Source organism: Allobosea sp. RIT-PG3_2 (assembly GCF_057321085.1).
In genome coordinates, this window is the sequence record NZ_JBXWCA010000001.1 from 1 (window position 1) to 57,010 (window position 57,010).

At 65.6% G+C, this 57,010-nt stretch carries 51 protein-coding genes and 1 tRNA gene (1 of these 52 cut by a window edge); 23 read left to right on the forward strand and 29 right to left on the reverse strand.

All coding sequences use genetic code 11. The features are described from left to right. Together AC2FAN_RS00005 and AC2FAN_RS00010 are read right to left on the reverse strand one after the other, a co-directional pair. On the reverse strand, positions 1-1,057 hold a 1,057-nt coding region (locus AC2FAN_RS00005), incomplete at its 3' end, for a DUF3300 domain-containing protein (protein ID WP_485172258.1). Positions 1,058-1,101: 44 nt separating this feature from the next. Then, complete coding sequence (locus AC2FAN_RS00010; RefSeq protein ID WP_485172259.1) at positions 1,102-1,359, reverse strand: hypothetical protein; 258 nt, start codon at positions 1,357-1,359, stop codon at positions 1,102-1,104. A 255-nt stretch (positions 1,360-1,614) separates the two neighbouring features. Here AC2FAN_RS00010 and AC2FAN_RS00015 point away from each other — a divergent pair, with 255 nt between their 5' ends. The 5 genes from AC2FAN_RS00015 (at position 1,615) to AC2FAN_RS00035 (ending at position 11,084) form a co-directional block, all read left to right on the forward strand. Further along, complete coding sequence (locus AC2FAN_RS00015; protein ID WP_265053463.1) at positions 1,615-4,338, forward strand: aminotransferase class I/II-fold pyridoxal phosphate-dependent enzyme; 2,724 nt, start codon at positions 1,615-1,617, stop codon at positions 4,336-4,338. 78 nt (positions 4,339-4,416) lie between these two features. Beyond that, positions 4,417-6,108: an aspartate-alanine antiporter gene (aspT, locus tag AC2FAN_RS00020; RefSeq protein WP_485172260.1), complete on the forward strand. Its 1,692-nt coding sequence runs from the start codon at positions 4,417-4,419 to the stop codon at positions 6,106-6,108. Between the two features lie 44 nt (positions 6,109-6,152). Then, the gene (locus AC2FAN_RS00025) at positions 6,153-7,805 is read left to right on the forward strand and encodes a bifunctional aspartate transaminase/aspartate 4-decarboxylase (protein WP_265053461.1); all 1,653 of its coding nucleotides are present in this window, start codon (positions 6,153-6,155) and stop codon (positions 7,803-7,805) included. A gap of 92 nt (positions 7,806-7,897) precedes the next feature. Then, the gene (gene aspT, locus AC2FAN_RS00030) at positions 7,898-9,595 is read left to right on the forward strand and encodes an aspartate-alanine antiporter (RefSeq protein WP_485172261.1); all 1,698 of its coding nucleotides are present in this window, start codon (positions 7,898-7,900) and stop codon (positions 9,593-9,595) included. Positions 9,596-10,010: 415 nt separating this feature from the next. Then, positions 10,011-11,084, forward strand: coding sequence for an AI-2E family transporter (locus AC2FAN_RS00035; protein ID WP_485172262.1), 1,074 nt, complete (start codon positions 10,011-10,013; stop codon positions 11,082-11,084). 132 nt (positions 11,085-11,216) lie between these two features. On the opposite strand, the gene AC2FAN_RS00040 is transcribed toward AC2FAN_RS00035, so the two are convergent. Beyond that, entirely contained in the window at positions 11,217-11,705 is a 489-nt protein-coding gene (locus AC2FAN_RS00040) for a class I SAM-dependent methyltransferase (RefSeq protein ID WP_485172263.1), read from the reverse strand. Positions 11,706-11,881: 176 nt separating this feature from the next. Between AC2FAN_RS00040 and AC2FAN_RS00045 the strand changes: the two genes are divergently transcribed. Further along, positions 11,882-12,859, forward strand: a complete 978-nt coding sequence (locus tag AC2FAN_RS00045) for a Bug family tripartite tricarboxylate transporter substrate binding protein (RefSeq protein WP_485172264.1) — start codon at positions 11,882-11,884, stop codon at positions 12,857-12,859. 36 nt (positions 12,860-12,895) lie between these two features. On the opposite strand, the gene AC2FAN_RS00050 is transcribed toward AC2FAN_RS00045, so the two are convergent. Together AC2FAN_RS00050 and arfB are read right to left on the reverse strand one after the other, a co-directional pair. Continuing rightward, complete coding sequence (locus AC2FAN_RS00050; protein ID WP_485172265.1) at positions 12,896-13,453, reverse strand: regulatory protein RecX; 558 nt, start codon at positions 13,451-13,453, stop codon at positions 12,896-12,898. Between the two features lies 1 nt (position 13,454). Then, entirely contained in the window at positions 13,455-13,874 is a 420-nt protein-coding gene (gene arfB / locus AC2FAN_RS00055) for an alternative ribosome rescue aminoacyl-tRNA hydrolase ArfB (RefSeq protein WP_485172266.1), read from the reverse strand. Positions 13,875-14,025: 151 nt separating this feature from the next. On the opposite strand from arfB, the gene mazG reads away from it, so the two are divergent. After that, on the forward strand, positions 14,026-14,862 hold the full coding sequence (mazG, locus tag AC2FAN_RS00060; RefSeq protein ID WP_485172267.1) for a nucleoside triphosphate pyrophosphohydrolase: 837 nt from the start codon (positions 14,026-14,028) through the stop codon (positions 14,860-14,862). A gap of 140 nt (positions 14,863-15,002) precedes the next feature. On the opposite strand, the gene hflX is transcribed toward mazG, so the two are convergent. The 7 genes from hflX to dusB form a co-directional block, all read right to left on the reverse strand. Continuing rightward, complete coding sequence (hflX, locus tag AC2FAN_RS00065; protein ID WP_485172268.1) at positions 15,003-16,388, reverse strand: GTPase HflX; 1,386 nt, start codon at positions 16,386-16,388, stop codon at positions 15,003-15,005. A gap of 1 nt (position 16,389) precedes the next feature. Beyond that, the gene (gene hfq / locus AC2FAN_RS00070; RefSeq protein ID WP_038365847.1) at positions 16,390-16,638 is read right to left on the reverse strand and encodes an RNA chaperone Hfq; all 249 of its coding nucleotides are present in this window, start codon (positions 16,636-16,638) and stop codon (positions 16,390-16,392) included. Between the two features lie 203 nt (positions 16,639-16,841). Then, positions 16,842-18,209, reverse strand: a complete 1,368-nt coding sequence (gene ntrX / locus AC2FAN_RS00075; protein WP_485172269.1) for a nitrogen assimilation response regulator NtrX — start codon at positions 18,207-18,209, stop codon at positions 16,842-16,844. Beyond that, positions 18,206-20,467, reverse strand: coding sequence for a sensor histidine kinase NtrY-like (locus AC2FAN_RS00080; protein WP_485172270.1), 2,262 nt, complete (start codon positions 20,465-20,467; stop codon positions 18,206-18,208). Before AC2FAN_RS00080 ends, ntrX begins: the two co-directional genes overlap by 4 nt. Positions 20,468-20,610: 143 nt before the next feature. Beyond that, complete coding sequence (ntrC, locus tag AC2FAN_RS00085; RefSeq protein WP_265053450.1) at positions 20,611-22,062, reverse strand: nitrogen regulation protein NR(I); 1,452 nt, start codon at positions 22,060-22,062, stop codon at positions 20,611-20,613. A gap of 8 nt (positions 22,063-22,070) precedes the next feature. Then, on the reverse strand, positions 22,071-23,183 hold the full coding sequence (locus AC2FAN_RS00090; RefSeq protein WP_485173036.1) for a two-component system sensor histidine kinase NtrB: 1,113 nt from the start codon (positions 23,181-23,183) through the stop codon (positions 22,071-22,073). 54 nt (positions 23,184-23,237) lie between these two features. After that, positions 23,238-24,266, reverse strand: a complete 1,029-nt coding sequence (gene dusB, locus AC2FAN_RS00095) for a tRNA dihydrouridine synthase DusB (protein ID WP_485172271.1) — start codon at positions 24,264-24,266, stop codon at positions 23,238-23,240. Positions 24,267-24,373: 107 nt separating this feature from the next. Here dusB and AC2FAN_RS00100 point away from each other — a divergent pair, with 107 nt between their 5' ends. Together AC2FAN_RS00100 and AC2FAN_RS00105 are read left to right on the forward strand one after the other, a co-directional pair. Beyond that, on the forward strand, positions 24,374-25,609 hold the full coding sequence (locus AC2FAN_RS00100; protein WP_485172272.1) for a bifunctional 2-C-methyl-D-erythritol 4-phosphate cytidylyltransferase/2-C-methyl-D-erythritol 2,4-cyclodiphosphate synthase: 1,236 nt from the start codon (positions 24,374-24,376) through the stop codon (positions 25,607-25,609). A gap of 4 nt (positions 25,610-25,613) precedes the next feature. After that, complete coding sequence (locus tag AC2FAN_RS00105; protein ID WP_485172273.1) at positions 25,614-26,102, forward strand: CinA family protein; 489 nt, start codon at positions 25,614-25,616, stop codon at positions 26,100-26,102. Between the two features lie 260 nt (positions 26,103-26,362). Here AC2FAN_RS00105 and AC2FAN_RS00110 read toward each other — a convergent pair whose 3' ends face one another. The 11 genes from AC2FAN_RS00110 to AC2FAN_RS00160 all read right to left on the reverse strand — a co-directional run bounded on the left by AC2FAN_RS00110 (position 26,363) and on the right by AC2FAN_RS00160 (position 35,643). Next, positions 26,363-26,839, reverse strand: a complete 477-nt coding sequence (locus AC2FAN_RS00110) for a type II toxin-antitoxin system RatA family toxin (RefSeq protein ID WP_476804953.1) — start codon at positions 26,837-26,839, stop codon at positions 26,363-26,365. Positions 26,840-26,851: 12 nt separating this feature from the next. Further along, positions 26,852-27,859 (reverse strand): lipoyl synthase, encoded by a 1,008-nt coding sequence (gene lipA / locus AC2FAN_RS00115; protein ID WP_485172274.1) that lies wholly within the window; start codon positions 27,857-27,859, stop codon positions 26,852-26,854. 101 nt (positions 27,860-27,960) lie between these two features. Next, positions 27,961-28,239, reverse strand: a complete 279-nt coding sequence (locus tag AC2FAN_RS00120) for a GlsB/YeaQ/YmgE family stress response membrane protein (protein ID WP_485172275.1) — start codon at positions 28,237-28,239, stop codon at positions 27,961-27,963. Between the two features lie 67 nt (positions 28,240-28,306). Next, on the reverse strand, positions 28,307-28,645 hold the full coding sequence (locus AC2FAN_RS00125) for a GlsB/YeaQ/YmgE family stress response membrane protein (RefSeq protein ID WP_485172276.1): 339 nt from the start codon (positions 28,643-28,645) through the stop codon (positions 28,307-28,309). A gap of 207 nt (positions 28,646-28,852) precedes the next feature. Beyond that, positions 28,853-30,292: a dihydrolipoyl dehydrogenase gene (gene lpdA, locus AC2FAN_RS00130; RefSeq protein ID WP_485172277.1), complete on the reverse strand. Its 1,440-nt coding sequence runs from the start codon at positions 30,290-30,292 to the stop codon at positions 28,853-28,855. Between the two features lie 17 nt (positions 30,293-30,309). Next, the gene (locus AC2FAN_RS00135; protein WP_485172278.1) at positions 30,310-31,662 is read right to left on the reverse strand and encodes a pyruvate dehydrogenase complex dihydrolipoamide acetyltransferase; all 1,353 of its coding nucleotides are present in this window, start codon (positions 31,660-31,662) and stop codon (positions 30,310-30,312) included. Positions 31,663-31,676: 14 nt separating this feature from the next. Then, positions 31,677-33,086 carry a pyruvate dehydrogenase complex E1 component subunit beta gene (locus tag AC2FAN_RS00140; RefSeq protein ID WP_265053441.1) on the reverse strand — a complete coding sequence of 470 codons (1,410 nt, stop codon included), beginning with the start codon at positions 33,084-33,086 and terminating at the stop codon, positions 31,677-31,679. A gap of 50 nt (positions 33,087-33,136) precedes the next feature. Continuing rightward, positions 33,137-34,231 carry a pyruvate dehydrogenase (acetyl-transferring) E1 component subunit alpha gene (pdhA, locus tag AC2FAN_RS00145; RefSeq protein WP_485172279.1) on the reverse strand — a complete coding sequence of 365 codons (1,095 nt, stop codon included), beginning with the start codon at positions 34,229-34,231 and terminating at the stop codon, positions 33,137-33,139. Positions 34,232-34,405: 174 nt separating this feature from the next. Then, on the reverse strand, positions 34,406-34,717 hold the full coding sequence (locus tag AC2FAN_RS00150) for an FtsB family cell division protein (RefSeq protein WP_265053439.1): 312 nt from the start codon (positions 34,715-34,717) through the stop codon (positions 34,406-34,408). A 69-nt stretch (positions 34,718-34,786) separates the two neighbouring features. Continuing rightward, positions 34,787-34,861 (reverse strand) — tRNA-Lys (locus AC2FAN_RS00155). A gap of 89 nt (positions 34,862-34,950) precedes the next feature. Then, positions 34,951-35,643, reverse strand: a complete 693-nt coding sequence (locus AC2FAN_RS00160) for a GntR family transcriptional regulator (RefSeq protein ID WP_485172280.1) — start codon at positions 35,641-35,643, stop codon at positions 34,951-34,953. Between the two features lie 197 nt (positions 35,644-35,840). On the opposite strand from AC2FAN_RS00160, the gene aroQ (AC2FAN_RS00165) reads away from it, so the two are divergent. Continuing rightward, the gene (gene aroQ / locus AC2FAN_RS00165) at positions 35,841-36,326 is read left to right on the forward strand and encodes a type II 3-dehydroquinate dehydratase (RefSeq protein WP_265053421.1); all 486 of its coding nucleotides are present in this window, start codon (positions 35,841-35,843) and stop codon (positions 36,324-36,326) included. 50 nt (positions 36,327-36,376) lie between these two features. Here aroQ (AC2FAN_RS00165) and AC2FAN_RS00170 read toward each other — a convergent pair whose 3' ends face one another. Beyond that, on the reverse strand, positions 36,377-37,042 hold the full coding sequence (locus tag AC2FAN_RS00170; RefSeq protein WP_485172281.1) for a TetR family transcriptional regulator: 666 nt from the start codon (positions 37,040-37,042) through the stop codon (positions 36,377-36,379). 221 nt (positions 37,043-37,263) lie between these two features. Here AC2FAN_RS00170 and AC2FAN_RS00175 point away from each other — a divergent pair, with 221 nt between their 5' ends. The 10 genes from AC2FAN_RS00175 (at position 37,264) to pcaG (ending at position 46,034) form a co-directional block, all read left to right on the forward strand. Continuing rightward, entirely contained in the window at positions 37,264-37,932 is a 669-nt protein-coding gene (locus AC2FAN_RS00175; RefSeq protein ID WP_476804948.1) for an amino acid ABC transporter permease, read from the forward strand. Positions 37,933-37,939: 7 nt separating this feature from the next. After that, a complete protein-coding gene (locus AC2FAN_RS00180) occupies positions 37,940-38,581 on the forward strand; it encodes an amino acid ABC transporter permease (protein WP_485172282.1) in 642 nt (213 codons plus the stop codon). Positions 38,582-38,632: 51 nt separating this feature from the next. Then, positions 38,633-39,466 (forward strand): transporter substrate-binding domain-containing protein, encoded by an 834-nt coding sequence (locus AC2FAN_RS00185; protein ID WP_485172283.1) that lies wholly within the window; start codon positions 38,633-38,635, stop codon positions 39,464-39,466. Positions 39,467-39,534: 68 nt separating this feature from the next. Beyond that, positions 39,535-40,266, forward strand: a complete 732-nt coding sequence (locus AC2FAN_RS00190; RefSeq protein ID WP_485173037.1) for an amino acid ABC transporter ATP-binding protein — start codon at positions 39,535-39,537, stop codon at positions 40,264-40,266. 35 nt (positions 40,267-40,301) lie between these two features. Next, positions 40,302-40,751, forward strand: coding sequence for a type II 3-dehydroquinate dehydratase (aroQ, locus tag AC2FAN_RS00195; RefSeq protein ID WP_485172284.1), 450 nt, complete (start codon positions 40,302-40,304; stop codon positions 40,749-40,751). Positions 40,752-40,762: 11 nt separating this feature from the next. Then, entirely contained in the window at positions 40,763-41,827 is a 1,065-nt protein-coding gene (locus AC2FAN_RS00200; protein WP_485172285.1) for a Gfo/Idh/MocA family protein, read from the forward strand. Then, positions 41,824-42,654, forward strand: coding sequence for a shikimate dehydrogenase family protein (locus tag AC2FAN_RS00205; RefSeq protein WP_485172286.1), 831 nt, complete (start codon positions 41,824-41,826; stop codon positions 42,652-42,654). The genes AC2FAN_RS00200 and AC2FAN_RS00205 overlap by 4 nt, the downstream gene beginning before the upstream one ends. Positions 42,655-42,667: 13 nt before the next feature. Further along, on the forward strand, positions 42,668-44,575 hold the full coding sequence (locus AC2FAN_RS00210) for a bifunctional sugar phosphate isomerase/epimerase/4-hydroxyphenylpyruvate dioxygenase family protein (protein ID WP_485172287.1): 1,908 nt from the start codon (positions 42,668-42,670) through the stop codon (positions 44,573-44,575). 39 nt (positions 44,576-44,614) lie between these two features. Then, positions 44,615-45,334: a protocatechuate 3,4-dioxygenase subunit beta gene (gene pcaH, locus AC2FAN_RS00215; RefSeq protein ID WP_485172288.1), complete on the forward strand. Its 720-nt coding sequence runs from the start codon at positions 44,615-44,617 to the stop codon at positions 45,332-45,334. After that, complete coding sequence (pcaG, locus tag AC2FAN_RS00220; protein WP_485172289.1) at positions 45,318-46,034, forward strand: protocatechuate 3,4-dioxygenase subunit alpha; 717 nt, start codon at positions 45,318-45,320, stop codon at positions 46,032-46,034. The genes pcaH and pcaG overlap by 17 nt, the downstream gene beginning before the upstream one ends. A gap of 138 nt (positions 46,035-46,172) precedes the next feature. On the opposite strand, the gene mfd is transcribed toward pcaG, so the two are convergent. Both mfd and AC2FAN_RS00230 read right to left on the reverse strand, forming a co-directional pair. Further along, complete coding sequence (gene mfd, locus AC2FAN_RS00225; protein WP_485172290.1) at positions 46,173-49,721, reverse strand: transcription-repair coupling factor; 3,549 nt, start codon at positions 49,719-49,721, stop codon at positions 46,173-46,175. A gap of 121 nt (positions 49,722-49,842) precedes the next feature. After that, a complete protein-coding gene (locus AC2FAN_RS00230; RefSeq protein WP_265053409.1) occupies positions 49,843-50,139 on the reverse strand; it encodes an FAD assembly factor SdhE in 297 nt (98 codons plus the stop codon). Positions 50,140-50,311: 172 nt separating this feature from the next. Here AC2FAN_RS00230 and recG point away from each other — a divergent pair, with 172 nt between their 5' ends. Together recG and AC2FAN_RS00240 are read left to right on the forward strand one after the other, a co-directional pair. Continuing rightward, positions 50,312-52,414: an ATP-dependent DNA helicase RecG gene (gene recG, locus AC2FAN_RS00235; RefSeq protein WP_485172291.1), complete on the forward strand. Its 2,103-nt coding sequence runs from the start codon at positions 50,312-50,314 to the stop codon at positions 52,412-52,414. Between the two features lie 88 nt (positions 52,415-52,502). Then, on the forward strand, positions 52,503-53,342 hold the full coding sequence (locus AC2FAN_RS00240) for an AraC family transcriptional regulator (RefSeq protein WP_485172292.1): 840 nt from the start codon (positions 52,503-52,505) through the stop codon (positions 53,340-53,342). 6 nt (positions 53,343-53,348) lie between these two features. Here AC2FAN_RS00240 and AC2FAN_RS00245 read toward each other — a convergent pair whose 3' ends face one another. Then, positions 53,349-54,080 carry a DUF502 domain-containing protein gene (locus tag AC2FAN_RS00245; RefSeq protein WP_485172293.1) on the reverse strand — a complete coding sequence of 244 codons (732 nt, stop codon included), beginning with the start codon at positions 54,078-54,080 and terminating at the stop codon, positions 53,349-53,351. A gap of 125 nt (positions 54,081-54,205) precedes the next feature. On the opposite strand from AC2FAN_RS00245, the gene AC2FAN_RS00250 reads away from it, so the two are divergent. Then, positions 54,206-54,592 (forward strand): YbaN family protein, encoded by a 387-nt coding sequence (locus AC2FAN_RS00250; protein WP_485172294.1) that lies wholly within the window; start codon positions 54,206-54,208, stop codon positions 54,590-54,592. A gap of 161 nt (positions 54,593-54,753) precedes the next feature. Here AC2FAN_RS00250 and glmS read toward each other — a convergent pair whose 3' ends face one another. Together glmS and glmU are read right to left on the reverse strand one after the other, a co-directional pair. Beyond that, positions 54,754-56,580 (reverse strand): glutamine--fructose-6-phosphate transaminase (isomerizing), encoded by a 1,827-nt coding sequence (glmS, locus tag AC2FAN_RS00255; protein ID WP_485172295.1) that lies wholly within the window; start codon positions 56,578-56,580, stop codon positions 54,754-54,756. Positions 56,581-56,701: 121 nt separating this feature from the next. After that, positions 56,702-57,010, reverse strand: partial view of a bifunctional UDP-N-acetylglucosamine diphosphorylase/glucosamine-1-phosphate N-acetyltransferase GlmU gene (gene glmU, locus AC2FAN_RS00260; protein ID WP_485173038.1) — the end only. The gene runs 1,059 nt beyond the window's last position; the window shows 309 of its 1,368 coding nt (coding positions 1,060-1,368); its start codon lies beyond the right edge, outside the window; the stop codon is at positions 56,702-56,704.

Sequence of the window (57,010 nt, forward strand, 5' to 3'; positions counted from 1 at the left end):
GGTTGCCGGCCCCGGCCCGATCGCCAGGCCCGCGATCCGGTCGATTGGCGGCATTCGCGCGGTCGGCGGGCCTTTGCTCGGGACGGGCACCCGCCCCCGCATTGCCTCGGTCGCCGCCCGGCCGAAGCACCTCGTCGCCGCTGCGTCCACGGAAATCCATCCGGCCTTCGCTGCCGGCACGCAGGTTGTTGTTCGCGAATTTCTGCTGGACGGCGTTGTTGCGGTATTGGACGCCGTGGCGGTGCTGGGGGTTGTGCTCCCAATGCGTCACGCGATCGCGGTTGACATTGATGTTCCCGCCTACCCAGTTGACGTTTCCGCCCCAGTATCCGCCCGACGTCCACCGCCCGAGCGCATAGCCGGCGCCGAATGCGATGCCCGTCGCGACAACCCCGGCCGCGACATAACCCGGTGCAGGGAAGTAATAGGGTGGATAGGCGGGATATGGCCAGGAGCCGTAGACCACCCCCGGATCGTAATAAGGCACGTAGACCGTATCCGGCCGGGTCGGCTCGATCAGGATCGTCTGCTTGCCGCTGTCCTGCCGGACCGTGACGTTCTGCTGTGAACCGGAAGACAGTTTCTTGGCGTCGTAGGCTCGCGCCCTCATCCTCTGGACACCGTCCATGACGTCGGGCTGCTGGGCCAGGACGGCATCGCCGAGTTTCTGGGTCCAGTCGAGATTCTTGCTCATCATCTCCAGGACCGAAGGAGTCGCGACGAGCGATTTCACGCTCGCGTCCCAGGTTTGCTTGTCGACGGCTGCCTTCAGCGGGTCACCCTTCAGCTTCTTGTTGGTTGCGAACCATCGATCCGCCTGCACCACCTCCAGCGGATAGGTCGAAGCCATCAGCACCTGTGCGAGCAAGGCGTCGGGGTAGAGCGCGATCGGCGCGACGAGCGCATCGAGCTGGGCGCTGGAGAGAACCTCTTCGCCCTGCCCTGCCTGGGGCGCCACGGGCGCCTGCGGTTGCAAAGGTGGCGCGGTCGCCTGCCCGTACGCCTGAGAGACGAGCCCGCTGACGATGACGCTGGCGAACACAATTCGCAGATGCATGGTCCTACCTCGCACTGGCAGCGCGCCTCTTGCCGCAGTGATGCTTATCTGCTCGGCGGAGCAGTGCGACCTGCAGCTTGATCCGCGGCTTGCTGGCGGCGGAAGGCCTGAATGTTCTCCTGACCCTCGCGCATGTTTTCGTTCATGCGGCCGTCGTGCATCATGTCATGCCCCTCGAGCAGAACATCCATCGTGCATCCATTTATACGATTGCACGCAGCGGCGGGGCGCGGGAAGGTGGACGAGAATACTGCGGCAGCGAATATCGCTGAGATCACGCCGATCAATGAAATCTTGTTCATCCGATTAGCTCCGCGACAACAAATCACAGTCGGGCGCAAAAGTTTCTGGCAGCTTTAAGCTCAAGGTCGGCTCAATCTGCGCCAACACTGGATTGCAATTTCAGCAACCAGAAACCGTCGCTCGATCAATCATTAGCACATCCGCAAGAGCGGAAACCTGTCCCTAGGGACAATACGCGATCAGCCCGGGATGTGCTGAGCTTGGCTGACCATCGGCCCCAATACAGTGCGACCTGCGAGAGGGAAGGAAACAGGATGGCTTCTCCCGTTCAGGAATCGCGCAGCATCGATCACTTTTTCTCCGCCCCGTCCGGTCGCACCGACCGTTGGCGCGACCTTCACGCGGTGGCGCGTTCCTGGTCGACGGGCAGCAAGAGCCGCAGCGCAGTCGAGGCCGCACTCGACGAACTGGGTGTCATCGAGGAGTTTCACGCATTCCCGGGAGCCGACCTTATCGCGGTGCTGCGAGGCTTCCTCCAGAACGACGACGCCAGCGGCTTCCTCTCGCTCGCCAAGCGGATCTCGGTGGCGATCATCACAGGCAATTACAAGCACGACTCAAAGGAATGGCAGGCGGCCGACCTGTCGCTGGCGGAGCCCGCCGACATGCTCCCGTCCTCGTTGGGAGAGTCGCCGGTCTATAGGCCCTATTTCGAGATGCTGGCCGTGACGCCGGCGCCGATGGCGCGCTGGCCGCATATGGCCGCCGAATTCCGCCGCCTGCGGCGCGCCGAGGACGCCTTCGTTTACGAGACGGTCCTGGTCGGCAGCCTGGAGGATGCAGTCTGTGCGGCCGTGCTCAACCCGAACATCGCTGCTGTCGTCATCTATGAAGGCTTCGCGTTGAAGTCGCGGCACGACGCGCCGGTGCTGCGCAGCGTGCTCGCGGCGCAGCAGCCCTATCTCGACAAGGCGGACGAAGCCGATCTGGCGCTGCGGCTCGCGGCCGGCCTGAAAGCGATCAGGCCCGAGCTCGACATCTACCTGTTGTCGGACCGGCGCGTCGAGAAGCTCGCCGGCGATCCGCGGGCCGCCATAATCAGGCGCGTCATGTACCAGATCGAGGAGCCGCTCGAACTCCATCTCTCGGTGCAGGAGGGCATCGCGGCGCGCTACGAAACGCCGTTCTTCGACAATCTCAAGCGCTATGCGCAGCGGCCTGTCGGCACCTTCCACGCGCTCCCGATCGCACGCGGCAAATCGGTGTTCCGCTCGCCCTGGATCCGCGACATGGGGCAGTTCTACGGCATCAACCTCTTCCTGGCGGAGAGCAGCGCCACGACCGGCGGTCTCGACAGCCTTCTCGAGCCCACGGGGAACATCAAGCGCGCGCAGGAGATGGCTGCGCGGGCCTTCGGCGCCGACGAAGTCTTTTTCGTTACCAACGGGACGAGCACCTCCAACAAAATGGTGCTGCAGGCGCTGATCGGGCCCGGCGACATCGTCATCCTCGACCGCAACTGCCACAAGTCGCACCATTACGGTTTGGTACTGTGCGGCGCGCAGCCCTTCTACGTCGAAGCCTTCCCCATGCCGGAGTTCTCGATGTACGGGGCGGTGCCGCTGCGTACCATCAAGAAGGCCCTGCTGGATCTCAAGGCCGAAGGACGCCTCGACCGTGTCAAGATGGTCGACCTGACCAACTGCACCTTCGACGGGCACATCTACAACACGCGGCGCGTGATGGAGGAGTGCCTCGCCATCAAGCCGGACCTGATCTTTCTGTGGGACGAGGCCTGGTTCGGCTTCGCGCATTGGTCGCCCTTCCTGCGGCCACGGACCGCGATGGGCGCCGCGGCCGACATCGAGGCCTGGATGCAGGATCCCGACGCGGCCGCGCAGCACAAGAAACAGCGGACAGCGCTTGGTGCTAACCCTTCAGCCGAGAAGCTCCTCGATACGCGCCTGGTGCCTGATCCGGACGCCATCAGGCTGCGGGTCTACCAGACCAATTCCACGCACAAATCGATGTCGGCGATCCGCCAGGGTTCGATGGTGCTGGTCAAGGATGTCGATTTCCACAAGGTCGAGGCGCAGTTTCACGAGGCCGTCTTCACCCATGCCTCGACCAGCCCGAACCAGCAGCTCATCGCCAGCCTCGACGTCGCGCGCCGGCAGATGGAGCTGGAGGGCTACGGGTTGGTGATGAACGCCATCGAGGTCGCGCTCGACATCAGGCGCGAGATCGCCGTCCATCCGGTCATCTCGAAATACTTCAGGGTCGTCGGTGCCGACGGAATGGTGCCGCAAGAGTACCGAACCAGCGGATTCATCGATTTCCTTGCGCCGGACACGCGCTGGGACGATCAGTTGCGCAGCATGCGGGAAGACGAGTTCTGCCTCGATCCGACCCGCATGACGCTGGTTTGCGGAACGGCGGGTTTCGACGGCACGTCGTTCAAGGGCCTGCTTGCCGCGCAATACAACATCCAGGTCAACAAGACCTCGCGCAATTCGGTGCTGCTGCAGTCGAACATCAACAACACCCGCAGCGACGTCGCGCTCCTGATCGGGGTCCTGCTCAAGATCAGCAACGAGATCGAGCTGCGCCTGCGCCAGGGCGGCGAGGATGAGCGCAAGGCCTTTGACGCTCGCGTGCACAGCCTGATGAACGAGGTGCCCGACCTTCCGAATTTCAGCCGGTTCCACGATGCGTTCCGCATGGACGCCGGAAAAGCGACCCCGGAAGGTGACATCCGCACCGCCTTCTTCTCTGCCTATAAGGAGGAAAAGTGCGAGTATCTGCGCATAGACAGCCCGGAATGCGACCGCCGCATCGACAAAGGCCCGGCACTGATCTCGGCCAACTTCGTCATCCCCTATCCGCCCGGTTTCCCCATCCTCGTGCCAGGCCAGGTCGTGACGCACGAGACGATCACCTTCATGCGAAAGCTCGATGTGAAGGAGATCCACGGCTACGAGAAAGCAAAAGGCCTCAAATTGCTGAAGCCGGACGTCCTCATGAGCAAGAAGAAATGAGAATGCGGGGCAAGCCCAAGTTCTGAAGGGCTGGCCGGAAATTCGGCGGGCTTCGAATTCCAGAAACAGGGGATCGGAATGTTCGACTGGTTCGCTAGTACGCTTCGCAGCTACCCCGAGATCGCGCTCTTTCTTTCGCTGGCGATCGGCTATTATGTCGGCGGCTTCGCCTATAAGGGCTTCAGTCTCGGCGCGGTGACCTCGACGCTCATCGCCGCGGTCGTGATCGGACAACTCGGCATCACGATTTCCCCGAACGTCAAATCGACGTTCTTCCTCATGTTCCTGTTCGCCGTCGGCTACGGCGTCGGCCCCCAGTTTGTACGAGGCATCGCCAAGGACGGCGCACCCCAAGCGATCTTTGCGGTCGTGGTCACGGTGTTCTGCCTCGCGATCCCCGTCATCATCGCAAAATTCGCCGGCTATCATCCGGGATACGCAGCCGGCCTCTATGCCGGCTCGCAGACGATCTCCGCCTCGATGGGCTTGGCGACCGACGCTATCAACCGCCTCGGGCTCTCTCCCGAACAGACCAAGGAATATCTCGACGCGATGCCGATCGCCTATGCTGTGACCTATATCTTCGGCACCGTCGGCTCCGCGATGGTCCTGGCGATGTTGGGACCGAAACTCCTCGGCATCGATCTCGTCCAGGCCTGCAAGGACTACGAAGCAAGGCTTGGCGGCGGCACGGAGATAGGCGGTCCCGGCTCCGTGTGGCGGCGTTTCGAGCTGCGCGCCTTTCGAGTGCGAAGCGGCGCCAAGGTCATCGGCATGCGCGCCGCAGACGCCGAAGCGCTCGTGCCGGATGCGCGCGTCTTCGTCGAGCGTGTGCGGCGCAATGGCCTCATCGAGGACGCAACAACCGACACGATCCTGCAGGAAGGCGACATCATCGCCATCGCAGGGCCCCGCGAGGTGCTCGTCAACCTGATCGGCCAGAACGCCGACGAGGTCGAGGATCCGGAGCTTCTCGATGTGAAGGCCGAAGGTGTCGATGTCTACGTCACCAGCAAGGACGCCGACGGCAAGACGCTCGCCGAGCTCTCCCAGATGCCTGCCGCACGTGGCGTTTTCCTTCGGAAGATCGTTCGCGGTGCCACCGCCGTGAACATCCCCGTCCTGCGTGACACGGTGATCCATCGCGGCGACATTCTCACCATCGTCGGCCGGACGCAGGACATCGCCGCGGTCGCCAAGGTCATCGGCCATGCCGACCGCCCGAGCGACGTCGCCGACGTCGCCTTCATCGGTGCTGCGATCACGCTCGGTGCGTTGATCGGCGCGCTCGTCTTCAAGGTCGGGGGCGCCCCGTTGACGCTATCGACCGCGGGCGGTGCTTTGATTTCGGGTCTGGTCTTCGGCTGGCTGCGTTCGGTGCGTCCCGTCTTCGGCCGTATTCCCAGCTCGACCGTCTGGTTCATGAATTCGGTCGGCCTCAACATCTTCATCGCCGTTGTCGGCATCTCGGCAGGCCCGGGCTTCGTCAAAGGGCTGCAGACGCAAGGGGTCGGCCTGTTCCTCTGGGGCGCTCTGGCGACGGCCATCCCACTGATCCTCGCCATGTTCGCCGGCAAGTACATCTTCCGCTTCGATCCTGCGATCCTGCTCGGGGCCTGCGCGGGAGCACGTACCACGACAGCGGCTCTGGGCATGATCTGCGAAACCGCAGGCAGCCAGGTTCCGGCGCTCGGCTACACCGTGACCTACGCCGTCGGAAACACGCTTCTGACCATCTGGGGCATGGTGATCATCATGCTGCTGACCTAGCGGAGCGGCTCCGCCCCGATTTCCAGTCTTACCGGGAGAACGTCATGGATCCTGTCACTCTGCGGACCTTCGAGAAGCTCAGCCCCTTCGAGATCAAGGACGAGCTGATCCGTCTCGCCAAGCTGACCTCGCAAGAATCCTCGATCGCGCTTCTCAATGCCGGCCGTGGCAATCCGAACTGGGTGGCGATGACGCCGAGGGAGGGCTTCTTCCTGCTCGGGCAATTCGCGATCACGGAAAGCCGGCGGGTGATGAACAAGCCGGCCGGGATCGGCGGCATGCCCAAGGCAGACGGGATCGCGAAACGCCTCGAGGACTGGCTTGGGGAGCACAAGGACGCGCCCGGAGCCACCTTCCTGCGGGACATGGTCGCGTTCGCGGTCAAGAAGTTCGACTTCAAGCCCGACGCCTTCGTCCATGAACTCGTCGACTCGATCATCGGCGACAATTACCCGGTGCCGGATCGCATGCTCGTCCACAACGAGCGGATCGTGCACGAATACCTGATGTGGGCGATGTGCGGCGATCCGCGTCCCTCCGGTCAGTTCGACCTCTACGCCGTGGAGGGTGGCACGGCGGCGATGTGCTACATCTTCAAGTCGCTGAAGGCCAACAGGCTGCTGAATGCCGGCGATACCATCGCCCTGGCGACGCCGATCTTCACGCCCTACCTCGAAATGCCGCATCTCGAGGATTACGGGCTCAACATCGTCACGGTGGCAGCCCCGCAGGAGAACCGCTTCCAGTTCACCGACGAGGAGCTGAAGAAGCTCGAGGACCCCAAGGTCAAGGCGTTCTTCGTCGTCAATCCGGGCAACCCCTATGCGGTCGCCCTGAGCGAGGAGACGATCGCCAAGATCGTCAAGCTGGTCGAGACGAAGCGCCCCGATCTCCTGCTGCTGACCGACGACGTCTACGGAACCTTCGTGAAGGGCTTCCGCGGCCTGCTCGGCGCCCTGCCCCGCAACACGATCGGCGTCTACTCCTATTCGAAGTACTTCGGCTGTACCGGCTGGCGGCTCGGCGTCATCGCCATCCACCGCGAGAACATCTTCGACAAGGCCATCGCCGCCCACCCGGAGAAGATATCGGCGGCGCTCGATTCCCGTTACGGGCCGCTGACGCTCAAGCCCCGCGAGATGAAGCTGATCGACCGTATCGTCGCCGATAGCCGCGACATCGCGCTCAATCACACTGCCGGTCTCTCCTTGCCGCAGCAGGTGATGATGTCGATGTTCTCGCTGTCCGAGTTGATGGACGAGGACAAGCTTTACCAGAAGACATGCATGGGGATCGTCAGGGCGAGAGCCGAGCGGATGATCGAGGGGTTGGGCATCGAGGTGCCCGAGAACCTGCTGCATGATCGCTATTACGGCCTGATCGACTTCGAATTCTGGGCCAACAAATATGTCGGGCCAGAGGTCGTGGCCTATATGAAGGAACACGTTCACCCGCTCGACATCGTGTTCCGGCTCGCCGAGGACCACGGCATCGTGCTGCTCAACGGCGGCGGCTTCCACGCGCCCGACTGGTCGGTCCGCGTCTCCTTCGCCAATCTCGACGACGAGGTCTACAGCCAGATCGGACGTGCCACGCGCGCGGTCGCCCGGGGCTACCGGCAAGCCTTCGACGCTTACAATCTCGCCCTCAACAAGACGAAATCGCCCGGCGGCGCGGCGCCTGCCAAAGCGAAGTAAGCTGAAGCTGCGCTGCACGCAGCAGCATCGCCGGGCAGTCGATCGGTCGTCGCGCCGGTCGATTGCCAGGCCTTTTTGCAGAGAGGACCGGCATGAGTTTCGTGGTGGAAGCCCTACGGAACAACCCCGAGCTCGCCATCTTCCTGACGGTCGCGCTCGGCTTTCTGATCGGCCGGCTGAAATTCGGGAGCTTCAGCCTCGGCGTCGTCGTCGGCTGCCTGCTTGCGGGAGTGCTCGTCGGGCAGCTCGACATCAAGATCCCGGCGACGGTCAAATCGGTCTTCTTCGACCTCTTCCTTTTCACGACCGGCTACAAGGTCGGCCCTCAATTCTTCCGGGCCCTGAAGAAAGATGCGTTTCCGCAGATGGCGCTTACGGTCGTCCTGTGCGTGTCGTGCCTTTTGATCGCGCTGACTTTTGCGAAGCTGCTTGGTTACGACATGGGCACGGCGGCGGGCCTCCTGGCCGGCGCTTTCTCTGAATCGACGGTCATCGGAACAGCCGGAGAAGCGATCCAGCGGCTCGACCTTCCCGAGGCCGAGCGCCGGGCGCTCGTGAACAATATCCCGGTCGCCTACGCCGTCACCTATCTGGTCGGGACGACCGCGCTCGTCTGGTTCCTCCCCAAGATTGGCCCCAAGCTGATGGGAATTGACCTGCGCGAGGCCGCGCGCGCAGCCACGGCAGCATTGCATTCGGACAAGTCGGGATCGGCCGGCGAGGTCGATGGCATCACATCGGCCGCTCGCCTGTTCGATGTGCGCGCCTATCGCGTCGAGAATGCGCAGTTGATTGGCAAGACGATTGCAGAGCTGGAAGCCCTGCCGAAGAAGTCTCGCATCTTCGTTCTGCGTGGCCGCAGCGGCGATACCCTGTTCGATCATGCCTCTGAGCATCGCGTCCGGGCCGGCGACATCATCGCTGTCATGGCGCGCTTCGAAGTCCACGCGGCGCGCGGCGATGTCATCGGCCCGGAGGTGAGCGACCCCGATCTGCTGGACATTCCGATCGAGGCTCTCGACGTGATCGTGACAAGCCGCAAGCTCGACGACACATCACTGGCCGAGCTGGCCGAGGGGGAGTTCGCGCGCGGGGTGTTTCTCGCCAAGCTGACACGTTCGGGCATCGCCATGCCGGTGATCCCGACGACGCGTCTCAATCGCGGCGACGTCCTGTCCCTTGTGGGGCCGCTGACGGAGGTCGAGCGCGCTGCGGCCGTGATCGGCTATTCCGACAGACGGACGCCCGCGACCGACATGGTCTTCGTGGGGTTCGGAATCTTCCTGGGGGGCCTGTTCGGCCTGCTGTCGGTCGCCGTCTGGGGCGTGCCGCTGACATTGACCGCCAGCGGCGGCGCCTTGTTCATGGGCTTGCTCTTCGGCTGGCTGCGCTCCGCCTATCCGTTCTTCGGCCGCATTCCGGAGCCGGCGATCTGGATTTTCGATACGGTCGGGCTTTGCATGTTCATCGGCATCGTCGGACTGGGCGCCGGGCCGAGTTTCGTCGCCGGCCTGAAAGCGACCGGCGTCAGCCTCGTTGCAGTCGGGCTGGTCTCGTCCCTGCTCCCGCACACCATCGGGATTCTGTTCGGGCGTTACGTCCTGAGGATGGATCCGCTCATTGTACTGGGCGCCTGCGCCGGCGCCGGTACGATCACCGCCGCGCTCAGGGCGATCCAGGACGAGGCCCAAAGCAGCATACCGGCTCTCGGCTACACGGTTCCCTATGCCATCGGCAACATCCTGCTAACGGCTTGGGGGCCCGTCCTGATTGCGCTGATGACGATCTGATCGAGCCTTATCGAGCCTTCATGGGCGTGTCCGTCAAACGGTCGATCCCGACGCCCTTACCCGCTCTATGCCGCCGACTCGTAGTGCCTATCCCTGAAAAATGGCGATGGAGGTAACGATGAAGCTCCCTGTCGGGTTGTCGGCTCTGGTCGCAGTGTTCGTCTCGGCAGGTGCGGGGGGCGTCCGTGCCGCGGTGACACCGGGTGTCGGGGCACCAGGCGTGGGCGTGCGGGCTGGAACGCCGATGAATCGAGGGGACCCGGTCAATCGGGCGGGCAGGCGCTGAAAGCCTCTGTTCCGCTCTGTCCGGCGGAGCTGCGCCGACGCCCCTGGAATTGCCGGCCCTACCGCGGTTGGGCTGGTGACTGCCCCGGGCGCGCGAGCTTGCGCGACAGTTTGAGTCAGGATCGGAACGATGGATAGGAAGGCGCCAAAGCGCCACGACTCGATCGAGCATTCGACCTTGATCGACAGCGCGATTCGCATCGGGCTCATCGGTCTGCTCGTCTATGCCTGCGCCCGGATTGTCCTGCCCTTCGCGTTCCTTTTGATCTGGTCGGCCATCCTGGCGGTGATTTTGTATCCGCTTCATTTGCGTCTGGCGCCGCGGCTTGGCCAGCGGGGATCGGCGCTGCTGATCGGCCTGATCGGCGTCGCGCTGATGCTCGGACCGATGGTGATGCTGGTGACGTCGCTGGCGACGTCGCTCTATTCGGGTATCTCGACTTTGCAGAGTCAGGGTCTGACGGTGCCGCAGCCGCCGCTATGGCTCGATGGCACTCCGCTTGTCGGCAAGAAGCTGACGGAGATCTGGTCTCTCGTCGCTTCCAACCTGCCGGCAGCGCTGACAAAATACGGTCATCTGGTGAGCGGCCCCTTGGCTTGGCTCGCCTCCTCCGCCGGCGACCTCGCCATCGGCGAATTGTCGTTCGTCGCTTCATTCGCGATCGCCGCGGTGCTCGTTGTCCATGGTCCAGCTGCGGGCCAGTTTGCTCTCCGCACGCTCGAACGCATCACGGGCAGCGAGGAGCGCGCCGTGCGCCTGGTTACCTTGACCGCGGCCACGATCCGCGGCGTGGGGCTCGGCGTGGTCGGCGTGGCGCTCATCCAGTCACTGCTGTTGGGCTGCGGCTTCTTCGCCATCGGACTCCCGGCGGCCGGTCCCTTGATGCTCGTGGCGCTGCTGCTGGGTATCATGCAGGTGCCGCTGATTCTGCTGACCCTGCCCGTCGTCGGCTACGTCTTTTATTCCGAGGCAACGCAGCCGGCGATCATCTTTCTGATCTGGAATATCGTTGTCGGCCTCAGCGACAATGTTCTCCGTCCGTTGTTCCTCGGAAGGGGTCTCGAAGTCCCCATGCCAATCATTCTTATTGGTGTTCTTGGTGGCGTGATTGTCGATGGGCTTCTAGGTTTGTTCGTAGGGCCGGTCCTGCTCGGAGTCAGCTATACGTTTTTGATCGAATGGCTGCAGAACAACTCCGTTTGAATTGCTGTTCGTTCTGACTTCATTGCGGTCAACGGGCCAAAGGCAGGAACAGAGATTGTCCTCAGCTGCATATTCTGCGGCTATAAATTCAATCGGCATGGCGCGGGATCGTTGCACTCTCTCTGGGGACGGCTAGCGACGCCGGTACGCGAAGTAGCGGCCGTCTGGCACATCGTCAGGAAGCGGCACCGCCTCGAAGGCCGGGTGGTCGAGCTGCCAGCCTGTGACGATCAGGCCGCCTGGCTTGGCCAGCGCTGCGACATGATCCGGCAGCCACGCGAAGGCCAGGTGGTCCCGGTCAGGCACGCCGGTCGTTACGTCGACATGGATCAGGGCGGCTGCGCTTGCGTGCCGGGCGGCGAAGGCCGGCAGCGTCTCCTCCATCTCCCCGACGACGAGAAGATGGCGGGGCGGCATCGATCGGGGGTTGGGGCTGGGATTGCGCTCGAACACATGGATCTCGCGGCCGGGCAGCCGCTCGCGCAGATGATCGTAGGTGCGGCCGTTGCCGAGCCCCAATTCCAGGACCAGCCCTTCCTGCCCCTCGATGCGATCCGCTGCCCAGTCCAGCATGCTGCGCTGAGCCTGAAGGCGACGGATGAAGCTGTCGAGCCGGCTCATGATCATGCACCCAATGTCGTCCGTCACTATGAGCGGCCGGGGCCGCGATGCCAACGACGATCCCATCAGCGCGCGCTTGCCAAATCGAACGATGCGATGGCCTAATCGACCGAGAAGTGCGCTTCATCAGATGCGTATCGAAGGCCGGCAAGAGCCTTTTCCAGGGAGAGAAGTTGATGATTTCGAAGCGATATCTCATCGCTGCGGCTGTCGCCGCGTCCGTTGTCGCACTGCAGACTCCTGCTTCGGCCGAAACCTGGCCGGCGCGGCCGATCACCTTCATCGTGCCTTTCCCGGCGGGTGGCGGCACCGATACCTTCGCGAGACCGCTCGCCGCGCAGCTCGATCAGCAATTGGGCCAGCGCATCGTGATCGAGAATCGCGGTGGAGCGGGCGGCACGGTCGGTGCGTCGGCTGCGTCCAAGGCCAAGCCCGATGGCTACACCTTCTTCGTCGGGGCCGCGCACCATGCCATCGCGCCGGCGCTCTATCCCAAGCTCGACTACAACATCCAGACCGATTTCATCCCGATCGCCGTCATCGCCCTGCCGCCGCAGGTCATCGTCGTCCATCCCGGCAAGGTCCAGGCAAAGACCGTGGCCGAGCTCGTCGACTACGCCAAGAAGAACCCGGAGAAGCTCAACTATGCCTCGGCCGGCAACGGCACGACGCATCATCTCGCCGGCGAACTCTTCCAGATATCGACCGGGACGAAGCTGACCCATGTCCCCTATCGCGGTGCCGGCCCGGCCCTGCAGGACACTGTCGCGGGGCAGGTCGACATCCTCTTCGACGGTCTCGGCTCGTCGGCCGCGCAGATCCAGAGCGGCGCCTTGCGCGCGCTTGCGGTCGCAGCGCCCACCCGTTCCGAAGCCGTGCCCGATGTGCCGACGGCCAAGGAGGCCGGCCTCGACGGTTACGAGGTCTCGACCTGGTATGCGCTCTGGGCACCGAAAGGCACGCCGGCTGAGATCGTGACCCGCATGCGGACGGAGGTCGAGAAGGCCTTGAAGACGCCGACCATCGACGCAGTCTGGAAGAAGAGCGGCTCGCCCATTCCGACCCTGAGCGGCGAGGCTTTCGGGCGCTTCGTCACGGCCGAGGTCGACCGCTGGGGCAAGGTCGTCAAGGAGGCGCAGGTCAAGCTGGAGTGAGGTGAGCCCGAGCTGCGGCTTGCGACGAGCCGCCTCCTAGGCCTCGCCTTCCACATCGCCGTCGATGACGGCGCGCGCCGTGGCATAGCCGAAGCCGAGGCGGGCCAGCGTGGCCAGGTCCTTCTGCCGGAACGCTGCGCGGTCGCTCCTGCGCCAGGGGCCGAGCCGGCGGCGTGTCGCGGCGATGCGCGCGGCCGCGATCTCGTCGTCCGCATTCGTGGCTGCGAGTTCACCCACCAACTCGCGGCCGACTCCTTTCGCGGTCAACCGGGCCGCGACCGCGCGGCTCGACTGGCCCTTGCGCCGCAAGGTGGCTGCCCTCGCCTCGGCGAAGCGGCGATCATCGATCAAACCCGTCGAAACGCAGCGCGCGATCACCGTATCGAGCGCTTCCGCATGAGCCGCCGGGTCCTCGCCATGGTGGCGGCAGCTCATGGCGATCTTGCGTGTCAGCACCCGGCGCAGCTGCGCCGCGGGCGCGGCATAGCGTTCGAGATAATGCATTGCCGCCCGCTGCAGATAGTCGGCGGTGATGCGCCGTGGGATGCGTGCAGGGCGAGCGCCCTGCCCTGGCCTGTCGGCGATTTCAGGCATGCTAGTCGGACATCGGCTTCGATCGGCCGGCCTTGACGCCGGAGCGGCGCTCCTTGGAGGCGAGCCTGCGCTCCTTCGAGGCCTTGGTGGGCTTCGTCGCGCGCCGAACGGCCGGGCGAACTGCGGCGGCGCGGATCAGCTCCAGCAGGCGCTCGACGGCCTCTTCGCGATTGCGCTTCTGGCTGCGCTGCGCCTGGGCGACGATGATGATGACGCCGTCCTGCGTCAGCCGGCTGCCGGCGAGCTTCATCAAGCGGATCGCGACATCGTTGGGCAAATTGGGCGACTGGCGCACGTCGAAGCGGATCTGCACCGCGCTCGAGACCTTGTTGACGTGCTGGCCGCCCGGCCCCGAGGCGCGCACGAAGCTTTCCTCGATCTCGCTCTCGTCGATCGCAATGGACGGGGTGACTTGAATCATGGGAGGACGCTAGATCACGGCGCACTCGGATGGAAACATCCGAATGCGAAAAAACGTGATCGATTCTCAAAGTCGAGAGCATGGCTGCAGCGAAAGGCAGGGTTTCGCTTTTCGCTCGACGCTCTCCTTCAATTCACGGAGACATGCAGCGTTGAAGCCCTCTTGCGATATTGCCCGGCTCATCGAGATCATGGCGGCGCTGCGCACGCCCGGGACCGGCTGCCCCTGGGATCTGGAGCAGGATTTCGGCTCGATCGCGCCCTATACCATCGAGGAGGCCTATGAGGTCGCGGATGCGATCCAGCGTGGCGACAAGCTCGATCTCAAGGACGAGCTCGGAGACCTGCTGCTCCAGGTCGTCTTCCATGCGCGCATGGCCGAGGAGGAAGGTTCCTTCGCCTTTCCGGATGTGGTGGAGGCGATCACCAGCAAGCTTATCCGCCGGCACCCGCATGTCTTCGGCGATGCGCGTGACCTCTCGCCGGCTGAGGTGAAGCTGCTCTGGCACCGGATCAAGGCCGAGGAGAAGGCGGCCAAGGCGGCGGCACGCGAAGCCGCCGGCCTGTCGCCGCAAGAGGAGGACAAGAGCATCCTAGCCGGGGTGCCGCACACCCTGCCGGCCCTCTCCCGTGCCTGGAAGCTGCAGGCCCGGGCCTCGACGGTCGGCTTCGACTGGAACGACGCGCGGCTCGTGCTCGACAAGATTCGAGAGGAAACGCTGGAGATCGACGAGGCGCTCGCCGGCGGCGACAAGGCCGCGATCCAGGAGGAGATCGGCGATCTGCTCTTCGTCATCGCCAACCTCGCGCGCCATGTCGACGCCGACCCGGAAGGATGCCTCAACGCCGCCAACGCCAAGTTCGAGCGTCGCTTCAAGGGTATCGAGGAGGCGCTTGAAGCTCAGGGGCGAAACGCCAAGGACGCGACGCTCGAAGAGCTGGAGGCGCTCTGGCAGGCGGTGAAGAGGGCTGAGAAAGCGGGCGGCTGACGGGAGCGCCAAGGCCGTCATTCCCGGCGGAGCGAAGTGCAGTCTCAAGAATCTTTGGACGAGAGAGCGCCTGACCGGGGCCTCGTCCGGCGAGAGATGCTCGGGCCAAGCCCGAGCATGACGGCCTTCTGGGCCTCGCGCTATCGTCGCCGCTCGGCTTGCGGAAACCGGGCGGTGAACGCCCCTTCCCGCTCCGGCGGCAGCCGGACGATGAGCTTCAGCTCGCCATCCTCCGCATCATCGCGCTCGAGGATTTCACCATTGGCGTGAAGCCAGGCGAGCGACTTGCCGTCGCCGGGAGCGAGATTGAGCCCATAGACCGGCCTGCTATGGGCGATGCGGGTTTCGATGGCCTGCGTCAGGCGCTCGATCCCCTCGCCGGTCAGCGCCGAGACCAGGACCGGCCGTACCTCCGACGCCCGGAGCGAAGCGATGCCGAGCTGGCGTTCGCGTTCTGCCGGGTCGAGCAGATCGGCCTTGTTCCAGACCTCGATGACGCGCTGGCCGTCATCCGGGTTGATGCCGAGATCGCGCAGGATCGCCTGGACGTCGGCGGCCTGCGCCTGCGTGTCGTCATGGGCGACGTCGCGGACATGCAGCAGCACATCTGCCTCGATCGCATCCTCCAGCGTGGCGCGGAAGGCGGCGACGAGCTGCGTTGGCAGGTCGGAGATGAAGCCGACGGTATCGGACAGCATGATCCGCGCGCCATGCGGCAGCTTGATCGCGCGCGCCGTCGGGTCGAGCGTGGCGAAGAGCATGTCCTGCGCCAGCACCTCGGCCGAGGTCAGCCGGTTGAAGAGCGTGGATTTTCCCGCATTGGTGTAACCGACGAGCGCAACGATTGGATAAGGCACGCGTTTCCGGCTGGCGCGATGGAGCGAGCGGGTGCGCTTCACGCTCTCCAGATCGCGCTCGATCTTGGTCATGCGTTCCTGGATGATGCGCCGGTCCGCCTCGATCTGGGTCTCGCCGGGGCCGCCGAGGAAGCCGAAGCCGCCGCGCTGGCGCTCGAGGTGGGTCCAGGACCGCACGAGCCGGCTCTTCTGATAGTTCAGATGGGCGAGCTCGACCTGAAGCGCGCCTTCCTTGGTGCGGGCGCGGCGCCCGAAAATCTCGAGGATCAGGCCGGTGCGGTCGATGACCTTGCAGCCGAAGACCTTTTCGAGGTTGCGCTGCTGGACCGGCGACAAGGCGCAGTCCATCACGACGAGGCCGATTTCCTCGATCTTGACGCGCTCGGCCAGCTCCTCGACCTTGCCCTTGCCGATATAGGTCGCCGGCCTCAGTGCGGTGAGCAGCACCTGCACGGGCTCGACGACGGTCAGGTCGATCGCAGCCGCCAGCCCTACCGCCTCGTCCAGCCGTGCTGCGAAGGAGCGCTGGTTGGCGTCGGTGGCGACGCCTCGCTTCTGCAGATAGGGTCCGACGACATAGGCGCGCGTATTCGCCGCGATGTCGCGTTCGATCTCGTCGAGCGGCTTCGGGGCCGCCCGCTCCTTGTCGTGGTCGTGGCTTGCAGCCAAATCAGTTCTTGTCCGTTTCCTCGGGCTCGAACAGCTGCACCGGATGGCCGGGCATGATCGTCGAGATCGCATGCTTGTAAACGAGCTGCGAATGACCGTCACGCCGCAGAAGCACGCAGAAATTATCGAACCAGGTGACGACGCCCTGCAGCTTCACGCCGTTGACGAGGAAAATCGTCAGCGGAATCTTCTGCTTGCGCACGTGGTTGAGGAAGGTGTCCTGAAGGTTCTGTGCCCGCTCTGCGGCCATGGGTAGTCCCTGTTGTTGGGATCGTCGATCGGTTTACGCCCGCGATCCAGTTCGTTCCGTTCGTGCCGGCGGCGCATTCCACCAACCTCGGAACACCGATGCTCCATTAGATCGTCGAGTTCGCCTGCAACGCAAGTGCAGCAATGCCGCGTTTTTTTGCAGGTGCGTCTGCGTGGCGTGCAGATGCACCCTGCGAGAATGGCTCAGCCGACGCCGAGGGATTTGAGCTTCCGATGCAGCGCCGAGCGCTCCATGCCGATGAACTCGGCCGTCCGCGAGATGTTGCCGGAGAACCGGGCGATCTGCGCGATGAGGTATTCGCGTTCGAAGATCTCGCGCGCGTCGCGCAGCGGCAGGCTCATCAGCCTCTCGCCGCCCGAGCCGGAAGGCGTCGTCGGCACCATCGCGCCGACCTCGGCCGGCAGCATCTCGACCGTCACCTCGGAGTTGGGGTCGCCCTTGGTCAGGATCATCAGCCGCTCGACGTTGTTGCGCAGCTCACGGACGTTGCCCGGCCATTCATGCGATTGCAGCACCGCCATCGCGTCCGAGCCGATCCGGCGCTTGGGCAGGCCGCTGGCGATGGAGATCTGGTCCATGAAGAACTCGATCAGCTCCGGCACGTCCTCGCGCCGCTCCGAGAGCGGCGGCACCCGGATCGGCACGACGCTGAGGCGGTGATAGAGGTCCTCGCGGAAGTGCCCGTCGCTTATGAGTTGCGCCAGGTCACGGCTCGACGAGGAGATGATGCGGACGTCGACATGGACCCGCGTCGCGCCGCCGACACGCTGGAAGTTCTGGTCGACCAGCACGCGCAAGATGCGGTTCTGCGTCTCGCGCGGCATGTCGCCGATTTCGTCGATATAGAGCGAGCCGCCATGCGCTTCCTCGAGCGCGCCGATCCGGCGCGAACGGCCATCGCCGCCCTCGACGCCGAAAAGCTCCTCCTCCATCGTCTCGGGGGTGATCGTCGCCGCGTTGATGACGACGAAGGGCCCGCTCGTGCGCGTCGAAGCCTCGTGCAGCGTCCGCGCCGTCAGTTCCTTGCCGCAGCCCGGCTCGCCGGTGATGAGGACGCGGGCATTGGTCGGCGCGACGCGCTCTATCGTCTGGCGAAGCTGGTTCACCACTGTCGTGCGCCCGACGATGCGGTTGGCCTGAACAGAGCGGGTCTTGAGGTCCCTCACCTCGCGGCGCAGCCGCGACGCTTCGAGCGCCCGCTCGGCGACGAGAACGAGCCGGTCGGCCTTGAACGGCTTTTCGATGAAGTCGTAGGCGCCGCTCTTGATCGCGGAGACGGCGGTCTCGATGTTGCCGTGGCCGGAGATCATCACCACGGCGAGATCCGGGTGGCCCTCCTTGATCAGCTCCAGCACCTGCAGGCCGTCGAGGCGGCTGCCCTGCAGCCAGATGTCCAGAAAGACGAGATTCGGCCGGCGCGCCGCGATCGCGGCGAGCGCCTCGTCGGCGGAGCCCGCCTTGCGGGTGCGGTAGCCTTCATCCTCGAGAAGGCCGGCGACCAGATCGCGGATATCGACTTCGTCGTCCACTACCAGGATGTCAGCGCTCATAAGCGTATCCCATCATTCGAATCAGGAGCGACCGGGCCGGAGCCCGGCTGGGCGGCCTCATCGCCGCCATCGGCCTCGGAAGAAGGGCCCGTTTCAGGGAACCAGAGGCGAATGCGGGCGCCCCTCGTTCCGCTGGAGGCATCCGGACGGTCGAGCAGTTCGATGCCGCCGCCATGGTCCTCCAGAATCTTGCCGACGATGGCGAGGCCGAGACCGGTCCCGCCCTCGCGCGTCGTCATGTAGGGCTCCAGCAGCTTCTGGCGCTGGTCGGCGGGCAGCCCCTTGCCGTTGTCGATGACCTCGATGACGATCCGCCCGTCGTCGCGCCGTTCCAGCCGAACGTCGATATGCCCCCGGCCGCGTTCCTCGGCGGGCACGGCTTCGATCGCCTCCGTCGCGTTCTTGATGACGTTGGTCAGCGCCTGCGAGAGCAGGCGGCGGTCGAACTGCGCCGGAACCGCCTCTGCCGGCAGGCTTTCCTCGATCGTCATTTCCGGATTGCCGACCCGCCAGAGGAAGACGATCTGCCTGACGGTTTCGACGATGTCCTCGCGCGTCAACGAGGGTTTGGGCATGCGGGCGAAGGAGGAGAATTCGTCGACCATGCGCCGGATATCCTCGACCTGGCGCACGATCGTGTCGGTGCACTGGTCGAACACGTCCTTGCCCTCGGTGATGACGCGGCCGAACCGGCGCTTGATGCGCTCGGCCGAGAGCTGGATCGGCGTCAGCGGGTTCTTGATCTCATGGGCGATGCGCCGGGCGACGTCGGCCCAGGCGGCCGTGCGCTGCGCGGAGACCAGATCGGTGATGTCGTCGAGCGTGACGACGAGCCCAGCGCCGCTCCCCTCGCCTTCGCGGGCGGCGCGAATGTTGACCATGCGGTCCTGGCCGCCGCGCGTGAGCGTGGCTTGCCCGGAAATCTGCCGCTGCCGACCCTGGAGCGCCTCGGCAACGAAGGACGCCACTTCCGGAGCGATCTCCGCGATCGGCTTGCCGAGCAGGCGGCCGCCGGTGCCGAGCAAGGTCTCGGCCGAGCGGTTGATCGTCGTGACATGGCCATCGCCGTCGAGGCTGAGCACGCCTGACGAGACGCCGGACAGCACCGTCTCGGTGAAGCGCCGTCGCTTGTCGATGACCTCGCTCGCCGTCACCAGGCTGTCGCGCTGGCGACGGAGCTCCGCCGTCATCTTGTTGAAGGTCTCGCCGAGATGGGCGAGATCGCCCTCGGATCTTCGGATCGGGACCTGGACGTAGAAATTGCCGCTGGAGACCTGATCGGTCGCGTGAATCATTCGTCGGATCGGAGCGACGAGGCCGTTGGCGAAGCTCAGGCCCAGCCAGATCGCCGAGAGCAGCAGGATCAGTGCTATCAGGCCGTACATCGAGGCGAAGGCGACCTGGACACCCTTGCGGCGGGCGTCGATCGACAGATACTCGACGGCCGCGCCACGAGCGACGGCCGGAAACTCCACGGCCAGCGGATCGACCTCGCGCGCGATGTGCAGGAAGCTGTTCTCGTAGGCCGGCAGCTTCATCACCGCACCGAAGACCCGCCCAGCGCGAGGTATCACGCAGATCGGCTCCGGCGCCGACTGGGCATCGTCGAAGGCGGCCTGATCGGGTTTGGGCGCATCGCGCAGCACGTCGATACTCGCGCGTACGATCACTTTGTCCGGCGGCTGCATGATCGCGGCGACGGGGACGCCGAGCGCGGTGGCGCGTGACGTCAGAAACGTCTCGAACCACTTGCGGTCGACATCGAAGGCGGGCTTGGCGCGCGTCAGATCATCGGCGAGCACGCGGATTTCGCGGCCCAGCGAGCGGCACTGGCTGGCAGCGTAGGCGTCGGCGACCTCGACCGATTTGAAGATCGCGTCGCGCATCCGGTCCGAGAACCAGGGCTCCAGGCCGCGCTCGATGGTGAAGGTCGCGATAATGGCGACGAGGACGGCCGGGAGCGCGGCGATGATGCTGAACAGGCCGACGATCCGCACATGCAGCCCGGCGGCCGCGGCCCCTGCCTTTCGCGCGCGGATCAGGACAGCCGCTTCGAAGGCGACGATCACCATCAACGCCAGAATCAACAGCGCATTGAGAACGAAGACCGCGATGACGACTTCGTGGACCGGCGCGATCGGCGTGGCGCCCGAGAGGACGAGGAAGGTGAGCAACGCCGAGACCAGCGCCAGCAGGACGACGATCCCGCCGATCCAGCCGGAAACGCGGCGGGATTTCTCCTCACCGCGCGGCATCATTCTGGCTTCAGTTACGGAAGCGGACACGTGTTCTGACAACTCCGATGCGGCGCTGCCGAAACATGGCATCGCCTACGGGCGCAACTGATGCGCCGCCGCAACGGTGTTGTCAAAATATGACATGGGCAAGGCGGGGCCGCGGCTCAGCGCGGCGAGCGGACCACCTGCATGTCGAGCTCCCGAATCTTCTTGCGGAGCGTATTGCGGTTGAGGCCCAGCAGTTCGGCCGCCCTGATCTGATTGCCGCGGGTCGCGGCCAGCGCGGCGGCGATCAGCGGTGGCTCGATCTCGCGGAGAATGCGGTGATAAAGGCCGGGCGGCGGGATATTGTCACCGAAGCCGCCGAAATACTGGCCGAGATGGCGCTCGACCGAACCTGACAGCGTCTCGGCGCGCTCGGGAGCGGCCGGACTTCCGGCGTAGCCCGATCCGGAGGCGGCCGGCTGCAACTCGGCCTCGACGATCGGGGCGGTGATCGTCTCCTGAGGATAAAGCGCTGCCAGGCGGCGAACCAGGTTCTCCAACTCGCGGACGTTGCCCGGCCAGCGATAGCGCCGCATCACGTCCATCGCTTCCGAATCGACCTGCTTGCGCGGCAGCCCCTCCTTCTCGACGAGCGAGAAGAAGTGGCGAACCAGATCCGGAATGTCCTCCACCCGCTCGCGCAGCGGCGGCAGGCGGATCGGCACGACGTTGAGCCGGAAGAACAGATCCTCGCGGAACAGGCCCTGCGCGATCGAGATCCGCAGATCCTTGTTGGTCGCGGCGATGATGCGGACATTGGTCTTGATCGGCGTACGCCCGCCGACGGTCGTGTACTCGCCCTGCTGGAGAACACGCAGCAGCCGGGTCTGCGCCTCCATCGGCATGTCGCCGATCTCGTCGAGGAAGAGCGTGCCGCCCTCCGCCTGCTCGAAGCGGCCGGAAGAGCGCGTCAGGGCGCCGGTGAAGGCACCCTTCTCATGGCCGAACAGCTCCGATTCGATCAGGTCCTTCGGGATCGCGGCCATGTTGATCGCGACGAAGGGGCCGTTCTTGCGCTTGCCGTAGTCGTGGAGCGCCCGAGCCACAAGCTCCTTGCCGGTGCCCGACTCGCCGTTGATCATCACGGTCAGATCGATCGGCATCAGCCGGGCCAGCGCGCGATAGACATCCTGCATCGCCGGCGAGCGGCCGATCAGCGGAATGTCCTCGGGCTCGGCGGCGTGGCTGCGGGCAGCCTCGCCGCGTGGACGCGACAAGGCGCGGCCGACGATGGCGACGAGCTCCTTCAGATCGAAAGGCTTCGGCAGATATTCGTAGGCGCCGCGCTCGGAAGCCTTGATCGCGGTCATGAAGGTGTTCTGCGCGCTCATGACGATGATCGGCAGCTCGGGCCGCACGCGCTTGATGCGCGGCAGCAGGTCGAAGGCATTGCCGTCCGGCATCACGACATCGGTGATGATCAGGTCGCCCAGCCCTTGGGCGGCCCAGGTCCACAATGTCGCCGCCTGCCCGGTTGTGCGGACTTCATAGCCGGCCCTGGCGAGCGCCTGATTCAGGACGGTGCGGATCGCGGCGTCGTCGTCGGCGACGAGGATGTTCCCGGTCGGCATGTGTTCGATTAGGCCTTGCGTTGACTGCCGTGACCCAGCTGGTGCAGCGGCAGAAGGATCCTGAATTGCGTACGACGAGGGACGGACTCGCATTCGACGATTCCGCCGTGATCGCCGATCACCTTGGCAACGAGTGCAAGTCCAAGGCCACTTCCCTGTGCCTTGGTGGTCACGAAGGGATCGAACAGGTGCTGGACGAGGTCCGGCGGCACGCCGGAACCGTTGTCGCGGATGACGATTTCGAGCGGCAGCGCGATCCGTTCGGTCGATCCCGGAACCTGCATGCGAATGCCCGGGCGATAAGCCGTCGTCAGCGTGATCTCGCCGTCGATCGCATATTCGCCAATGGCTTCGGCGGCATTCTTCACCAGATTGAGCAGAACCTGGACGAGTTGGTCGCGATTGCCGGCTACCGGCGGCAGCGACGGATCATAGACCTCCGAGAAGCGGATGTGCCGGGCGAAGCCCGATTGCGCCAGGCGCTTCACGTGATCGAGCACGTCGTGGACGTTGACGGGGTCGCGCTCGCTGGGGCGCTCGTCGCCGAAGAGCTCGACGCGTTCGACCAGCTTCACGATGCGATCGGTCTCGTCGCAGATGAGCTGGGTCAGCATCCGGTCCGAATCCGAGATCGAGCCTTCGAGCAGCTGGGCCGCCCCTCGAATGCCCGAGAGCGGGTTCTTGATCTCATGGGCCAACATAGCGCCGAGCGCCGTGATCGAGCGGGCTGCTCCTCTATGCGTCAATTGCCTGTCCATTTTTTCGGCAATTGTCCGTTCTTGCAGCATCACTACGACCGCATCGCCCTGGCTGGGCAAGGGAGAGGCAAAAACATCGACGATGCGATCAATACCGAGGCGTGGCGAGCCGAGGTCGAGGCGGTACTCGCTGACGCTGGCGCCGCGGCGCTGCACATCCTCGATCAGCCCCAGCACGGGAGAGCCGAAGGCGATGAGATCGTCGATGCGTTGTCGCTTCAGGACGGCCGCGCTCGACTGGAAGAAATCCTCGGCCGCCGTGTTCGCGTAAATCACGATATGGCCTTCGCCGATCACCAGGACCGGCATGGGCAGAACATTCAGCGCCTGAACCTCGATGGGATCGAGGAGGTAGGTGCTCATGCTCCCGAGCCCCTTGTCGGCAAACATCGCCGTCATCGGCTCTTCCTTTCCATCTCAGGCCGCTTCGCGGCTGCGTTCGGTCGAAAACAACCCCGTCAGCGCCCCGAGGACCTGACGAGGGTCTTCCGAGGTGAGCAGCGTGCGCCGCCGCTCGGGATCGGGCGCGCAGCCCTCGGCCATCGCCTCGTCGGCATAGGCGGCGAGGTGCTTGCGGGCATGGCGCACGCCATGGGCCGGTCCCATCAAGGCCAGCAGGCCCTCATAGTGCTCGCATGCCACGGCGAGCTTCTCCGCCAATGAGAGCGGTGCGAGCGTGCGATCATCGAGTGCGGCGCCGATCTCGCCGACCAGCCAGGGCCGGCCGAGTGCCGCTCGCCCGATCATCACGAAATCGGCACCCGATTGCGCCAGGCAGGCTCTGGCATCGGCCGCGTCGTGAATATCGCCATTGGCCACCAGCGGAAAATCTCCCGCCGCGCGGACTGCTTCGATCGCCCGCCAATCCGCCTTGCCCTTGTAGAACTGCTGGCGGGTCCGGCCGTGGACCGTGATCATCCGCGCGCCGGCAACGACGGCGCGGCGCGCGAGTTCCGGCGCGTTGCGTGACGCATCGTCCCAGCCCAGCCGCATCTTCACCGTCACCGGCACCTTCACGGCCGAGACCGCCGCCTCGACCAGCGTCACCGCGTGATCGAGGTCGCGCATCAGCGCCGAACCGGCCCAGCCGCCCGTCACCTTCTTCGCCGGGCAGCCCATGTTGATGTCGACGATATCAGCGCCATTGGCCTCGGCGAGCCGGGCCGCCTCGCCCAGCCAATGCGGATCGCAGCCGGCAAGCTGGACGACATGCGGCGAGACACCTGCGCCCTCGGCGCGGATGCGCGCTTCCTCGCTGCCGCGCACGAATTCGTCCGACGCCACCATTTCCGAAACCACGATCCCGGCATGGCGGCGTGCGGCGAGCCGGCGCATGACGATGTCGGTCACGCCGGACATCGGCGCCAGGAAGGCGCGGGATTCAATGGGAATTCCAGCGATGTTCAAACTGTTCAGCCTGCTTTTGAGGCAATCGAGATTATGCATATTTATTGGACAATGCTGCAGGAGCGCAAGTGCTTACAGCTTAATGGTGCAATGCAGCGAAAATACACCCCCTGCCCTCAGCCGTTGGAATTGGCTATGGCTGCCGCATGAACAGCCACTACGCCGAACCTCGCTCCTTGCCAGAGCCCGCTCACTCGCCCGCTCCGGTGGCCGCTTTGCTCGTCGCGGCCGGACGCGGGCTGCGCGCGGGTAGAGGCGCGCCGAAGCAATATCGGCTCGTCGATGGCCATCCTGTCCTGGCCCGCGCCCTTGCCCCGTTCCTGGCCGAGCCGGCGATCAGCCGCGTGGTGGTGGTGATCGGAGAAGGTGACGACGTGCTCTATGCCGATGCCGTCGCAGGTATCGACGACATCAGGCTCGCGGCGCCGACCCCGGGCGGCACGACACGGCAGGATTCGGTTCGGCGCGGATTACGCGCGCTCGCACGCGACGGCTTCGACGGCATCGTGCTGGTCCATGACGCCGCCCGCCCCTTCGTCTCTCTGGCGCTGATCGGCGCGGCGATTAGAAAGCTCGGTGACGTGGGCATGGCCGCCATTCCGGCGCTGCCGGTGACGGACACGGTCAAGCGCACGGACGACAGCGGCCATGTCGCCGAGACCCCGCCGCGCGATCAGCTTGTCACCGTCCAGACGCCACAAGCTTTTCGCTTCAAGCCTCTCCTTGAGGCGCATGAGGCGGCGGAGGCGGCCGCGCTGCATGGCTTCACCGATGATGCGGCCCTGATGGAATGGGCCGGCCACCCCGTCGCAACGTTCACGGGTGATCCGGCGAACATCAAGCTGACCCATGCCGAGGATTTCCGCCGCGCCAATGCCCGGCCAGGCGAGGTTCTGGTGACCCGTGTCGGCACCGGCTACGACGTTCATGCCTTCGGCCCGGGCGACCATGTCTGGCTGGGCGGCGTCAGGATCGCCCATGACCAGGGTGTCGTCGCTCATTCCGATGGCGACGTGGCGCTCCATGCCCTGACCGACGCCTTGCTGGGCGCGCTCGCCGATGGCGATATCGGCACGCATTTCCCGCCGAGCGATCCGCAATGGCGCGGCGCTGCCTCGGCGCAATTCCTCGCCTTCGCGGCGAGCCGAGTGGGCGAGCGCGGCGGGCGCATCGACCATCTCGACCTCACGATCGTTTGCGAGGCCCCCAAGGTCGGGCCGCACCGCGACGCCATCCGCTTGGCGATCGCAACCGCAGCCGGCATCCCGGTGGAGAAGGTCGCGATCAAGGCCACGACGTCGGAGCGCATGGGCTTTACCGGCCGGCGCGAGGGGCTCGCGGCGCTGGCGACGGCGACCATTCGATTGCCCGAAGCGGAGTAGCGCGATGTTCGACGCCGAGATCACCACGCTGTCGGAAACCGTGCTGGCGATGTGCCGCGAAGCGGGGCTCAGGATCGGAACCATCGAATCCTGCACCGGAGGTCTGGTCGCGGGGGCGCTCACCGCGATTCCCGGCTCGTCCGATGTCGTGAATGGCGGATTGGTCACCTATTCCAATGCGGCCAAGGCGGCACTCGCCAACGTGGCGGCCGAACTCATCCACGCCCATGGCGCCGTCAGTGAACCCGTGGCACGCGCCATGGCGGAAGGCGGGCGCGCCAGGCTGGCAGCCGACCTCGCGGTCGCCATCACCGGCGTGGCGGGCCCGGGCGGCGGGACAGCACGCAAGCCGGTCGGCCTCGTCCATTTCGCTTGCGCTTCAGCGACCGGGACCGCGCATCGCGAGATGCGGTTCGGCAACCTGTCGCGCGACGACATCCGGCGGCTTTCCGTGGTCGTCGCGCTCGAAATGCTGCGAGACGCCGCAGCTTGATCGCATTCAGCGGGAGAGCCGACACCAGATCGCGCTGACGATGTCGGCATCGTCACCACGCCATGGGGCGTGTAGTGACACGCTGTCATTCCGGGGCATCGCGTCAGCGATGAGCCCGGAACCCAGAACCGATGCGCTCGATCGTGAAAACTGCGGGGAAGAGACCGCTTCATGACGGACGGCATCGGTTCTGGGTTCCGGGCTCGGCCTTTCAGGCCGCCCCGGAATGACGGTGCGCTTCCGTATCAAGACAGCAGGCTCTAAAGCCCTGTCACCGCTTTCGCGTCGGTTCGGCCGTAGACGAGATCGGCGCGCTTCTCGAAGGCTTCCGAGAATTTGCGGAAGGCCTTGTCGAACATCGCGCCCATCAGGATGCCGAGCATGCGGCTGGCGAACTCGTAGGAAATGAAGAAGCCGACCTCGCAGCCGGCGCCATGCGGCTTGAAGGCCCAGCGGTTCTCCAGATGGCGGAAAGGCCCATCGACATATTCGACGAGGATCTTGAGGTTCGCCGGATCGAGCGTGACGCGGCTGGTGAAGGTCTCGCGGATCGCCTTGTAGCCGACGCTCATATCGGCCAGCAGCACCTCGCCGCCGCCTTCGCGCGGCGTACGGCGCCGCACGGTCAGCCCTTCGCAGAGCGGAAGGAACTGGGGGTATTTTTCGACATCGGCGACGAGCGCGAACATCTGCTCGGGCGAATGCCTCACCCGGCGGGTGCTGTTGAACATCGGCATTGAGCGGCGCCGCTACTGACCCAGCCGCGCTGCGCGGGCCGCGCGCAGCCGCGCGAAATCCTCGCCGGCATGGTGCGAGGAGCGGGTCAGCGGCGTCGAGGAGACCATCAGGAAGCCCTTCGCGAACGCGATGGTCTCGAAGCTCTTGAACTCGTCGGGCGTGACGAAGCGGATCACCGCATGGTGCTTGCGCGACGGCGCCAGATACTGGCCGATGGTCATGAAGTCGACCTCGGCCGAACGCAGGTCGTCCATCAGCTGGAGAACCTCGTTCCGCTCCTCGCCGAGGCCGACCATGATGCCGGACTTGGTGAAGATGGTGGGGTCGAGCTCCTTCACCCGCTGCAGCAGCCGCAGCGAATGAAAATAACGCGCGCCCGGCCGCACCTTCAGGTACTTGCCCGGTACGGTTTCGAGGTTGTGGTTGAAGACGTCGGGCTTGGCCGCGACGACGACTTCGAGCGCGCCCGGCTTGCGCAGGAAGTCCGGCGTCAGGATCTCGATGGTCGTGCCGGGCGAGGCCTTGCGGATAGCGCGGATCACCTGGGCGAAATGCTCGGCGCCGCCGTCCTTGAGGTCGTCGCGGTCGACCGAGGTGATCACGACATGCTCGAGACCGAGCTTGGCGACGGCATCCGCGACCTTGCGCGGCTCCTCCAGATCGAGCGGCTGCGGCACGCCGGTCTTGACGTTGCAGAAGGCACAGGCGCGCGTGCAGGTGTCGCCCATGATCATGAAGGTGGCGTGCTTCTTCTCCCAGCACTCGCCGATATTCGGGCAGCCGGCCTCCTCGCAGACCGTTACCAGCTTCTCGGCCTTCACGATGGCCTTGGTCTCTGCCCATTTGGGCGAGCCGGGAGCCTTCACGCGAATCCAGTCCGGCTTGCGCAGAACCGGGTTCTCCGGGCGCTTCTGCTTCTCCGGATGGCGCACCTCGGCCGCAAGCTGGCGTGTGTCGGCCTTCGGATTGCCGGCGTTGGGCCGGGGATCGCGGTTCAGCAGATCGAGTACAAGCGCCATATCGGGGTCCGGGCTTCGACAGCAGGAGCCGGCAGAACCGGCTCCCTCCTAGCTAATCTTCAAAGAGCGCTCCCGCAACTGCTGGGCTGCGCAGGGCGGCCTCAACCGCGGCGGCGGGCGGCATTCCAGATCACGATGACGATGATGGCGCCGGCGACGGCAGCCGTCAGCGTGCGCCAGAAGCCGAAGACCGGAATTTCCATGAGTTCCGCCACCTTGGCGCCCACGAAGGAGCCGGCGACGCCGACGAGCATGTTGGTGAAAAGGCCGTGGTCGGATGAGGTCAGGCGCTCGGCGATCCAGCCGGCGAGAAGGCCGATGAAGAGCGTCATGAAGAAGCCGTAGCCCGGCTGGGCCATGGTGGCGGCAAAGCTTTCCATAGAAGACATCCCCCTGGCCATGCGCAGATGCGCGCCTTCATACCGTAACGATTGCAGCAGGTTCCGGCTAGGCGATGAAGCGGGCCAGCAGGATGACGAGGATCGCGCCGAGCACCGCCATGCCGGCATCGTCGAGGAAGCCGTAGCCGGTTCTCAGCCGCCAGCCGGTCAGCCGTGCGATACCCTGCCCCACCAGCATGCCGAGGATGCCCACGACCGCATGCCGGACCAGCCCGCCCCCGCCCACGATCAGGCTGGCGACGAAGCCGGTGACGGTGCCGAACGCGACGGTGGGGACGACGACGCGCCAGTCGAGCGCGAGGTCACGACGCGGCGGGAGAATCTCGACCTCCTCCTCGCGGACGACACGGTCGGGCTTGGGCGATTTGCGGGTGCGTGGCGGCATGGGCACAATATGAGACCGGGCGCGCCGCCCGCCAAGCTCCAGCGACTGGAACATAGGCCGTCACTCTCGGGCGGAGCGAAGCGCAGACCCGAGAATCTCTTGCGGAAGGAGGCTCAGCCGCCATCTCGTCACGAGATCCTCGGGGCAAGCCCCAGCATGACGCGCTATTGTCCAAGGCGACAGCCGCGCCCCGGGGAGAGCAGAGCCTCAGGCGTTCAGCACCTTGCCGTAGGCGTCCAGCACGCTCTCCTTCATCACTTCCGACAGGGTCGGATGCGGGAAGATGGTGTGCATCAGCTCTTCCTCGGTCGTCTCGAGGTTCATCGCGACGACGAAGCCCTGGATCAGCTCGGTGACTTCCGGGCCCACCAGATGCGCGCCAAGGAGCTTGCCGGTCTTGGCGTCGAAGATCGTCTTCGCCAGGCCTGAATCCTCGCCCAGCGCAACGGCCTTGCCGTTGGCGACGAAGTTGAAGCGCCCGACCTTGATCTCATGGCCGGCGGCCTTGGCCTTCGCCTCCGTCAGGCCGACGCTGGCGATCTGCGGGTGGCAATAGGTGCAGCCCGGGATCATCAGCTTGTCCATCGGGTGCGGGTGCAAACCCTTGATCGCCTCGACGCAGATCACTGCCTCGTGCTCGGCCTTGTGGGCCAGCATCGGCGGGCCGGCGACGTCGCCGATGGCGTAGATGCCCTTGACGTTGGTCCGGCAGACATCGTCGATGACGATGCAGCCGCGATCGGTCTTCACGCCGAGCGCTTCCAAACCGATGTTCTCGATATTGCCGACGACGCCGACGGCCGAGATCATGCGATCGGCAGTGATGGTCTGCTTGCCGCCCTTCTCGTCCTCGATATGGGCGGTGACGGAGTCGGCTGATTTCTCGACCTTGGTGACCTTCGCGCCGGTCAGGATCTTCATGCCCTGCTTCTCGAAGGCCTTTCGTGCGAAGGCGCCGATCTCGGCATCCTCCACGGGAACGACCTGCGGCAGCACTTCGACCACCGTCACCTCGACGCCCATCGTCCGGTAGAACGACGCGAACTCGATGCCGATGGCGCCGGAGCCCATCACCAGCAGTGACTTCGGCATCTTGGCCGGGACCATCGACTCGAAATAGGTCCAGATCAGCTTGCCGTCGGGCTCGAGGCCGGGCAGCGCGCGCGGCCGGGCGCCGGTCGCGACGATGATGTGGTCGGCGGTGTAGGTGCCCTCGCCCTTGGCGCCCTTCGGCACCGGCCCTTGCGGCTGCATCGCCGGCTTCTTGGTCGGGGCGACGGCGATGGTGCCGGGCTTGGTCAACTTGGCCTCGCCCCAGATCACATCGACCTTGTTCTTCTTCATCAGGAACTGGACGCCGTTGTTCATCCGCACGGCGATGCCGCGAGAGCGCTTCACGACGGCATCGAGATCGGCCTTGAACGAGCCTTCCAGCACGAGCCCGTAATCCTTGGCGTGCTGGCCGTAATGCAGGATCTCGGCAGAGCGCAGCAGCGCCTTGGTGGGGATGCAGCCCCAGTTCGAGCAGATGCCGGCGAGGTGCTCGCGCTCGACGATCGCGGTCCTGAAGCCGAGCTGCGCGGCGCGGATCGCGGCGATATAGCCGCCGGGGCCGGAGCCGATGATGATGACGTCGTAGTCAGCCATGGTGTGTCTCCCGCCGCTCAGACCAGCATCGCCATGGGCTTTTCGATATAGCCCTTGAACGCCGCAAGAAGCTCTGCGCCGAGCGCGCCGTCGACCGCGCGGTGATCGGTCGAGAGCGTCACCGACATCACCGTCGCGACGGCGGGCTGGCCGCCCTTCACGACGACGCGCTGCTCGCCGGCTCCGACCGCGAGGATCGTCGCATGCGGCGGGTTGACGATCGCGGCGAAGTCCTTGACGCCGAACATTCCGAGGTTCGAGACCGCCGTGGTGCCGCCCTGATACTCCTCGGGCTTGAGCTTGCGGGCCTTGGCTCGCGCCGCCATGTCCTTCATCTCGTTGGAGATCTGCGACAGCGTCTTGTGGCAGGCGTCGCGGATGATCGGCGTGATCAGGCCGCCGGGGATCGAAACCGCAACGCCGACATCGGCGTGCTTGTGCTTGAGCATGGTGTTGTCGGTCCAGGAGACGTTCGCGTCCGGCACGGCCTTGAGCGCCAGCGCCAGCGCCTTGATGACCATGTCGTTGACCGAGAGCTTGTAGGCGGGCTTGCCGTCCTTCTCCGGCGCGGCGGCGTTGAGCTCGGCGCGCAGCTTCAGCAACGCGTCCAGTTCGCAGTCGACCGTGACGTAGAAATGCGGAACCGTCTGCTTGGCTTCGGTCAGGCGGCGCGCGATGGTCTTGCGCATGCCGTCATGCGGGACTTCCTCATAGGAGCCCGGCGCGAACAGCTTCTTGACCTGCTCGTCGGAGGGGCCGGCCGCAAGCGGTGCGGCAGCAGGCTTCTGAGCGGATGGCGCACTTGTCTGGGGGACAGATGTGCTTGCAGCCTTGGCGCCGCCGCCCTTCTTCGCAGCCTCGACGTCCTTCTCGACGATGCGGCCATGCGGGCCGGAGCCGGCGATGGCGGCGAGGTCTAGCCCTGCGTCCTTGGCGATGCGGCGTGCCAGCGGCGAGGCGAAGGAGCGGCTGCCGTCGGATTTCGCCGGCGCGGATGCGGCGGGAGCCTCGGCCGCCTTGGCGGGGGCAGCGGCCGGGGGGGCTTCAGCCTTCGCAGGCTCGGCCTTGGGGGCTTCCGCCTTCGGAGCGTCACCCTTGGCGGGGGCCGAGACGCTCTTGGCGTCCTCGCCCTCGCCGGCGATCACGCCGATGATCTCATTGACGGCGACATCGGCCGTGCCCTCCGGCACCACGATCCTGGCGAGGATGCCCTCGTCGACCGCCTCGACCTCCATGGTGGCCTTGTCGGTCTCGATCTCGGCGATGATGTCGCCGGACTTGATCGTGTCGCCTTCCTTCTTCAGCCACTTGGCGAGATTGCCCTTCTCCATCGTGGGAGAGAGCGCGGGCATCAGGATGTTCGTCGGCATCGGTCAGCCCTCTCTCAGCGATAGCAGACGGCCTTGGCCGCCGCGACGACCTCGCCGATGTTCGGAAGCGCGAGCTTCTCGAGGTTCGCCGCGTAAGGCATCGGCACGTCCTTGCCGGTGACGCGGATGACGGGCGCGTCGAGATAGTCGAAGGCCGCCTCCATGATCTTCATGCCGATCTCGGCGGTGACGCCGGACTGCGGGAAGCCCTCCTCCACCGCGACGCAGCGATTGGTCTTCTGCACGGATGCGACGACCGTCTCGATATCCATCGGGCGGATGGTGCGGAGATCGATGACCTCGGCCTCGATGCCTTCCTTGGCCAGCGCCTCGGCGGCACCGAGCGCATAGGTCATGCCGATGCCGAAGGAGACGATGGTTACGTCCGTTCCGGAGCGGACCACCTTGGCCTTGCCGATCGGGATCAGGAAGTCGTCGCCCTTCGGTACGTCGAAGGACTTGCCGTACATGATCTCGTTTTCGAGGAAGATCACCGGGTTGGGGTCGCGGATCGCGCTCTTCAGCAGGCCCTTCGCGTCGGAGGCGCTGTAGGGCACTACGACCTTGAGACCGGGTACGTTCGAATACCAGGCGGCATAGTCGTGGCTGTGCTGGGCGCCGACGCGTGCCGCCGCGCCGTTCGGTCCGCGGAACACGATCGGTGCGCCCATCTGGCCGCCGGACATGTAGAGCGTCTTGGCGGCGGAGTTGATGATGTGGTCGATCGCCTGCATGGCGAAGTTGAAGGTCATGAACTCGACGATCGGCCTCAGACCGGACAACGCGGCGCCGACGCCGATGCCGGCGAAGCCATGCTCGGTGATCGGCGTATCGATGACGCGCTTAGCCCCGAACTCCTGCAGCAGGCCCTGGGTTACCTTGTAGGCGCCCTGATATTCCGCGACCTCCTCGCCCATCACGAAGACATCGCCGTCACGGCGCATCTCCTCGGCCATCGCGTCGCGCAGCGCCTCGCGGACCGTCTGGCTGACGATCTCGGCGCCGGCCGGGAATTCGGAAGAGGCATCATAGGCCTTGGCCTGGGCCGGCACCGTGTCGGGCTTGCTGGCCGCCGGCACATCCTCTGTCTTCGCCTCGGGCTTGGCTTCCGCCTTGGGCTCCGGCGCCTTCTCGGGAGCCGCGGCCTTGCCGCCGCCGCTCGCAGCCGCGCTGACATCTTCGCCCTCGGCCGCGATCACGCCGATCGGCGTGTTGACCGCGACGTTCTCGGTGCCGTCGGCGACGAGGATCTTGGCGAGGATGCCCTCATCGACCGCCTCGACCTCCATGGTCGCCTTGTCGGTCTCGATCTCGGCGATGATGTCGCCGGACTTGACCTGATCGCCCTCTTTTTTCAGCCACTTGGCCAGTTTTCCTTCCTCCATGGTGGGGGAAAGGGCAGGCATGAGAATGTCGATCGGCATGAACGCACCCGGATTCTGAGACGCGGGGAAAGGACGAGGCGGGCGCGGGCTCAGCCCTGCGCCGGCTCCAGCAGGATGTCGGTGTAGAGCTCCGACGGATCGGGCTCGGGATCATGCGTCGCGAACTCGGCCGCGTCGTTGACGATCTCGCGGACCTTCGCATCCACCGCCTTCAGCTCGTCCTCGCCGATCTGGAAATCGCGGACGAGGCGCGCCCTCACCTGCTCGATCGGATCATGCTCCTCGCGCATGCGCTGGACCTCGTCCTTGGAGCGGTATTTCGCCGGGTCCGACATCGAGTGGCCGCGATAGCGATAGGTCTGCATCTCCAGGATGTAGGGCCCCTTGCCGGAGCGGGCGTGCTCGATCGCACGCTGTCCGGCCTCGCGGACGGCGCGGACGTCCATGCCGTCGACCTGCTCGCCGGGGATGCCGAAGGAGACGCCGCGGCGGGAGAAATCCGTCTGGGCTGAGGCGCGGCTCACCGCGGTGCCCATGGCATAGCGGTTGTTCTCGATGATGAAGATGACCGGCAGCTTCCAGAGCTGGGCCATGTTGAAGCTTTCGTAGACCTGGCCCTGGTTGGCGGCGCCGTCGCCGAAATAGGTCATCGATACCGTGTTGTCGCCACGGTACCAGTCGGCGAAGGCCAGGCCCGCGCCGAGGGAGACCTGCGCGCCGACGATGCCGTGGCCGCCGTAGAAGTTCTTCTCACGCGAGAACATGTGCATGGAGCCGCCCTTGCCGCGCGAATAGCCGCCGCGCCGGCCGGTCAGCTCTGCCATCACGCCGCGCGATTCCATGCCGCAGGCCAGCATGTGGCCGTGGTCGCGGTAGCCGGTGATGACTTGGTCGCCGTCCTTGGAGGCCATCTGCATGCCGATGACGACGGCTTCCTGGCCGATATAGAGATGGCAGAAGCCGCCGATCAGCCCCATGCCGTACATCTGGCCGGCTTTTTCCTCGAAGCGCCGGATCAGCAGCATCTCGCGATAGGCGTGGAGGTCTTCTTCCTTGGTGAAGGTCGGCGCGTTGCTGAGGGCGGAGGTCTTTCCCGCTCCTTCCTTGGCGGCTCTTGCCTTTGCCGGCTTCGCGGCGGCTTTCGGTTGAGCGGGAGCTTTCGACTTACGCGCAGCAACAGCCATCAGGCGGCCCTCCAAGATCGTTCGACCTTTGTTGTAGAGGATCGCAAAAACCTTGGCGAGGACGCTATCTCGCAATGCAGCATGATCTAACTCGTTGAAAAAACGAGAAACTCCATGTGTAACCTGTTTTCAGTTAATCGATACGTCTGGGACTATGTGCCGTATCGTTAGAGCTCAGCGGCCCATGATGACGACGTCGTTCTTATGGGTGCGGCCGAGGGTGCTGCGCGCGTTCTCTTCCAGCAGGTCGCGGTCCACGGCCTCGTCCCGCACGAGGGCGAGCCGATGCTCCCAGGATTTGCGCTCGGTCACAAGCGCGGCGAGCTCGGCCTCCATGTCGCGCAGCGATTCCCTGACGGCGCCTCGTGCTTCGAGGCCGCGAGCGCCGTGCTGCGCATGGAACATGAAATACGCGACGGCCGCTCCCGACACGAGATAGAGCGCCAATGTCACGAAGATGGAGCGGAGGCCGCGGCGGATAACCATGGCACCACGCTACGGAGGCTTGGTTTCCGACCGGTTAACGCGCGGCGCGAAGCGAGACGTCTGCTGCATTGGTGAGCGGGGTGGGGATCGAACCCACGACCACATGATTAAAAGTCACGTGCTCTACCACTGAGCTACCCGCCCTCACCGAGGCGCTCACATACGGAGCCATGTGGCCCGGGTCAACTCGCTCGATGAAGAAGTCTCCATTCGGGCACTGCGTGGCCGGTCCGTCAATCCAGAAGGCCTCGCTCGAAGGCGACGTCGATGCAGCCATGGATATGGCCGTGCAGGAGCCGCTGCCCCTCGGTGGCGTCGCGGCGCAGCGCGCAGTCGAGCAAGGCGCGGTGCTCGCCGATCGAGGCTGGCCCCCAGAAGATGAAGAACACCATCTGGTAGCGCAGATAGCGCTCGTAGATCCCGGCATGGAGATCGAGCAGCGCCTTCGAGCCGCAGGCGGACACCAGCGCCTGATGGAATTCGAAATCGTACCGCTTCCATTGCTGCGTGCCGGAATCGTCGCCCGCGAGCAGCCGCTCCTCCATGCGGGCCAGCTTGTGATGGGCGGCGACGACGCGCCCTTCCCACTCCATGTCGCCTGCGGCGAAGGATTGCGCGAGGGCATGGCTCTCGATCAGCAGGCGGAGATCGGCAAGCTCCTTGAGGTCGCTGGTCGAGCATGGCGCGACCTGAAAGCCACGCTGCCCTTCGGCGACGACGAGCCCCTCCGGAGTCAGGCGGTTCAAGATCTCGCGCAAGGTGCTGATTCCGACGCCATAGACGGAGCGCAGCTTGTCCAGCGTCAGCCTCTGGCCCGGCTGCAGGCGGCCGAACACGATGTCCTGCCGGATCCGCTCATAGGCCTGCTCGCCCGTCGAGAGCGCGGCGACGTCATCGCCGCCGATATCGAGTGCTGCTTCCGTCATTCCGCCTCGCATCGCCTTGTCTGGTTGAAGATAGGCCGCCCTGCCGCGCCGACCAACAGGAAAAGCTGGTCTTTCATAAATTAGCTGATGATTCAAAAATTATCAGTTGATCTGCGATCGAGCCTCGATAAGATCGTCCGCATAAGAAGTGGACGGGAGCCATGGGTTCCGTTCCAGATCAGTCCCGGGAGGACGCGATGTCGGCAAGCGAGAAGCCGGCCGGACACGCTGGCGAACAGCGTGGGCGCGGCTGCATCTACATTCTGAACGGGCCGAACCTGAACCTGCTCGGGCAGCGCGAGCCGGCGGTCTATGGCACCACCACGCTGGCGCAGATCGGCGAGCGCTGCGAGGCGAAGGCGAAGGCGCTCGGCTTCACGGTGGATTTTCGCCAGACCAATTTCGAGGGTGAGCTGGTCGAGAGCGTGCACCAGGCGCGCCAGGAGGCCTGCGGGATCATCATCAACCCGGCCGGCTACAGCTTCACCTCGGTTGCCCTGCTCGATGCGCTCAAGATGTTCGAGCGCCCCAAGATCGAGCTGCACATCTCGAACGTGCATGCACGGGAGAGCATCTACCACAACTCGCTGGTCTCACGGACCGCGACGGGGATCATCATCGGGCTCGGCGCCGCGGGCTACGAGATCGCGATCCAGGCGATGGCCGGCATGGTGGAAGGCTGATGATGACATCAGCCGCCGACAGCCGGATCGCCGGCATGGGACGGCGGCTCTCAGCGGCGCAGCGTGCGCAGCACGGTGTCGATCGCCGCGGCCCTTCGGCGCGCCAGCGCCTCGGGCGCACCCATGTCGTGTCCAAAGACCTGCTGGATGCTGGCCCGGTTCGAGACGTTGTAGAAGGCGAGCGCGCTGATCGTCAGATGGATATCGATCGCCTCGATCCCGGCCCGGAACGTGCCGTCCGATACGCCACGCTTGTAAGCCTCGCGGATCATGTCGATCGCAGAGAGATTGAGCGTGGAGATCCGGTCGGAGGTGGCGAGGTGCCGGGCGTGATGGATGTTCTCGATCATCACCATCCGGACGAAATCCGGGTTCTCGGCGTGGTAGTCGAAGGTGAAGCCGGTGAGCAGGGCGATCGCCTCCTCCGGCCTCAGATTGGCAAGGTCGAGGCTGCGTTCGAAGCGCCGGATGCGCTCGTACATCTCCTCGAGGACGGCGCGATAGAGCCCCTCCTTGTCGCCGAAATAGTAGTAGATCATCCGCTTGCTGGTGGCGGTCTTGGCCGCGATCTCGTCGACGCGCGCGCCGCTGAGCCCGTTCTCGACGAACTCCACTCGCGCCGCTTCGAGGATGCTGCGGCGCACGCCTTCCGGGTCCTGGGTCCAGGACGCCGCCTTGCGGCTCGGCTTCTGCGGTGTGGTCGCTGCTTTGCTCATATTCCACCAGAGCCCATGCGGCCCCACTTGCCGGCGACGATGCCCAATTGGACAGGCCGGTTAATTTCGCTTGACCAAATGAACTAACTGGTACATTTAGCATGATGTGGGCACCGCGCAAGCTGGTGCGTTGCAGACAAGGCCCTCGACAAGAAGGGCCGCGAGGACAGACGGGACCCGGATCGACCCCATCGAGAAGGTCGGCCGCTCAGGGAAGCGCCATGAACTACAAGCTCGACTTCGCCCCGGTGATCGAGGGGTTGCCCGATCTGCTGATGGGCTGCCTCGGCACCTTCCTGCTCGCGCTTTGCGGCATGGCTCTCGCCATCGTCATCGGCATCGGCGGCGTGATCCTGCGCGACTCGCGCTTCGCCCCGGTACGCTGGCTGGTGAAGGCCTTCGTCGAGGTGATCCGCAACACACCCTTCCTGGTGCAGATCTTCTTCATCTATTTCGCGCTGCCGCTGGCGGGCCTGCGGCTCGACCCGACACCGACCGCGATCATCGCGCTCGGCATCAATGGCGGTGCCTATGCCATCGAGATCATCCGCGGCGGCGTGCAGTCGATCAGCAAGGGGCAGATCGAGGCTGGCCTCGCGCTCGGCCTGCATAAGGCGCAGGTCTTCCGGCTGATCGTGCTGAAGCCGGCGTTGCGCGCGATCTTTCCTTCGCTCACCAGCCAGTTCGTGCTGCTGACGTTGACGACCAGCGTGGCTTCGGCCATCTCGGCCTATGAGCTGACCTCGGTGGCGCAGCGGATCGAGTCCAACAGTTTCCGCTCCTTCGAGGTCTACGGCACGATCACGCTGTTCTACCTCGTGATTTCCTGGGTGATGATGCGCTTCTTCGCGCAGGTCTCCGCCCGCTACTTCAGCTATCCGGTGAAGTGAGGGCGCCATGGGCTGGAACGAATTCCTCTTCCTTCTCACCGGCTTGAAATGGACCATCGCGCTGTCTGCGATCGGCTTCGTCTTCGGCTCGGTCTCAGGCCTCGGCGTCGCGCTGGCGCGCACCTCCGGCATTTCCGCGCTGGAACGCGTAACTGCCGGCTACATCGGGCTCTTCCAGGGCACGCCGCTGCTGATGCAGCTCTTCGTCGTCTATTATGGATTGGCACTGGTCGGGCTGAGACTTGACGCCTGGGTCGCGGTCGCGATCGGCTTCACCCTGCATGCCAGCGCCTATCTCGGCGAGATCTGGCGCGGTTCGATCGAGGCTGTGCCGAAGGGGCAGACCGAGGCCGCTAAGGCACTGAGCCTCGGCTACGTCTCGCGGACGCGGGACGTGATCCTGCCGCAGGCGATCCGCATCTCGCTGCCGGCGACGATCGGCTTCCTCGTCCAGCTGATCAAGGGCACCTCGCTCGCGGCCATCGTCGGCTTCACCGAGCTGACGCGCGCCGGCAACATCGTCTCCAACCAGATCTTCCAGCCGCTCCTCGTCTTCGGGATCGTCGGCATCCTCTACTTCCTGCTCTGCTGGCCGCTCTCGCTCTACGGCTCGCATCTGGAGCGTCGCCTGGCCATCGCATCGCGATAAGCAAACGGTTCACCACCTAGTCCAACCACCAACCAAAAAAGGGAGAGAAACATGACGAAGATGAAGTCCACCCGCCGCAGCCTGCTGATTGCCGGTGCCGCCGCGCTTGCTCTGCCGGCCGTGCTCGGCACCCCTGCCCTCGCCATCACCCCGGCCGAGATCAAGGCCAAGGGCAAGCTCGTCGTCGGCATCCAGGGCGACAACCCGCCCTGGGGCTTCGTCACCAGCGCCGGCAAGCAGGACGGTCTCGACGCCGATATCGCGACGCTCTTCGCCAAGGAACTCGGCGTGCAGGTCGAGTTCGTGCCGCTCGAGGTCAACAACCGCATTCCGGCGCTGACGACGGGGCGCGTCGACGTGCTGTTCGCCACCATGGCCATGCTGCCCGAGCGCGCCAAGGCGGTGCAGTTCTCGAAGCCCTACGTCGCCAACACCATCGTGCTGATCGGCCCCAAGAAGGACTCGATCAAGACCAACGAGGACATGGCGCGCTATACGATCGGCGTCGCCAAGGGCGCCGCGCAGGACACGCAGGTGACCAAGAACGCGCCGGCCAACACCACGATCCGCCGCTATGACGGCGATGCGCCCTCGATCCAGGCGCTGGTCTCCGGCCAGGTCCAGGCGCTGGGCGGCAACATCTTCTACATGCAGCGCATCGAGCAGGGGCGGCCCGGCGAGTTCGAGAACAAGCTCGAATTCCAGAACCTCTACAACGGCGCCTGCACCCGCCTCGGCGAGAAGGAGATAAACGCCGCGATCAACACCTTCGTCGACAAGATCAAGGCCAATGGCGAGCTGCAGAAGGTCTACGACAAGTGGATGAAGGTGCCGGTGCACAAGTTCCCGGACAGCCTGGAAGGCATCACCTTCACCGCGAGCTGAGCGCGTAAACGACCGGAGCCAGGGCCATGAACCAGCCTGCCCCACAGAGCGCCGCTTCGGCGGATGCCATGATCGCCATGATGGATGTCGAGAAATGGTATGGCGACTTCCAGGCCCTGACCGACATCAACCTCACGGTCCGCAAGGGCGAGCGCATCGTCCTTTGCGGGCCGTCGGGTTCCGGCAAATCGACGCTGATCCGGTGCATCAATCGTCTGGAGGCATACCAGAAGGGTGAAATCCGGGTCGGCGGCACGAAGCTCGGAGACGATGCCAGGACCATCGACGCGGTGCGCCGCGAGGTCGGCATGGTCTTCCAGCACTTCAACCTGTTCCCGCACATGACGGTGCTGCAGAACTGCATGCTGGCGCCGATGCGCTCGCTCGGTGCCAGCAAGGCCGAGGCAGAGGCCACGGCGCGCAAGCTGCTCGGCCGGGTCAAGATCCTCGAGCAGGCGGACAAATATCCGGCCCAGCTCTCCGGCGGCCAGCAGCAGCGCGTCGCGATCGCGCGCGCTCTCTGCATGAAGCCCAAGGTGATGCTGTTCGACGAGCCGACCTCGGCGCTCGACCCCGAGATGGTCAAGGAGGTGCTCGACACCATGATCGCGCTGGCCGACGAAGGCATGACCATGATCTGCGTCACCCATGAGATGGGCTTCGCCCGGCAGGTGGCCAATCGCGTCATCTTCATGGCCAGCGGCGCCATCGTCGAGGAAGCCCCGCCGGAAGAGTTCTTCCGCAATCCGCGTCAGGAGCGGACGCGGAAGTTCCTCGGCGAGATCCTGCACAAGCACTGAACCGAACCGGCCCGAGTGCCAACGGAACGCTATCGATGTCACGCCTCGTCTATGTCCTCAACGGCCCGAACCTCAACCTGCTCGGCAAGCGCCAGCCGCATATCTACGGGCATGAGACCCTGGCCGATGTCGAGCGCGACTGCCACGCGCTTGCCGAGGAACTCGGACTGACGCTGCGCTTCCACCAGTCGAACCGCGAATACGAGCTCATCGACTGGATTCATGAGGCGCGCGAGGAAGCCGGCGGCATCGTCATCAACCCGGCCGCCTTCACCCATACTTCGGTCGCGCTGCTCGATGCGCTCAACACCTTCGAGGGGCCTGTGATCGAGTGCCATATCTCGCAGGTGCACAAGCGCGAGGCCTTCCGGCACCATTCCTATGTCTCGATGCGCTCCGATGGCGTCATCGCCGGCTTCGGCACGCAGGGCTACCAGCTCGCGCTCCGGCGCGTCGCCAAGCTCATCGACGACAAGGCTGCATGAGGATCAATCCGATGCCTCCGGTGAAGATCGCGGTGATGGGTGCGGGGCTTATCGGCAAGCGCCATGCCGCACATGTCATGGCCGAGCCCGGCGCGACCCTGTCCGCGATCATCGATCCGGCTCCCACGGGCCGGGCCTTCGCCGACGAAATCGGCGTGGCGTGGTATCCGGCCTTCGACGGCTTTCCTGTCGCCGAGAGGCCCGATGGCGTCATCGTCGCGACGCCGAACCAGCTCCATGTCGCCAACGGGCTGGAATTGGCCGCCGCCGGCATTCCGATGCTGGTCGAAAAGCCGATCGCGGACAGTGTGGACGGCGCACGCAAGCTGGTCATGGCGGCGGAGGCGGCGGGCGTGCCGCTCCTCGTCGGGCACCACCGGCGCCACAACCCGATGATCCGCAAGGCACGCGAGGCGATCGATGCCGGAAGACTCGGCCGTATCCTGACCCTGACCGGACAGTTCTGGCTGGTGAAGCCCGACGACTATTTCGAGGTCGATTGGCGCCGGCAGGAGGGCGCGGGGCCGATCCTTATCAACCTGATCCACGATATCGACCTCTTCCGCTATCTCTGCGGCGAGATCACCGGGGTACAGGCGCAGAGTTCCAATGCCGTGCGCGGCAATCCGGCCGAGGAAACCGCCGTGGCCCTGCTGCGCTTCGCCAACGGCGCGCTTGGGGCGGTCAGCGCCTCCGATACGGTGGTTTCACCCTGGAGCTGGGAGCTGACGACCGGCGAGAACCCGGCTTATCCGCGGCAGGACCAGTCCTGCTACCAGATCGGCGGCACCGATGGATCGCTGACGATCCCGCAGCTGGAACTGTGGAGCCATTCCGACAAGCGCGGCTGGTGGGAGCCGCTGCGGCGGGAGCGCATCCCCTTCGTTCCGGAAGACCCGCTCCAGCTCCAGATCCGGCACTTCTGTGCCGTTATCCGCGGCGAAGAGGAGCCGCTCGTCTCCGGGCGCGAAGGCCTCGCCACGCTCGCCGTCATCGAGGCCGTGAAGCAGGCGGCGCACTCAGGCGGAGCGGTCGAGGTTTCGGCCGCGCCAGCTCCGGCGAGGATCGGCGCATGATCAGCGGCAGAACCCGGATGATCGGCCATATCGGCTTCCCGACCGAGAGCTTCAAGGCGCCCCTGATCTACAATCCCTATTTCGAACGCGAAGGGATCGACGCCGTCGTCATGCCGCTGGGCTGCCGCAGCGAGGACTATCCCGAATTCCTGAAGCTGTTCTTCCGGCTCTCCAACGCCCATGGCGCGCTGGTGACGATGCCGCACAAGGTCACAACGATCGGGCTGGTCGACACGCTGCTGCCGACCGCCGCCATCGCCGGCGCCTGCAATGCGGTGCGGCGCGAGGTCGACGGACGGCTGACCGGCGATATGTTCGACGGCGAAGGCTTCGTGCGCGGCATGCTGCGCAAGGGGCGCAGCGTTGCAGGCGCCCGCGCGCTCGTCGTCGGCGCCGGCGGTGTCGGCTCGGCGATTGCCGCCTCGTTGGCCAGAGCTGGCGTCGCCGAACTAGGCCTGTACGATCAAATGGGAACGGCTGCCCAAGAGCTCGGCCGGCGGCTGACCGCGCATTATCCCGCCTTGCGCGTCGCCACCGGCTCGAACGATCCTGATGGATTCGACGTCGTCGTGAACGCGACGCCTCTCGGCATGAGGCCCGGCGACCCGCTGCCGCTCGATACTGGCCGCCTGCCCTCCTCCGCCTTCGTCGGCGAGGTGGTGATGGCGCAGGAGATCACGCCGTTTCTGGCCGCAGCCCGCGAGCGCGGCTGTGCGGTGCAGGTCGGCACCGATATGCTGTTCGAGCAGATCCCGGCCTATCTGGAATTCTTCGGCCTGCCCTCGACCACGGCCGAGGATCTCCGCGCCGTGGCAAAGCTGGGTTGAGAGGAGGCACGTCGTGATTCCATCGATCGCCACCGTCTGCGTCTCCGGCACGCTGCAGGAAAAGCTCGAGGCCATCGCCACTGCCGGCTTCAAGGCAGTCGAGATCTTCGAGAACGACCTGATCGCCTTCCCCGGCTCTCCGACGGAGGTCCGGCGCATCTGCGGCGATCTCGGCCTGACGATCGTGACCTGCCAGCCCTTCCGCGATTTCGAGGGCATGCCGGAAGGCCGCCGCCAACGCGTCTTCGACAGGGCCGAGCGCAAGTTCGACCTGCTGCAGGAACTGGGCACGGATCTTCTCTTCGTCTGCTCTACCGTCTCGCCCGAGGCGCTGGCTGGCATCGACCGGCTTGCGGCCGATTTCGCCGAACTCGGCGAGCGGGCCGGCAAACGCGGCCTGCGCGTCGGCTATGAGGCACTGGCCTGGGGGCGTCACGTCTTCGACTATCGCGACGCCTGGGAGATCGTGCGCCGGGCGAACCGGCCGGAAGTCGGGATCGTGCTCGATAGCTTCCACATCCTGGCGCGCGGGCTCGATCTCGCGGCGATCGGCACGATCCCGCGTGACAAGATCGCGATGGTGCAGATGGCGGACGCGCCGCTGCTGCAGATGGACCCACTCTCCTGGAGCCGGCATTGGCGCTGCCTGCCCGGACAGGGCGATCTCGATCTCTCCGGTTTCATGCGCGCGCTGGTCTCGACCGGCTATGACGGCGTGCTCTCGCTTGAAATCTTCAACGACCGCTTCCGCGCCGGCTCAGCCCGCTCGGTGGCTCTCGATGGCCATCGCTCGCTGATATGGCTCCTCGACGAGACCGCGCGGCAGAGCGGCAAGCCCGTGCCCGGCGCTGTCGCGATGCCGCCGCCCGGTCCGGTCGAGGCTGTCGAGTTCATCGAATTCGCCGTCTCCGAAGCGGAACGCCCGGGCTTCGAGAAGCTGCTGCGCGCGCTCGGCTTCGGCCGCACCGGCGCGCATCGCTCGAAGGATGTCGATCTGTGGAGCCAGGGCGATATCCGCATCGTCCTGAACAGCGAGGCTGATGGTTTCGCCCATAGCTACCAGATCACGCATGGAACTTCCGTCTGCGCGCTGGCTCTGCGGGTGCCGGACGCGCAGGCTGCGATCGCACGGGCCAAGGCCATGCTCGACGTGCCCCATGCCGGAGCGATCGGCCCCGGCGAGCTCGACATCCCCGCCGTGCGCGGCCTCGGCGGCAGCCTCGTCTATTTCCTTGACCGTGCCTCGGCGCTCGGCCGCTGGTCGCAAGTCGATTTCGCGCCGACGCATGAGAGCGACGCGGGCGCCGGCCTCGTCGGCGTCGACCATGTCTCGCAGAGCATGCAGTACGAGGAAATGCTGACCTGGCTGCTGTTCTATTCCTCGCTGTTCGAGACCAGGAAGACGCCGAGCCAGGCAGTGCTGGATCCCGGCGGTGTCGTCCAGAGCCAGGTCATCGAGAGCGGCCTCGACGGGAAGACCGATCACGGCCTTCGGCTGATCCTCAACGGCTCGCAGAGCCATCGCACGCTCTCGGCCCGCTTCATCACCGACTTCTTCGGCTCCGGCGTGCAGCACATCGCCTTCGCGACTCACGATATCGCGACGACGGTGGAGCGGCTGGCCGCGAACGGCGTCGCCATGCTACCGATCCCCGAGAATTACTACGATGACCTAGAGGCACGCTCCGACCTGACGGCGCAGGAGATCGACGCGATGAAGACGTTGAACATCCTCTATGATAGCGATGCGGGCGGCAGCTTCCGGCAGGCCTATACGCAGACGCTCGATGGCGGATTGTTCTTCGAGATCGTCCAGCGCGACGGCTATGCGGGCTACGGTGCGGCCAATGCCGGCATCCGCCTGACCGCGCAGGCGAGGCTCGCCCGGCCGATCACGGTGCCGGCGCCGAGCCATGGTTGAGGAGAGACGCGTCGACATGTTCGCGAGAAGCCCTTCCCGATGAGCAGCCTGATCCTTCCCTATTCGGCGCTGGATGCCGGCCAGCCGGCTTCGTTGCATGCGGAGTATCGTTCGACCGTGGCGCGCAGCCCGCGCCATCAGCCGATCGCGATCCCGCAGACGCTGACCGAGATCACCGGCCCGAGCGATTGGGCGAAGCTGATGGGCCCGGCGATGACCGACCTCACCGCCCAGCACAAAGCCGAGCCTCAGGGGCAGCGCATCGTGGTCACCGGCCGGGTGCTCGACGAGCAGGCCAGGCCTGTTCCCAACACCGTGGTCGAGATCTGGCAGGCCAATGCCGCCGGCCGCTATATCCATGCCAAGGATGACTGGCCGGCGCCGCTCGATCCGAACTTCACCGGTGTCGGCCGCGTCATCACGGATGATCAGGGCCGCTATCGCTATGTCACGATCCGGCCCGGCGCCTATCCCTGGGGCAACCACAAGAACGCCTGGCGCCCGGCCCATATCCATCTTTCGTTGCTGGGGCCGGCCTTCGCCACGCGGCTCGTGACCCAGATGTATTTCCCCGACGATCCGCTGATCGAGATCGACCCGATCGCCAACGCCGTGCCGATGCCCTATCGCCAGCGCATGGTCTCGCGCTTCGATATCGGCACCACCGTGCCGAACTGGGCGCTGGGCTATGTTTTCGACATCGTGCTCAAGGGCCGCGACGAGACGCCGTTCGAGGACGAGCATGACCACGACCACTGATCTGGCAATCACCGATCTGGAAAGCCGCAATGCGGCGCCGCGGCAGGACAGCCAGGACCCGTCGATCTTCGGCCAGACACCGTGGCAGACGGTGGGGCCTTATTTCCATTACGGCCTGCCCTGGAAGGGCGGCGCCGATCTGGTCGGCTGTTCCGAGATGGGCGCGCGGCCTGACCTGATGCCGCCGGAGCATTTCCTGCTCTCGGGCTCGAACCTCTCCGGCACGCCGGAGGGTGAGGTCATCGCGCTTGCCGGCTGCGTCTACGACGCTGCGGGTGCGCCGATCAACGACGCCATGATCGAGATCTGGCAGGCCAATGCCGCCGGTCGCTACGCCAGCCCCGAGGACGCCCGCGAGGAGGTTCCCCTCGACGGGCATTTCATCGGCTTCGGTCGCGCCTCGACCGACAAGGATGGCATCTTCCGCTTTCGCACGATCCGGCCCGGCCGCGTGCCCGGCCCCGGCAATAGCCTGCAGGCGCCGCATATCGCGCTCTCGGTCTTCGGCCGCGGGTTGCTGAAGCGCCTGCCGACCCGGCTCTACTTCGCCGATGGCGAGGGCAACGAGACCGACCCGATCCTCGCTCTGGTGCCCGAACCGCGCCGCCACACCCTGGTCGCCCAGCGCAAGCCGGATGGAACCTGGTGGCTCGATATCAATTTGGCCGGCGAGAAAGAGACGGTCTTCTTCGATATGTAGAGCGCCGGCGCTCTCATAGTTCGTCATGCTCGGGCTTGACCCGAGCATCTCAGGACGAGAAAGCGCCCTTTCCTGCCAGAGATTCTCGGGTCTGCGCTTCGCTCTGCCCGAGAATGACGGCCTTCAAAAAGCGCCCGCTCAGGCCGCTTTCTTCCTTTCGGCGATCCGCGCCAGATCCGTCAGCAACCGCCGCGTTGCCTTCAGGCGCTGCTCGACATTGTCGAAATCGTCGATGAAGACGACGCGCATGTCGGGGCGCACCTTCGCCAGCGTGCCGATCTTCGCGACATAGGAGACCAGCCCTTCCGGATTGGCGAACTCGTTGTCGCGGAAGGCGACGATGATGCCCTTCGGCCCGGCCTCGACCTTCTCGACATTGGCGCGCTTGCAGAGTGCCTTGATCGCGACGATCTCCAGAAGCTGATTGACCTCCTCCGGCAGCGGGCCGAAGCGGTCGACCAGCTCGGCGCCGAAGGATTGCAGCTCGGCATCGTCGTCCATGGTCGAAAGACGCTTGTAGAGGGACAGCCGGAGCGAGAGATCGCCGACATAGTGCTCGGGGATCATCACGGGCGCGCCGACCTGGATCGATGGCGACCATTGCGTTTCGGTCTCGAACTCGATGCCGGCCTTGAGCGCCGCCACCGCTTCCTCGAGCATCTGCTGGTAGAGTTCGTAGCCGACTTCCTTGATATGGCCTGACTGCTCGTCGCCGAGCAGGTTGCCGGCGCCTCTGATGTCGAGGTCGTGGCTGGCGAGTTGGAAGCCGGCGCCGAGCGTGTCGAGCGACTGCAGCACCTTGAGGCGCTTCTCGGCCTGCTCGGTCAGCTTCCGGTTGGCCGGCACGGTGAAGAGCGCATAGGCGCGCGTCTTCGAACGGCCGACGCGCCCGCGCAGCTGATAGAGCTGGGCGAGGCCGAACATGTCGGCGCGATGCACGATCAGCGTGTTAGCGGTCGGGATGTCCAGCCCGGATTCGACGATCGTGGTCGAGAGCAGGATATCGTACTGGCCGTCATAGAAGGCGGTCATCACATCTTCCAGCGTGCCTGCCGCCATCTGGCCATGGGCGATGCCGACCTTGGCCTCGGGCACCTGCTTGTCGAGGAAGTCCTTGACCTCGGCGATGTCCTCGATGCGCGGTACGACATAGAAGGAGCGCCCTCCCCGGTAACGCTCGCGCAGCAGCGCCTCGCGCACAATCAGCGGATCGAACGGCGTGACGAAGGTGCGCACCGCGAGGCGGTCGACCGGCGGGGTCGCGATGATCGAGAGCTCACGCACACCGCTCATGGCGAGCTGGAGCGTGCGCGGGATCGGCGTGGCCGAGAGGGTGAGCATATGCACCTCGGCCCGCAGCTCCTTCAGCTTCTCCTTATGGGCGACGCCGAAATGCTGCTCCTCGTCGACGATGACGAGGCCGAGATCCTTGAAGTCGACGCCCTTGCCGAGCAGTGCGTGGGTCCCGACGACGATGTCCATCGTGCCGTCCTTCGCGCCCTGCTTCACCGCCTTGAGATCGGCGCTGCCGACGAAGCGCGAGGCCTGCCCGACATTGACAGGTAAGCCGGCAAAACGATCCGCGAAATTGCGGTAGTGCTGGCGGGCGAGCAGCGTCGTCGGCACCACGACAGCGACCTGCTTGCCGTTCAAGGCGGTGGCGAAGGCGGCGCGCAATGCGACCTCGGTCTTGCCGAAACCGACATCGCCGCAGACGAGCCGATCCATCGGCCGGCCGGCGCCGAGATCGTCGAGCACGGCATCGATGGTGTTCTGCTGGTCTTCCGTCTCCTCATAGGGGAAGCGGGCAATGAACTCGTCGTAGACGCCGGCCGGCGGGACGAGGCGCGGCGCATCCTTGAGCGCGCGCGCCGCTGCGATCTGGATGAGCTTGCTCGCCATCTCGCGGATGCGCTGCTTGAGCTTGGCCTTGCGCGCTTGCCAGCCGCCACCGCCCAGCCGGTCGAGCGCGACCTCGGTGTCTTCCGAGCCGTAGCGCGAGAGCAATTCGATGTTTTCGACCGGCAGGAAGAGCTTCGAATCGCCGGCGTAATGGATCTCCAGGCAGTCATGCGGCGCGCCGGCGGCCGTGATCGATTGCAGGCCGATGAAGCGGCCGATGCCGTGATCGACATGGACGACGAGGTCGCCCGGCGCGAGCGAGGAGAGCTCCGCGATGAAGTCCTGCGGGCGCTTGGTCTTGCGGCGCGGACGCACCAGGCGGTCGCCGAGGATGTCCTGCTCGCCGATGACCGCGAGGCGTCCGGCCTCGAAGCCGGTCTCGAAACCCCAGACCGCGAGCGCGACCGTACCGGGCTTGAGATCGAAGGCCGCGCGCAGAGAGCCCGTCATCTGGACGCTCTTCAGGCTATGGTCCTCGAGCACATGGGCAAGGCGCTCGCGCGAACCCTCCGACCAGGCGGCGAGGATGACCCTCTTGCCGTCGCCTTCGAGCGCGCGGACATGGGCGACCGCCGCCTCGAAGACGCTGCCGGAATCACCGGCGCGCTCGGCCGCGAAGCTGCGACCCTGCTTGCCGCCGAGATCGAGGACGAGCTTGCCCTCGCTGTCGGGCAACTGGAACGGTGTCAGGCTGGCGACGCCCGAGGCATCGACGACGCCGCGCCAATCGGCCGGCGACAGATAGAGCGCGTCTGGCGGGAGCGGCTTGTAGGGAACGCCTCCTGCCCCGCCCTGGTCAAGCGCCGCCATGCGGGCGTCGTAATAGTCCTTGATCAGGCTGATGCGCTCGCCGACCGCATCCTCCGCCTGATGATCGAGCACCAGCGGTACGTCGGGCAGATAGGTGAAGAGCGTGTCGAGCTTCTCCGCCAGCAGCGGCAGCCAGTGCTCGAGCCCGGCGGGGCGGCGGCCTTCGCTGACCGCTTCGTAAAGCGTGTCGTCGCGGCCGGGCGTGCCGAAGGTCGAGATGTAGGACTGGCGGAAGCGACGGATGCTCTCGCTCGTCATCTGCGCTTCGGACATCGGCACGAGGTCGAGCCCGCGCAACTGCCCGGTGGTGCGCTGTGTCTCCGGGTCGAAGGTGCGGATCGATTCGAGGCTGTCCCCGAAGAAATCGAGCCGGATCGGCGCCGGCATGCCCGGCGGGAAGAGATCGACGATGCCGCCGCGCACTGCGAATTCGCCGGTTTCCCGCACAGTCGAGGTGCGCAGATAGCCGTTGATGTCGAGCCAGCGCGCCAACTCCTCGATATCGACCATGTTGCCGGGGGCTGCCGAGAAGCTTTCCGACGCCACTTTCCCGAAAGCGGGAACGCGCTGGAGCGCGGCGTTGACGGTGGTCAGCAGCAGGCGCGGCCGCTCGCCCGACTTGGTCTTGGCGAGGCGCGACAGCGTCGTCATCCGGTGCGCCACGATGGCGGGAGCGGGCGAGACGCGGTCATAGGGCTGGCAGTCCCAGGCCGGGAAGCTCATCACTTCCAGGTCCGGCGCGACGAATTGCAGCGCGTTTTCCAGCACCTGCAGGCGCTGGCCGTCGCGGGCGACGAAGACGAGCAGCGCCGCCCCTTCGGCCTTCTTGGCGCGGGCGCGGGTGAGGTCGGCGAGGACGACGGCGTCGAATCCGTCCGGCACGCCGGCAAGCGTCGGCTTGTCGCCACGGTTCAGCGCATCGAGCAGACGGTCGAGCTGCGGTTTGGCGATCTGGCTGGGAGGAGGAATGCTCATCGGACGGGTATCGTTCTACCAAAAGGCTTCATTCTCGGGCTTGACCCGAGAATCTCGGGACGAGCGGGTTCCGATTCAGAGATGGCCGGGTCGAGCCCGGCCATGACGGCTGTCAGGCCGGTCAGACATGAATCGGCTTGTCGTGATGGTGGAAAGCCTTGAGCTTCCGGAACAGTTCCGTGTCGTAGTTCTCGGGCACTGCGGCTTCCCCGGTCACCCAGCTCAGCAGGTCGCGATCCAGAACCTCGATCAGCCGCTCGAACTCGTCGAGCTCGGCATCATCAAAGCCGGCGATCGCGTCGTCGGCGAAGCGGCCCATGATCAAATCCATTTCGCGCATGCCGCGATGCCAGGCGCGGAAGAGGATCTTGCGGCGGCGCGGGTCGAGATCGGCGCTGGAGCGGGTCGAGCCGGACATGAAGAACCTCGGCAAGAAAATATCAGGTCCGAAAACCTGGGGGATGGCGCAATGACGAACGGGCCGGCCCCGTCGCGGAGCCTGCCTGAGCAGGCTATATAGCGACGCAGCCCGGCGAAGTCAGCGGTCAAGCCGCCGCGATCTTCGCGCTCCTGACAATTGCCGAGACCACTTGCGCCCCTCGATCCTCGACCCGCTCTTCGCACTGGCCACGACGCTTCCCGGCGTCGGGCCGAAGCTCGGCAAGGTTCTCGACCGCTTCCTCGGTGACGAGATGCAGCCGGCGCGCGTCGTCGACCTGCTGTTCCATCTGCCGAGCGGCGCCATCGACCGGCGCCCGAGCCCCACCATCGCGGATGCGCCGATCGGCGACGTCGCGACCTTCACCGCCCGTGTCAGCGAACATCGCGCCGGCCCGCCCGGCAAGGGCAAGGCGCCCTATCGCGTGATCGTCGAGGACGAGACCGGCGACGTCACGCTCGTCTTCTTCCATGCCGATTCCAGGCATCTCGCCCAGAACCTGCCGGTTGGCGCCTTCCGCATCATTTCCGGCAAGCTGGAGCTTTGGGAAGGGATGCGCCAGATGGTGCATCCCGAGCGCATCCTCGACCCCAAGCTCGCATCCACCCTGCCGGCCTTCGAGCCGGTCTACCCGCTGACCGAGGGAATCGGCCCCCGCGTCATGATGCGGATCGCGCAGGGCGCCGCCGAGCGCTGCCCGGACATGCCGGAATGGCAGGATGCCGGCTTCCTCGCAAAGAACGACTTCCCCAGCTTCCATGAAGCGGTCGAGGCGCTGCATCATCCGGCCGATCGCAAGGCGGCCGAGGGCGACACCGTCGCGCGCCGGCGCATCGGCTATGACGAATTGCTGGCGAGCCAGATCGCCCTCGCTCTCGTTCGCCGCCAGCAGAAGAAGATCGCCGGGCGCGCCACCAGCGGCGATGGCGGGGTGCGCTTCCGCATCCAATCCGCCCTGCCCTTCGAACTTACCGAGGGCCAGCGCAAGGCGATCGCCGATATCCATGCCGACATGGCCAAGCCCGAGCGCATGCTCAGGCTGCTGCAGGGCGATGTCGGCTCGGGGAAGACGGTGGTGGCCCTGATGGCGATGGCCGCCGCTGCCGAGGCCGGCCGGCAATCCGTGCTGATGGCGCCGACCGAAATCCTGGCGCGCCAGCATGCTGAGCGGCTGGCGCCGCTGGCCGAGAAGGCCGGGCTGAAGCTCGCTTTGCTGACCGGACGCGAGAAGGGCGCCGGACGACGACAGGTGCTCGAAGGGCTGGCGGATGGCAGCATCGACATCGCGGTCGGCACTCACGCGCTGTTCCAGGAGGGCGTCGGCTTCCACGATCTGGCGCTCGCCGTCGTCGACGAGCAGCATCGCTTCGGCGTGCACCAGCGCCTGCTTCTCGGCTCCAAGGGCGAGGCCGTCGACGTGCTGGTGATGACCGCGACGCCGATCCCGCGCACGCTGGCGCTGACCTGGTTCGGCGACATGGATGTCTCGATCCTCTCGGAGAAGCCGGCGGGGCGGAAACCGATCGTGACCCGCGCCATCTCCTCCGAGCGCTATGACGAGGTCGTCGGCGCCATCGGCCGGGCGGTGGAGACCAGCCAGCAGGTCTATTGGGTTTGCCCGCTGGTGCAGGAATCCGACACGTTGGACGTCGCTGCCGCGCAGGAGCGCTACGAGGCGCTGCGCGAGATCTTCGGCGACAAGGTGGGGCTCCTGCATGGCCAGATGCCCGGACGCGAGAAGGATGCGGCCATGGCCGCCTTCGTCACCGGCCAGACCCGCATTCTCGTCGCAACCACGGTGATCGAGGTCGGGGTCGACGTGCCCAACGCCAGCGTCATGGTGATCGAGCATGCCGAGCGCTTCGGCCTTGCCCAGCTCCATCAGCTGCGCGGACGGATCGGGCGCGGCTCGGCGGCGTCGACCTGCCTGCTGCTCTACAAGGGTCCGCTCGGGCCGGTCGCCGAGGCGCGGCTCACCATCATGCGCGAGACCGAGGACGGCTTTCGCATCGCGGAAGAGGATCTGCGTCTGCGCGGCGAAGGCGAGGTACTCGGCACCAAGCAATCGGGCTCGCCGGACTGGCGCATCGCGCGCCCGGAAACCGACGGCGACCTGCTGGCGGCGGCGCGCGACGATGCGCGTCTCATGATCGAGCGCGACCCGCATCTGGAGACGCCGCGTGGCCAGGCGATGCGCGTCCTGCTCTATCTGTTCGAGCGGGATGTTGCGATCCGGCTGCTGCGGGCGGGCTAGAGCCTTCGCGCTGCGGTCGCAGCAAGCGCGATCAAGCGGCCGCCGGAACGATCGGTCACGGTGCCGCCCGTGCCTTCGTGAGGAGACCATGGACCCTGTCGCCAAAGCCGTCTGGTGCGTCGAAAGCCGCTTCGCTTCGGGAATCTCGCTCGACGAGATCGCCGAAGTCGGCGGCGTCTCGCGCTTCCATCTCTGCAGGGCCTTCGGGGTCGCGACCGGTCGATCGGTGATGCGCTATGTGCGCGAGCGCCGGCTGACCGAAGCGGCCCGCAAGCTGGCAGACGGCGCGCCGGACATACTCTCCGTCGCGCTCGACTGGGGCTACGGCTCGCACGAGGCATTCACCCGCGCCTTCCGCGATCAGTTCGGCATCACGCCGGAGCAATTGCGAGACAGGGGCGATCTCGAAGGCCTGAATCTCGTGGAGCCGATCCTGATGACCAGCATGCCCACTCTCCCCCTCGCACCGCCGCGCTTCGTCGAAGGCAAGAGCCTTCTCGTCGCCGGTCTCGGCGGGCATTTCACTTACGAGACGAGCACTGCCGGCATTCCTTCGCTCTGGCAGCGCTTCGCCCCGCATATCGGGCATGTGCCCGGACAGACCGGCGGAATGACGAGCTACGGCGTCTGCGTGAACGCCGATGACAACGGCGCCTTCGACTATATCGCCGGCGTGGAGGTCAAAGGCTTCGACGGCCTGTCCGAGGATTTCGCGCGGGTGCGGATTCCGGCCCAGAGCTACGCGGTCTTCACCCATCGCGAGCATATCAGCGCGATCAAGGCGAGCTTCGACACGATCTTCCGGGATTGGCTGCCGAAATCCGGCCACAGCCTGACGGAAGGCCCCTGCTACGAGCTCTATGACGAGCGCTTCGATCCGCAGAGCGGCAATGGCGAGGTCGAAATCTGGATTCCGGTCAAATCCTGAGCCTTCTCAGGCGACAGGGGCCGGCAGCTCGGTCCCGGCCTTCGGCTTGCCGTTCTGCTCGCCGGGCTGGATCAGCCCGGCCGACATGATCAGCTTGGCGCCGTCCTCGACCGAGATCGACAGTTCGACGACCTCGCGACGCGGCAGATAGAAGAAGAAGCCCGTGGTCGGGTTCGGCGTGCAGGGCAGGAAGACGCCGATCTGCTGGTCGCCCGGTTCCTGGCCATCCGGCAGGCACCCGGCGATCTCGGGCGCCGCTTCCTGCGCGATGAAGACGATCGACCACATGCCCGGCTGCGGGAACTGCACCATGCCGACCTTGCGGAACGACGTGCCCGATTGCGAGAAGATCGTCTCGAAGACCTGCTTCACGCCCTTGTAGAGGCTGCGCACCACCGGCATCCGGTCGAGGATCGCCTCGCCGGCGCGGAGCAGCGACCGGCCGACGAGGTTGGCCGTCAGGAAGCCCAGCAGCGTCAACCCGATCAGCGCGATGACGAGGCCGAAGCCGGGTATCGGATAAGGCAGATAGGAATCGGGCAGATAGGAATTCGGGATGAGCGGCTTCACCAGGCCGTCGATGAAGTTGATGAACCACCAGGTCACAGATGCCGTGATGGCGAGCGGCGCCGCGATGACGAGCCCGGTCAGGAAGTAGCGACGCAAGCGCGCGCCCCAGGTCGGACGCAGGATTTCCGTCGGGAGAACGAGGCGGGGATCGGGCGGGCCGGCAGTCATTCGTCTCCCCACGTCACCGGTGTGCCTGCCACCCGCTTGCGGGCGCAGTCTCGCACCGCGATATGACAAGATAGGCGAGGCTGCGGCATTCGCCAGCCCCGATAGCTGCAAGCAAGGACGAGGCCGTGGATAAGGACGATCCGGCGCGACGCCGCTGGCACCGGCCGCTTCTGTTCGCGGCGGGCTGGGTCTTCACGGCGCTCGGCATCGTCGGCCTCATCCTGCCGCTGATGCCAGGCACGGTGTTCCTGATTCTCGCGGCCTGGTGCTTCTCGCGCTCCTCGCCGCGGTTCGAGGCCTGGCTCGTCGGCCATCCGCGGCTCGGCCCGCATGTGCGGCGCTGGCGCGAGACCGGCGCCATCGCGCGGCGGGCGAAATACCTCGCCTGCGGCTCGATGGTGCTGAGCTTCGGCCTGCTGACGCGGACGAGCGCGCCGCCGATCGCGCTGGTGACCACGGCGCTCTGCCTGATCAGCGCCGGCGCCTATGTGGCGAGCCGGCCGGAAGCTTGACAGCCCGCGTCATGCTCGGGCTCGACCCGAGCATCTCCCGAGGAAGGGCTCCAGAGCCTGATCCTGCCCGAGATTCTCGGGTCTACGCGGAGTTTATCCTTGGGCCGATCAAAGATCGGAGCCGAGGGCTCCACCCGAGAATGACGGCAAGCCAGCCGACCTCACTCGACGGTGACGGATTTCGCCAGGTTGCGCGGCTGGTCCACGTCCTTGCCCATGAAAACCGCCGTCTGATAGGCGATCATCTGGATCGGCAGGGCGTAGACGATCGGCGCGAAGGTCGGGTCCATGTCCGGCATGATGATCGTCGCTTCGGGCTCGATGCCGCATTCCGCGGCGCCCTTGGCGTCGGTGATCAGGATGATGCGGCCGCCGCGCGCCGCGACCTCCTGCATGTTCGAAGCGGTCTTCTCGAAGAGCGAATCGTAAGGTGCGACGACGATGACCGGCATGTCCTCGTCGATCAGGGCGATCGGGCCATGCTTCAGCTCGCCCGCCGGATAACCTTCGGCGTGGATGTAGCTGATTTCCTTAAGCTTCAGCGCGCCTTCCAACGCCAGCGGGTAGCTGGTGCCGCGGCCGAGATAGAGTACATCCTTCGCCCTGGAGAGCTTGTGCGAGAGCTGCTCGATCTGCGGCTCCAGCTCCAACGCCCTGGCGATCAGGCCGGGGAGCGCGATCAGGCTCTCGACATGGCGCGCTTCATCCGCGGCCGACAGCGTGCCGCGCCCGCGCGCCGCGGCGAGCGCCAGACAGGCGAGCGCGGTGAGCTGGCAGGTGAAGGCCTTGGTCGAGGCGACGCCGATCTCGGGGCCGGCGAGTGTCGGCGCGACAGCGTCGCTTTCGCGGGCGATGGTCGAGGTCGGCACGTTCACGACCGAGAGGACGGTCTGCTTCTCCTGCTTCGCGTAGCGCAGGCAAGCGAGCGTGTCGGCGGTTTCGCCCGATTGGGAGACGAACAGCGCGAGCCCGTCCGCCGGCAGCGGCGCCTCGCGATAGCGGAACTCGGAGGCAACATCGATCTCGACCGGCAGGCGGGCGAGCTTCTCGAACCAGTACTTCGCGGTCAGCCCGGCATAGTAGGCCGTGCCGCAAGCGGATACCGACAGCCGCGACAGCTTCTTCCAGTCGATCTTGTCCTGGAACGGCAGGCGCACGGTCCCGTTCGCCATGTCGAGGTATTGGGTCAGCGTATGGCCGACGACCTCGGGCTGCTCGTAGATCTCCTTCGCCATGAAGTGGCGGTGATTGCCCTTCTCGACCAGAAAAGCACCCGTCGCGACGCGCTGGGCGCGGCGTTCGACGAGCGCATTGCTCTTGTCGTAGAAAGTCGCGCCCCTGCGATTGAGGACGACCCAGTCACCCTCCTCCAGATAGGCGATGAGGTTGGTGAAGGGCGCGAGCGCCAGCGCGTCCGAGCCGAGATACATCTCGCCGTCGCCGACGCCGACAGCCAGGGGCGAGCCCTTGCGAGCGCCGATCAGCAGGTCTTCCTCGCCCTGGAACAGGAAGGCGAGGGCGAAAGCGCCATGCAGGCGCGGCAGGCTCGCCGCCACGGCCTCGACCGGGGTCTTGCCGTGGTCGAGCTCGCGGGTGACGAGATGGGCGACGATCTCGGTGTCGGTTTCAGTCGCGAAGACGTAGCCGTCGGCCTGCAGCTCGGTCCGCAGCTCGCGGAAGTTCTCGATGATGCCGTTATGGACGACCGCGAGCTTCTCGGTGGCATGCGGATGGGCATTGGTCTCGTTGGGCTTGCCATGGGTCGCCCAGCGGGTGTGGCCGATGCCGATGAGGCCCTCGAGCGGCTCGTTTGATAGGCGGATCTCGAGGTTCTTGAGCTTGCCCTCGGCCCGGCGGCGGGTCAGCCTTCCCGCTTCCAGCGTTGCGACGCCGGCGGAGTCGTAGCCACGATACTCCAGTCGCCGCAGCGCCTCGACGACCTGCGTCGCGACCGCTTCCTTGCCGAGAATCCCGACGATGCCGCACATGGGCGAACCTCTCAAGCCATTGCCGTTGGCCAAAGCGCATAGCCGCGAAAAGCGCGCATGCCCAATCAATCTACATGACGAACTGTGAACGGAGGCCTGCCGGATTCGCCGTAATTCCGGTCTATTCGGCTGCCTTCTTGGCCGCTTTCCGGGCTGCCGCTTCCTTCCGGAAGATCTTGGCCCAGCCTTCCTTCTCGACCTGCCGGCCACGGCCGATGGCGAGCGCATCGGGCGCGACGTCGCTGGTGATGACCGAGCCGGAGCCGACATAGGCGCCTTCGCCGATCGTCACCGGCGCGACCAGGGAGGAGTTCGATCCGACGAAGGCATTGGCACCGATCGTCGTCTTCGATTTGACGAAGCCATCGTAGTTGCAGGTGATGGTGCCGGCACCGATATTGGCCGCCGCGCCCACGCTGGCATCGCCGAT

Coding starts and splice junctions, on each gene's coding strand:
- AC2FAN_RS00080 (WP_485172270.1), bottom strand. CDS start 20,467: ATGATGCCGCGCGGTGAGGAGAAATCCCGCCGCGTTTCCGGCTGGATC.
- AC2FAN_RS00245 (WP_485172293.1), bottom strand. CDS start 54,080: ATGACTGCCGGCCCGCCCGATCCCCGCCTCGTTCTCCCGACGGAAATC.
- AC2FAN_RS00090 (WP_485173036.1), bottom strand. CDS start 23,183: ATGAGCACCTACCTCCTCGATCCCATCGAGGTTCAGGCGCTGAATGTT.
- aroQ (WP_265053421.1), top strand. CDS start 35,841: ATGTCGGCAAGCGAGAAGCCGGCCGGACACGCTGGCGAACAGCGTGGG.
- AC2FAN_RS00110 (WP_476804953.1), bottom strand. CDS start 26,839: ATGCCGATGTTCAACAGCACCCGCCGGGTGAGGCATTCGCCCGAGCAG.
- pdhA (WP_485172279.1), bottom strand. CDS start 34,231: ATGGCTGTTGCTGCGCGTAAGTCGAAAGCTCCCGCTCAACCGAAAGCC.
- lpdA (WP_485172277.1), bottom strand. CDS start 30,292: ATGGCTGACTACGACGTCATCATCATCGGCTCCGGCCCCGGCGGCTAT.
- arfB (WP_485172266.1), bottom strand. CDS start 13,874: ATGATTCAAGTCACCCCGTCCATTGCGATCGACGAGAGCGAGATCGAG.
- AC2FAN_RS00105 (WP_485172273.1), top strand. CDS start 25,614: ATGTTCGACGCCGAGATCACCACGCTGTCGGAAACCGTGCTGGCGATG.
- AC2FAN_RS00170 (WP_485172281.1), bottom strand. CDS start 37,042: ATGAGCAAAGCAGCGACCACACCGCAGAAGCCGAGCCGCAAGGCGGCG.
- AC2FAN_RS00015 (WP_265053463.1), top strand. CDS start 1,615: ATGGCTTCTCCCGTTCAGGAATCGCGCAGCATCGATCACTTTTTCTCC.
- aspT (WP_485172261.1), top strand. CDS start 7,898: ATGAGTTTCGTGGTGGAAGCCCTACGGAACAACCCCGAGCTCGCCATC.
- ntrX (WP_485172269.1), bottom strand. CDS start 18,209: ATGAGCGCTGACATCCTGGTAGTGGACGACGAAGTCGATATCCGCGAT.
- pcaG (WP_485172289.1), top strand. CDS start 45,318: ATGACCACGACCACTGATCTGGCAATCACCGATCTGGAAAGCCGCAAT.
- AC2FAN_RS00135 (WP_485172278.1), bottom strand. CDS start 31,662: ATGCCGACGAACATCCTGATGCCCGCGCTCTCTCCCACGATGGAGAAG.
- ntrC (WP_265053450.1), bottom strand. CDS start 22,062: ATGCCGACCGGGAACATCCTCGTCGCCGACGACGACGCCGCGATCCGC.
- AC2FAN_RS00180 (WP_485172282.1), top strand. CDS start 37,940: ATGGGCTGGAACGAATTCCTCTTCCTTCTCACCGGCTTGAAATGGACC.
- AC2FAN_RS00150 (WP_265053439.1), bottom strand. CDS start 34,717: ATGGTTATCCGCCGCGGCCTCCGCTCCATCTTCGTGACATTGGCGCTC.
- glmS (WP_485172295.1), bottom strand. CDS start 56,580: ATGTGCGGCATCGTCGGGATTCTCGGCAAGGAAGCGGTCGCGACGCAG.
- aroQ (WP_485172284.1), top strand. CDS start 40,302: ATGTCACGCCTCGTCTATGTCCTCAACGGCCCGAACCTCAACCTGCTC.
- aspT (WP_485172260.1), top strand. CDS start 4,417: ATGTTCGACTGGTTCGCTAGTACGCTTCGCAGCTACCCCGAGATCGCG.
- AC2FAN_RS00025 (WP_265053461.1), top strand. CDS start 6,153: ATGGATCCTGTCACTCTGCGGACCTTCGAGAAGCTCAGCCCCTTCGAG.
- lipA (WP_485172274.1), bottom strand. CDS start 27,859: ATGGCGCTTGTACTCGATCTGCTGAACCGCGATCCCCGGCCCAACGCC.
- AC2FAN_RS00205 (WP_485172286.1), top strand. CDS start 41,824: ATGATCAGCGGCAGAACCCGGATGATCGGCCATATCGGCTTCCCGACC.
- AC2FAN_RS00185 (WP_485172283.1), top strand. CDS start 38,633: ATGACGAAGATGAAGTCCACCCGCCGCAGCCTGCTGATTGCCGGTGCC.
- AC2FAN_RS00240 (WP_485172292.1), top strand. CDS start 52,503: ATGGACCCTGTCGCCAAAGCCGTCTGGTGCGTCGAAAGCCGCTTCGCT.
- AC2FAN_RS00010 (WP_485172259.1), bottom strand. CDS start 1,359: ATGAACAAGATTTCATTGATCGGCGTGATCTCAGCGATATTCGCTGCC.
- AC2FAN_RS00140 (WP_265053441.1), bottom strand. CDS start 33,086: ATGCCGATCGACATTCTCATGCCTGCCCTTTCCCCCACCATGGAGGAA.
- AC2FAN_RS00200 (WP_485172285.1), top strand. CDS start 40,763: ATGCCTCCGGTGAAGATCGCGGTGATGGGTGCGGGGCTTATCGGCAAG.
- mfd (WP_485172290.1), bottom strand. CDS start 49,721: ATGAGCATTCCTCCTCCCAGCCAGATCGCCAAACCGCAGCTCGACCGT.
- AC2FAN_RS00040 (WP_485172263.1), bottom strand. CDS start 11,705: ATGAGCCGGCTCGACAGCTTCATCCGTCGCCTTCAGGCTCAGCGCAGC.
- AC2FAN_RS00230 (WP_265053409.1), bottom strand. CDS start 50,139: ATGTCCGGCTCGACCCGCTCCAGCGCCGATCTCGACCCGCGCCGCCGC.
- AC2FAN_RS00035 (WP_485172262.1), top strand. CDS start 10,011: ATGGATAGGAAGGCGCCAAAGCGCCACGACTCGATCGAGCATTCGACC.
- AC2FAN_RS00190 (WP_485173037.1), top strand. CDS start 39,535: ATGATCGCCATGATGGATGTCGAGAAATGGTATGGCGACTTCCAGGCC.
- AC2FAN_RS00100 (WP_485172272.1), top strand. CDS start 24,374: ATGAACAGCCACTACGCCGAACCTCGCTCCTTGCCAGAGCCCGCTCAC.
- pcaH (WP_485172288.1), top strand. CDS start 44,615: ATGAGCAGCCTGATCCTTCCCTATTCGGCGCTGGATGCCGGCCAGCCG.
- AC2FAN_RS00125 (WP_485172276.1), bottom strand. CDS start 28,645: ATGCCGCCACGCACCCGCAAATCGCCCAAGCCCGACCGTGTCGTCCGC.
- dusB (WP_485172271.1), bottom strand. CDS start 24,266: ATGCATAATCTCGATTGCCTCAAAAGCAGGCTGAACAGTTTGAACATC.
- AC2FAN_RS00050 (WP_485172265.1), bottom strand. CDS start 13,453: ATGCCTGAAATCGCCGACAGGCCAGGGCAGGGCGCTCGCCCTGCACGC.
- AC2FAN_RS00120 (WP_485172275.1), bottom strand. CDS start 28,239: ATGGAAAGCTTTGCCGCCACCATGGCCCAGCCGGGCTACGGCTTCTTC.
- hfq (WP_038365847.1), bottom strand. CDS start 16,638: ATGGCCGCAGAGCGGGCACAGAACCTTCAGGACACCTTCCTCAACCAC.
- AC2FAN_RS00160 (WP_485172280.1), bottom strand. CDS start 35,643: ATGACGGAAGCAGCACTCGATATCGGCGGCGATGACGTCGCCGCGCTC.
- AC2FAN_RS00175 (WP_476804948.1), top strand. CDS start 37,264: ATGAACTACAAGCTCGACTTCGCCCCGGTGATCGAGGGGTTGCCCGAT.
- AC2FAN_RS00045 (WP_485172264.1), top strand. CDS start 11,882: ATGATTTCGAAGCGATATCTCATCGCTGCGGCTGTCGCCGCGTCCGTT.